General features: G+C 45.6%; 56 protein-coding genes and 2 riboswitches (1 of these 58 running past the window's edge). Of the genes, 18 read left to right on the top strand and 38 right to left on the bottom strand.

All coding sequences use genetic code 11. The annotated features are described in order from the left end of the window. The 18 genes from HLM86_RS13410 to HLM86_RS13325 form a co-directional block, all read right to left on the bottom strand. Positions 1 to 1,242: the beginning of a DUF6701 domain-containing protein gene (locus tag HLM86_RS13410; RefSeq protein WP_290310308.1), read on the bottom strand. The gene continues 2,208 nt to the left of window position 1, outside the view; only the first 1,242 of its 3,450 coding nucleotides appear in the window; it begins with the start codon at positions 1,240 to 1,242; its stop codon lies off the left edge, out of view. Then, positions 1,239 to 1,661: an MSHA biogenesis protein MshP gene (locus HLM86_RS13405; RefSeq protein WP_076589471.1), complete on the bottom strand. Its 423-nt coding sequence runs from the start codon at positions 1,659 to 1,661 to the stop codon at positions 1,239 to 1,241. Before HLM86_RS13405 ends, HLM86_RS13410 begins: the two co-directional genes overlap by 4 nt. Continuing rightward, positions 1,633 to 2,403, bottom strand: coding sequence for a PilW family protein (locus HLM86_RS13400; protein ID WP_076589470.1), 771 nt, complete (start codon positions 2,401 to 2,403; stop codon positions 1,633 to 1,635). The genes HLM86_RS13405 and HLM86_RS13400 overlap by 29 nt, the downstream gene beginning before the upstream one ends. Beyond that, on the bottom strand, positions 2,403 to 2,969 hold the full coding sequence (locus HLM86_RS13395; RefSeq protein ID WP_076589469.1) for a prepilin-type N-terminal cleavage/methylation domain-containing protein: 567 nt from the start codon (positions 2,967 to 2,969) through the stop codon (positions 2,403 to 2,405). The genes HLM86_RS13400 and HLM86_RS13395 overlap by 1 nt, the downstream gene beginning before the upstream one ends. Continuing rightward, positions 2,947 to 3,447 carry a pilus assembly FimT family protein gene (locus HLM86_RS13390; protein WP_170883195.1) on the bottom strand — a complete coding sequence of 167 codons (501 nt, stop codon included), beginning with the start codon at positions 3,445 to 3,447 and terminating at the stop codon, positions 2,947 to 2,949. Before HLM86_RS13390 ends, HLM86_RS13395 begins: the two co-directional genes overlap by 23 nt. Positions 3,448 to 3,592: 145 nt before the next feature. Further along, positions 3,593 to 4,072 (bottom strand): prepilin-type N-terminal cleavage/methylation domain-containing protein, encoded by a 480-nt coding sequence (locus tag HLM86_RS13385; protein WP_076589467.1) that lies wholly within the window; start codon positions 4,070 to 4,072, stop codon positions 3,593 to 3,595. 28 nt (positions 4,073 to 4,100) lie between these two features. Then, positions 4,101 to 4,676, bottom strand: a complete 576-nt coding sequence (locus tag HLM86_RS13380) for a prepilin-type N-terminal cleavage/methylation domain-containing protein (RefSeq protein ID WP_076589466.1) — start codon at positions 4,674 to 4,676, stop codon at positions 4,101 to 4,103. A 73-nt stretch (positions 4,677 to 4,749) separates the two neighbouring features. Beyond that, positions 4,750 to 5,229: an MSHA biogenesis protein MshF gene (locus HLM86_RS13375; RefSeq protein ID WP_170883129.1), complete on the bottom strand. Its 480-nt coding sequence runs from the start codon at positions 5,227 to 5,229 to the stop codon at positions 4,750 to 4,752. Continuing rightward, positions 5,216 to 6,433: a type II secretion system F family protein gene (locus HLM86_RS13370; protein ID WP_076589464.1), complete on the bottom strand. Its 1,218-nt coding sequence runs from the start codon at positions 6,431 to 6,433 to the stop codon at positions 5,216 to 5,218. The genes HLM86_RS13375 and HLM86_RS13370 overlap by 14 nt, the downstream gene beginning before the upstream one ends. 9 nt (positions 6,434 to 6,442) lie before the next feature. After that, positions 6,443 to 8,167 (bottom strand): MSHA fimbrial ATPase MshE, encoded by a 1,725-nt coding sequence (gene mshE, locus HLM86_RS13365; protein WP_170883127.1) that lies wholly within the window; start codon positions 8,165 to 8,167, stop codon positions 6,443 to 6,445. Continuing rightward, positions 8,157 to 9,191, bottom strand: coding sequence for a tetratricopeptide repeat protein (locus HLM86_RS13360; RefSeq protein ID WP_170883125.1), 1,035 nt, complete (start codon positions 9,189 to 9,191; stop codon positions 8,157 to 8,159). Before HLM86_RS13360 ends, mshE begins: the two co-directional genes overlap by 11 nt. Further along, positions 9,188 to 10,033, bottom strand: a complete 846-nt coding sequence (locus HLM86_RS13355) for an ExeA family protein (RefSeq protein WP_076589461.1) — start codon at positions 10,031 to 10,033, stop codon at positions 9,188 to 9,190. Before HLM86_RS13355 ends, HLM86_RS13360 begins: the two co-directional genes overlap by 4 nt. Positions 10,034 to 10,039: 6 nt before the next feature. After that, positions 10,040 to 11,668: a pilus (MSHA type) biogenesis protein MshL gene (gene mshL, locus HLM86_RS13350; RefSeq protein ID WP_170883123.1), complete on the bottom strand. Its 1,629-nt coding sequence runs from the start codon at positions 11,666 to 11,668 to the stop codon at positions 10,040 to 10,042. 14 nt (positions 11,669 to 11,682) lie between these two features. Continuing rightward, the gene (locus HLM86_RS13345) at positions 11,683 to 12,012 is read right to left on the bottom strand and encodes an MSHA biogenesis protein MshK (RefSeq protein ID WP_170883121.1); all 330 of its coding nucleotides are present in this window, start codon (positions 12,010 to 12,012) and stop codon (positions 11,683 to 11,685) included. Continuing rightward, positions 12,005 to 12,649 (bottom strand): MSHA biogenesis protein MshJ, encoded by a 645-nt coding sequence (locus HLM86_RS13340; RefSeq protein WP_170883120.1) that lies wholly within the window; start codon positions 12,647 to 12,649, stop codon positions 12,005 to 12,007. Before HLM86_RS13340 ends, HLM86_RS13345 begins: the two co-directional genes overlap by 8 nt. Continuing rightward, positions 12,649 to 14,088, bottom strand: a complete 1,440-nt coding sequence (locus HLM86_RS13335) for an MSHA biogenesis protein MshI (RefSeq protein WP_170883119.1) — start codon at positions 14,086 to 14,088, stop codon at positions 12,649 to 12,651. Before HLM86_RS13335 ends, HLM86_RS13340 begins: the two co-directional genes overlap by 1 nt. Further along, a complete protein-coding gene (csrD, locus tag HLM86_RS13330) occupies positions 14,085 to 16,097 on the bottom strand; it encodes an RNase E specificity factor CsrD (protein WP_170883118.1) in 2,013 nt (670 codons plus the stop codon). Before csrD ends, HLM86_RS13335 begins: the two co-directional genes overlap by 4 nt. Before the next feature lie 155 nt (positions 16,098 to 16,252). After that, on the bottom strand, positions 16,253 to 16,810 hold the full coding sequence (locus tag HLM86_RS13325) for a single-stranded DNA-binding protein (RefSeq protein WP_076589455.1): 558 nt from the start codon (positions 16,808 to 16,810) through the stop codon (positions 16,253 to 16,255). Between the two features lie 280 nt (positions 16,811 to 17,090). Here HLM86_RS13325 and HLM86_RS13320 point away from each other — a divergent pair, with 280 nt between their 5' ends. The 4 genes from HLM86_RS13320 to HLM86_RS13305 all read left to right on the top strand — a co-directional run bounded on the left by HLM86_RS13320 (position 17,091) and on the right by HLM86_RS13305 (position 23,513). After that, a complete protein-coding gene (locus HLM86_RS13320) occupies positions 17,091 to 17,738 on the top strand; it encodes a LuxR C-terminal-related transcriptional regulator (RefSeq protein ID WP_170883116.1) in 648 nt (215 codons plus the stop codon). Between the two features lie 117 nt (positions 17,739 to 17,855). Further along, positions 17,856 to 18,728: a UTP--glucose-1-phosphate uridylyltransferase GalU gene (gene galU / locus HLM86_RS13315; RefSeq protein ID WP_076589453.1), complete on the top strand. Its 873-nt coding sequence runs from the start codon at positions 17,856 to 17,858 to the stop codon at positions 18,726 to 18,728. A 130-nt stretch (positions 18,729 to 18,858) separates the two neighbouring features. Next, entirely contained in the window at positions 18,859 to 21,681 is a 2,823-nt protein-coding gene (gene uvrA / locus HLM86_RS13310) for an excinuclease ABC subunit UvrA (RefSeq protein ID WP_076589452.1), read from the top strand. 62 nt (positions 21,682 to 21,743) lie between these two features. Next, positions 21,744 to 23,513 (top strand): PglL family O-oligosaccharyltransferase, encoded by a 1,770-nt coding sequence (locus tag HLM86_RS13305; protein ID WP_170883114.1) that lies wholly within the window; start codon positions 21,744 to 21,746, stop codon positions 23,511 to 23,513. Between the two features lie 35 nt (positions 23,514 to 23,548). Here HLM86_RS13305 and HLM86_RS13300 read toward each other — a convergent pair whose 3' ends face one another. After that, complete coding sequence (locus HLM86_RS13300) at positions 23,549 to 24,670, bottom strand: pyridoxal-phosphate-dependent aminotransferase family protein (RefSeq protein ID WP_170883112.1); 1,122 nt, start codon at positions 24,668 to 24,670, stop codon at positions 23,549 to 23,551. 199 nt (positions 24,671 to 24,869) lie between these two features. After that, a riboswitch (Lysine riboswitch) is annotated at positions 24,870 to 25,047 on the top strand. Between the two features lie 92 nt (positions 25,048 to 25,139). On the opposite strand from HLM86_RS13300, the gene lysC reads away from it, so the two are divergent. Then, positions 25,140 to 26,492, top strand: coding sequence for a lysine-sensitive aspartokinase 3 (lysC, locus tag HLM86_RS13295; protein ID WP_076589449.1), 1,353 nt, complete (start codon positions 25,140 to 25,142; stop codon positions 26,490 to 26,492). Between the two features lie 71 nt (positions 26,493 to 26,563). Here the strand turns inward: lysC and pmbA are convergent, their stop codons facing one another. Then, positions 26,564 to 27,907, bottom strand: a complete 1,344-nt coding sequence (gene pmbA / locus HLM86_RS13290) for a metalloprotease PmbA (protein WP_170883111.1) — start codon at positions 27,905 to 27,907, stop codon at positions 26,564 to 26,566. Positions 27,908 to 28,016: 109 nt separating this feature from the next. Between pmbA and yjgA the strand changes: the two genes are divergently transcribed. Beyond that, positions 28,017 to 28,544 (top strand): ribosome biogenesis factor YjgA, encoded by a 528-nt coding sequence (yjgA, locus tag HLM86_RS13285; protein WP_076589447.1) that lies wholly within the window; start codon positions 28,017 to 28,019, stop codon positions 28,542 to 28,544. A gap of 43 nt (positions 28,545 to 28,587) precedes the next feature. Here the strand turns inward: yjgA and thiQ are convergent, their stop codons facing one another. The 5 genes from thiQ to mpl all read right to left on the bottom strand — a co-directional run bounded on the left by thiQ (position 28,588) and on the right by mpl (position 34,076). After that, positions 28,588 to 29,292, bottom strand: coding sequence for a thiamine ABC transporter ATP-binding protein (gene thiQ, locus HLM86_RS13280; RefSeq protein WP_170883109.1), 705 nt, complete (start codon positions 29,290 to 29,292; stop codon positions 28,588 to 28,590). Continuing rightward, positions 29,276 to 30,880, bottom strand: coding sequence for a thiamine/thiamine pyrophosphate ABC transporter permease ThiP (thiP, locus tag HLM86_RS13275; RefSeq protein ID WP_170883108.1), 1,605 nt, complete (start codon positions 30,878 to 30,880; stop codon positions 29,276 to 29,278). Before thiP ends, thiQ begins: the two co-directional genes overlap by 17 nt. A gap of 9 nt (positions 30,881 to 30,889) precedes the next feature. Continuing rightward, the gene (gene thiB / locus HLM86_RS13270) at positions 30,890 to 31,882 is read right to left on the bottom strand and encodes a thiamine ABC transporter substrate binding subunit (protein WP_076589444.1); all 993 of its coding nucleotides are present in this window, start codon (positions 31,880 to 31,882) and stop codon (positions 30,890 to 30,892) included. A 49-nt stretch (positions 31,883 to 31,931) separates the two neighbouring features. Beyond that, positions 31,932 to 32,045, bottom strand: a riboswitch (TPP riboswitch). A 37-nt stretch (positions 32,046 to 32,082) separates the two neighbouring features. Continuing rightward, the gene (locus tag HLM86_RS13265; protein ID WP_076589443.1) at positions 32,083 to 32,709 is read right to left on the bottom strand and encodes a flavin prenyltransferase UbiX; all 627 of its coding nucleotides are present in this window, start codon (positions 32,707 to 32,709) and stop codon (positions 32,083 to 32,085) included. 14 nt (positions 32,710 to 32,723) lie between these two features. Beyond that, positions 32,724 to 34,076 (bottom strand): UDP-N-acetylmuramate:L-alanyl-gamma-D-glutamyl-meso-diaminopimelate ligase, encoded by a 1,353-nt coding sequence (mpl, locus tag HLM86_RS13260; protein WP_170883106.1) that lies wholly within the window; start codon positions 34,074 to 34,076, stop codon positions 32,724 to 32,726. 313 nt (positions 34,077 to 34,389) lie between these two features. On the opposite strand from mpl, the gene fbp reads away from it, so the two are divergent. Further along, positions 34,390 to 35,403: a class 1 fructose-bisphosphatase gene (gene fbp, locus HLM86_RS13255; RefSeq protein WP_076589441.1), complete on the top strand. Its 1,014-nt coding sequence runs from the start codon at positions 34,390 to 34,392 to the stop codon at positions 35,401 to 35,403. A gap of 156 nt (positions 35,404 to 35,559) precedes the next feature. Next, positions 35,560 to 36,087: an inorganic diphosphatase gene (ppa, locus tag HLM86_RS13250; RefSeq protein ID WP_076589440.1), complete on the top strand. Its 528-nt coding sequence runs from the start codon at positions 35,560 to 35,562 to the stop codon at positions 36,085 to 36,087. 70 nt (positions 36,088 to 36,157) lie between these two features. Here ppa and HLM86_RS13245 read toward each other — a convergent pair whose 3' ends face one another. From HLM86_RS13245 to tamA, 3 genes are read right to left on the bottom strand one after another with little or no spacing between them, the layout of a single operon-like run. Continuing rightward, entirely contained in the window at positions 36,158 to 36,505 is a 348-nt protein-coding gene (locus tag HLM86_RS13245; protein WP_170883104.1) for a gamma-glutamylcyclotransferase family protein, read from the bottom strand. A gap of 21 nt (positions 36,506 to 36,526) precedes the next feature. After that, positions 36,527 to 40,285, bottom strand: a complete 3,759-nt coding sequence (gene tamB / locus HLM86_RS13240) for an autotransporter assembly complex protein TamB (RefSeq protein WP_170883101.1) — start codon at positions 40,283 to 40,285, stop codon at positions 36,527 to 36,529. After that, the gene (gene tamA / locus HLM86_RS13235; RefSeq protein WP_170883099.1) at positions 40,282 to 41,991 is read right to left on the bottom strand and encodes an autotransporter assembly complex protein TamA; all 1,710 of its coding nucleotides are present in this window, start codon (positions 41,989 to 41,991) and stop codon (positions 40,282 to 40,284) included. Before tamA ends, tamB begins: the two co-directional genes overlap by 4 nt. Before the next feature lie 119 nt (positions 41,992 to 42,110). Here tamA and msrA point away from each other — a divergent pair, with 119 nt between their 5' ends. Then, positions 42,111 to 42,731 carry a peptide-methionine (S)-S-oxide reductase MsrA gene (msrA, locus tag HLM86_RS13230; protein WP_170883097.1) on the top strand — a complete coding sequence of 207 codons (621 nt, stop codon included), beginning with the start codon at positions 42,111 to 42,113 and terminating at the stop codon, positions 42,729 to 42,731. On the opposite strand, the gene HLM86_RS20360 is transcribed toward msrA, so the two are convergent. Next, entirely contained in the window at positions 42,728 to 42,862 is a 135-nt protein-coding gene (locus HLM86_RS20360; RefSeq protein ID WP_281249530.1) for a hypothetical protein, read from the bottom strand. The two genes, msrA and HLM86_RS20360, sit on opposite strands and share 4 nt — an antisense overlap. A gap of 135 nt (positions 42,863 to 42,997) precedes the next feature. Here HLM86_RS20360 and HLM86_RS13225 point away from each other — a divergent pair, with 135 nt between their 5' ends. From HLM86_RS13225 to HLM86_RS13195, 7 genes are all read left to right on the top strand, one after another. Continuing rightward, positions 42,998 to 43,549, top strand: a complete 552-nt coding sequence (locus HLM86_RS13225; RefSeq protein WP_170883096.1) for a YtfJ family protein — start codon at positions 42,998 to 43,000, stop codon at positions 43,547 to 43,549. A 71-nt stretch (positions 43,550 to 43,620) separates the two neighbouring features. Continuing rightward, on the top strand, positions 43,621 to 43,914 hold the full coding sequence (locus HLM86_RS13220; RefSeq protein WP_245798221.1) for a DUF2607 family protein: 294 nt from the start codon (positions 43,621 to 43,623) through the stop codon (positions 43,912 to 43,914). Positions 43,915 to 43,992: 78 nt separating this feature from the next. After that, positions 43,993 to 44,682 carry a zinc uptake protein ZrgA gene (gene zrgA / locus HLM86_RS13215; RefSeq protein WP_170883094.1) on the top strand — a complete coding sequence of 230 codons (690 nt, stop codon included), beginning with the start codon at positions 43,993 to 43,995 and terminating at the stop codon, positions 44,680 to 44,682. 51 nt (positions 44,683 to 44,733) lie between these two features. Continuing rightward, positions 44,734 to 45,441 carry an ABC transporter ATP-binding protein gene (locus tag HLM86_RS13210; RefSeq protein ID WP_170883092.1) on the top strand — a complete coding sequence of 236 codons (708 nt, stop codon included), beginning with the start codon at positions 44,734 to 44,736 and terminating at the stop codon, positions 45,439 to 45,441. Beyond that, positions 45,438 to 46,697, top strand: coding sequence for an ABC transporter permease (locus HLM86_RS13205; protein ID WP_170883090.1), 1,260 nt, complete (start codon positions 45,438 to 45,440; stop codon positions 46,695 to 46,697). Before HLM86_RS13210 ends, HLM86_RS13205 begins: the two co-directional genes overlap by 4 nt. 2 nt (positions 46,698 to 46,699) lie before the next feature. Further along, positions 46,700 to 47,197 (top strand): DUF3299 domain-containing protein, encoded by a 498-nt coding sequence (locus HLM86_RS13200; RefSeq protein WP_076589431.1) that lies wholly within the window; start codon positions 46,700 to 46,702, stop codon positions 47,195 to 47,197. 298 nt (positions 47,198 to 47,495) lie between these two features. Beyond that, positions 47,496 to 48,392, top strand: coding sequence for a TIGR03899 family protein (locus HLM86_RS13195; RefSeq protein WP_076589430.1), 897 nt, complete (start codon positions 47,496 to 47,498; stop codon positions 48,390 to 48,392). Positions 48,393 to 48,516: 124 nt separating this feature from the next. Here HLM86_RS13195 and pgi read toward each other — a convergent pair whose 3' ends face one another. Next, complete coding sequence (pgi, locus tag HLM86_RS13190; protein WP_076589429.1) at positions 48,517 to 50,169, bottom strand: glucose-6-phosphate isomerase; 1,653 nt, start codon at positions 50,167 to 50,169, stop codon at positions 48,517 to 48,519. Positions 50,170 to 50,477: 308 nt separating this feature from the next. Between pgi and HLM86_RS13185 the strand changes: the two genes are divergently transcribed. Further along, a complete protein-coding gene (locus HLM86_RS13185; RefSeq protein ID WP_076589428.1) occupies positions 50,478 to 50,897 on the top strand; it encodes a secondary thiamine-phosphate synthase enzyme YjbQ in 420 nt (139 codons plus the stop codon). A gap of 9 nt (positions 50,898 to 50,906) precedes the next feature. On the opposite strand, the gene alr is transcribed toward HLM86_RS13185, so the two are convergent. After that, positions 50,907 to 52,016, bottom strand: coding sequence for an alanine racemase (alr, locus tag HLM86_RS13180; RefSeq protein WP_245798220.1), 1,110 nt, complete (start codon positions 52,014 to 52,016; stop codon positions 50,907 to 50,909). Positions 52,017 to 52,019: 3 nt separating this feature from the next. Then, the gene (locus HLM86_RS13175; RefSeq protein WP_076589426.1) at positions 52,020 to 53,432 is read right to left on the bottom strand and encodes a replicative DNA helicase; all 1,413 of its coding nucleotides are present in this window, start codon (positions 53,430 to 53,432) and stop codon (positions 52,020 to 52,022) included. Between the two features lie 174 nt (positions 53,433 to 53,606). Between HLM86_RS13175 and HLM86_RS13170 the strand changes: the two genes are divergently transcribed. Then, positions 53,607 to 54,371, top strand: a complete 765-nt coding sequence (locus HLM86_RS13170) for a DUF481 domain-containing protein (protein ID WP_170883088.1) — start codon at positions 53,607 to 53,609, stop codon at positions 54,369 to 54,371. A gap of 79 nt (positions 54,372 to 54,450) precedes the next feature. On the opposite strand, the gene rplI is transcribed toward HLM86_RS13170, so the two are convergent. From rplI to HLM86_RS13140, 6 genes are all read right to left on the bottom strand, one after another. Further along, positions 54,451 to 54,903 carry a 50S ribosomal protein L9 gene (rplI, locus tag HLM86_RS13165; protein WP_076589424.1) on the bottom strand — a complete coding sequence of 151 codons (453 nt, stop codon included), beginning with the start codon at positions 54,901 to 54,903 and terminating at the stop codon, positions 54,451 to 54,453. 33 nt (positions 54,904 to 54,936) lie between these two features. Next, a complete protein-coding gene (gene rpsR, locus HLM86_RS13160; protein ID WP_000090472.1) occupies positions 54,937 to 55,164 on the bottom strand; it encodes a 30S ribosomal protein S18 in 228 nt (75 codons plus the stop codon). A 100-nt stretch (positions 55,165 to 55,264) separates the two neighbouring features. Continuing rightward, positions 55,265 to 55,645 carry a 30S ribosomal protein S6 gene (gene rpsF / locus HLM86_RS13155; RefSeq protein ID WP_004747103.1) on the bottom strand — a complete coding sequence of 127 codons (381 nt, stop codon included), beginning with the start codon at positions 55,643 to 55,645 and terminating at the stop codon, positions 55,265 to 55,267. 199 nt (positions 55,646 to 55,844) lie between these two features. Next, the gene (gene bfr / locus HLM86_RS13150) at positions 55,845 to 56,324 is read right to left on the bottom strand and encodes a bacterioferritin (RefSeq protein WP_076589423.1); all 480 of its coding nucleotides are present in this window, start codon (positions 56,322 to 56,324) and stop codon (positions 55,845 to 55,847) included. Between the two features lie 81 nt (positions 56,325 to 56,405). Beyond that, positions 56,406 to 56,594: a (2Fe-2S)-binding protein gene (locus tag HLM86_RS13145; RefSeq protein ID WP_076589422.1), complete on the bottom strand. Its 189-nt coding sequence runs from the start codon at positions 56,592 to 56,594 to the stop codon at positions 56,406 to 56,408. A gap of 304 nt (positions 56,595 to 56,898) precedes the next feature. Then, positions 56,899 to 57,671 (bottom strand): elongation factor Tu (locus HLM86_RS13140; RefSeq protein ID WP_171831457.1); only part of this gene is annotated, 773 nt, incomplete at its 5' end.

Here is a 57,671-nt window from a genome sequence, read left to right as displayed (position 1 = left end):
TGTTTGCCAAGTGCCAGACCCAATCTTGCGCAAGATTTCGACTTGCGATTCGCCCACAACTCTTGAGTCCACAGTGATTCGGTATCGATGTACTGACCCAGAGTTATTGTCATCGACAGTGGGCGATAAGCAGTTACCGTTTTGGTTGGTTTGACCATTGTTACAGGCCCCTGCTAAATATCGGTAACCCGTTTCATCAACACCGGACCCTCGCAGTGCAACGGATTGCCTTCGGCGTCCCGGTTCAGCCCCCTGCCCCCCCTCGTTGGAGAAATTACCGTATTCATCAATACCGATACCTAACCACCCACCCGCGAAACCAGGCTCATTGGGTTTAAAACCATAGCCCAACGGCCCACCAAAAGCGCCCGCACTCGGTGTAACCAAGCCATCGGATAAAACAATCGCAATACCATCAGCGCCAGTTCCATCGTAAGCGAAATGATCGAACTCAACTTCGACTAAATTGTCCGCCGCAGGGAAAAATCGCTGGTAAGTCGATGATGTTGCCTGATCCCGCACCGCTATAGTAAACCTCAGCCGACCACTTTGAATACTTGGATTGAAGGTACCTTTACTGGTTGACGTTACCCATAAATCTGACAATTGTGTTGCACTAAAATCATCGTTGAAACATTGCAGTGTTTTACTGTTTTGACACAGGTCATTCATCTCTGCGTTGTCTATCGCATTGGCGTCGACCGTCACCGTGCTATTTCCAGAAAGAGAGATGGCTCCCCCGGATGCGATTCCGCCACTGACCTCTGCATTGCCAGTCACCTGAACGCTCCCAGCCACATAGATAAGACCGTTTATTTTAGTCTGGCCAGCGAGTTGTAAGCTTCCTGCTACATAGATAAACAAATTTTCTGCCGCGCCCCCCAAATTCAATTCGGAATTGATCAATTGAAGTGAATCAAAATACAAGCGGGTAGTCTGGCCATTGGTGGTCAGCTTAGAACCATTTTGGAAAAGTCCAGCGTTGTAACTGTAATCTCCTGGCGCGAAGTTATTCGAGCGAACCACCCCGCCTTCTAAGCATTCATAACTCCCCCCTGAGGTATAGCAGTCGAGATCGCCGAGCTTATTGTTAAGAATATCCGATGATGGGACAATACCGTTGGGCATCTGGTTGCCACTAGGGGGATCGGTAAAGGATACCGAACAAAGGGGAGAAGCAAGAACCTCGACTGACAACACCAATCCGATCAATGCACACACGATTACGTTGATGTTTTTCACCCTTTAACTCCTACTTCAATGATTCTTTGCAATTGCCACTCCCCAACGGTGCATTGCCCTGTAGACTGCAACTGGTAGAGCTGACTACCGTCATCTAGCATGCCCAAAGAAGTGCAGTTCACTGTCGCTGTACACTGAGATAATCCTTGATTCTGAAACGTGATGGTTTGGGATGAAGACGAGTGACAGCTGCCCGTGGTCGCTGTGGTGTAGAACCGGCTGATTTCAATTTGGGAGCCTGAACGCGCGGCCATTTCTGCACGGGTACCAATTAACGAAGCAATCAATTGATCGCTGCTACGTTGCTGATTCTGGACCGCTATTGAGGCAATGAAGCCGACAATCACCACCAATATAAATACAACCAGCATCAATCCGCTGCCCATTTGCTTATGGTGTGTTGTAAATGAGTGCATCATGATCAAACCTAATTACTTCCCCATTATCGGTAAACGTCAGCTCAATTTTCACCAAACCATTGCGCTGCAACTGCGGGTCCGCAACAACGAAATTCACTTGGCTTAAATCACCCGCAACCCTCACCCCCGTCCCGAGGAGCGTCGGTGTCAACGACGCTCTATTCAAAGCATAGCCGGAATAGCGTAATAGCTCATTACCGACCAAACAAAACGCGACGGGCTCCTGATAAAAGTAGGCGCGTTCTGCAGGGCTGCTCGTTTCAAAACCCGTGCTCAGCGTCAAAGAAACATCCACCATTTGCGCATCATTGGGCGGAGTGAAATCCACAGTGGTGCTCACCTGAGCCGTTTGGCCAGTTCCATCAACGTCTTGACGCAACTCACTGGCATTACTTGGGTAAACAGCGACTCTTTCGCCAGCCGTGATTTGCTTCACAACAGGCAGCACACGAATGGACGAAGAGGCGGCAGAGGGCGTGGGCAGATCCGTATAAAGCGCACTATTAATGATGGGTAAAATTTCAATACAATTGTTCGCCACTGTGACACTGTTGGGCACCGCTTCTCGGATTTCTCTTCGCAGCCTTTCGGTGGCAAAACGGCCCTGCTGAATCAACGCCTCGCGGGAAGACGAATCAGAATACAGCACTAGTGATTGGCGCACGACTTCGCCAAGAAAAAGGCCAACGACCCCCAGCAAAGTAATCGACACCACCATTTCAATTAGCGTAAACCCACGCATTAAAAATTGCCTTTCGTCGCAGCAAACGAATAATCGTTGCCTTGACGGTCAGTAATGGTGACATTAATTCTCTTGAAGTGAGTGAGGGATGAAGAAGCGATGCCTGACATGTCGTTACTCGTCTCTTCTTCATAAAAAACTTGAATAGCGACCGTAAAATCTTGATATTCACTACTAATATCTGCGCCTAAAACATCACTGACCGGCCCATTTATCCCGTTAAAATCATCGACATCATTATAGAGTGTGCGATCACTTTCCCCTGAGTCTGGGCCAAGATTGATGGCGAGGGTACAAAGCACCCGATCCACTGTCGTGGTTATCACACATTCAGGCACACCGCCATTTACACCCGAGTTTTGATCAAAGTTACGACCTAATACCTCATCCATCACCGCACGTCCAAGTTCAGCTGCTTTGACATAGGATACCTGCTCAGCACTTTGCTTACCCTTAGGAAACAAAGCAATTGACACTCCGCCCATCGCAATCGCGATAATGACAATCACCACCACCATTTCGAGCAGAGAAAATCCGAGTGGCTTAACACGTTGAGCTCGTCGCAAATATCCCTCCTTCAGTGTTAATACATATTAATCGGCTATCCCCAGACTGCCCCTGAATAGAGACACTACACGCACTATTAACACATTGAGCGGAGCGGCCTAAATTATCGAAATCTACATAATTTTGTGCCCCTTCTGTGGTGAGCGATAGTTGTACTCCCTCACTACTTGCATCCACAAAACTGCTGTCACTCGTATCAGAAGGGAACACCAGCACACAACTTGCAGACGAAACACTAGGAGAGACATGGATCGCTCGGTTGCTATCGACCAACCAACGGCTACACAAACCGCTGCGATTCATCGCCCTCAGTTGTGTCAAACGTAGCGAGGATAGGACTTCTTGTTCAAGTAATTGAGCATCAAAACTGCTTTTACCGACATAGCGACTCGCGGCATAGACAGACACTATCCCAAGTAAGACAATAACCATCACTAATTCAATCAAAGTAAAGCCCCGATTGGGCTGAGCAAGCATAAATACCTCAATCACGCGTTCCGTGATCAAAGTATAAGAGAGAAAATCGTCAAATGAGGTGAACAGCCGTGAGTTTTACCCAGAACCTAGAGCTGAGTAACGACAATAAATTGAAATTGGACAAGGCCAGTGGCTGGCCTTATCTTTAACATCCCGATTGTGTCACGGTAATCGAGTAGGATACCGTCGCGCTTGTCGCTTCGGAATAACTAATATAACAGTTGGTTGCCGCAACGCCTGCTGCATCGGTCAAGGTTGAATCTTCGAACGTTGCCAATAGCGCTCTGGAGCCAACGGTCGAACCAGAAACAAACGAGTCCCAGTCAGCACTTAATCCCGTGACAGAAGCAACCACTCCCGTTGTTGTCGCTGCAGGGTAACCATAAACGGTATCAATGCCCGTTGATGTTTGTGCGCTCGACACGGCTTCCTCGCCTTCAATGGCGGATTTGCCATAGACAATGCCAGCCGCGCCATCAATCGCGCCTTTAAGGCCTTGTAAAGAAGCTTGACGTGCATCGCCCTGTAAATTGAGAAAACGAGGTGCCGCAGTCACAGCCAGAATTCCCAAAATAACAATGACGACCACCAATTCAATAAGGGTGAAACCACTTTGTGTTTTCATAGTTACTATCTCTCTTATGTTTGCAGTTCTACTGCAAGGTCACGGTCACTCGTCCTGTTTGAACTTCATAAACAAACTGATGCCCCGTCCCCCCTTCTTTCTGAATATAGGTGCATGTGGCGTTGGCGTCATCCGCTTGCGCCGAATATTTCGCATTTGAATTGGTTGTCGCATTCACCGTCGTGTCAACATTAGGCGGGTTTTGAAGTAGGTTTTCCATCATATCAATACAAATTTGGTCAGTCAGACTGGCAGGAAAACTACTGTTATCAGTATTGAGTCCAAACGGGTAGCCGTCTCGAAACCCAGTATCAGCATTGCTGCTGTCTTTAGAGCGTGTCAGCCAAAATGACACACCATCATAGTTCACGGTATTATAGGTTTCCGTGCTGACGGAAACAGAAGGCCTTGCTTCGGCCTCCCATTGCGCTCTGGCAGACAGCACTCCCGTCGCAAATCCGCCCGCCACACCTTCAATACTGGCCTTTTTGGCTTCATCGGTGACATCCAAAAATCGAGGCAGAGCAGCAACGGCTAGCAACCCCACCACCACGATGACGACAATAAGTTCAACCAAGGAAAAACCCGTTTGTTTACTTACCATGCTCCAAAACCCAACATTACGTGTTTCATTCCCTTAACAGGTAAATTAAAGCCATTAAAGAGATATGACTCTCTCAGTCTAAAGCGAAACCAATACTCACTGAAAAGCGATGATCAACCAATTGTATGTGAATAGACTTACTTGAATCGTAAGTGTAGACACATCGATAGTCACCAAACCCTGTGTTTTCCTCAATGCTAGCCGGAAGTGAATCTAAGATGCGTTTCTCAGGATACAGCAGTGACAACCAATACTCACAATCTGTTTTATTTCCTGACATTACCGGCAATGGCCACCCCGACGCTGAAAATCTTATTTTTTTTCCTTCAACAGTAAGTGTATGTTGCTGTTTATTTATTAGCCACTTTTGTTTGTAAAAACTTGCTCTGTCAATAATCCGCTTGCTGGCGAGCAGATAAGCCGTCTCATCAATATTCTGTTCTACGCTTTCTAACATAAAGACAAAATTCAGTACTAGAACAATCACTATCAATGCCCAAACAACCACACGCGACCTTTTTAGATAATTCGCGGCGCTGTCATTGAATAGCATCTAACATGCCCCACATTGGCAAAAAAATACCCAATGCTAGGATAAGAACCATGCCTGCCACAATAACCAATAAAATGGGCTCTATTCTTGCTGTGAGCGTTTTTAAATCGTAGTCCACTTCCCTGTCATAAAAATCCGAGGCTTCAAGCAACAGTTCGTCAATTCTGCCTGTTTCTTCTCCGACAGAGAGCATTTGCAGAACCAAAGGCGTAAAAACCCGACTCTGGCTGGCCGTTGCTGATATCGTGCCTCCCGCTTCAATCGATGACTTCATTTCCAACAAGCGATTTTCTAGAAAACGATTTTCTAGCGCTTCAGCCGACAAGGCTAACGCTTGATTTAGGGGGACACCCGCTTTCAACATCAGTGCAAACGTCCGTGAAAACCGAGACAGTTGGGCTCGATTGACCAAATTGCCAATAATCGGCATCCGTAACCGAAATTTATCCCATTTTTCACGTCCATCCGGCGTTCGCGCCCAAGCTTTAAAGGCAATAACCGCGCTGACGATCCCTGCCAGAATAAACGCCCAATAGTTAACAAAAAAATCAGAGGTCGTAATCAATATTCGTGTCGGTAGCGGTAACTCAACGCCAAAACGGGCAAACATACTAGAAAATTGAGGGATTACTTTGACATTAAGTACAAACAAAGCCACCAGAATAAAGCTGATCACAAAGGTGGGATAACGCATGGCCGTTTTAATTCGTTTGCGTGTTTCCACTTCCTGCTCGTAGTAGTTTGCTAATTGCAACAGCGCTTCATCAAGACGCCCCGTATTTTCTCCAACATTAATCATAGAAACGAACAGTGGACTGAAGACTTTAGGATGCATCTGCATGGATGCGGAAAGATTTCGTCCATTAGTGAGTTCATGGGTTACGTCCTCCAGTGCGGCCTCAAGCTGTTTGTTGGCGCTATTTTGAGCCAGCCCCTTCATTGAGCGCAGTAAAGGAACGCCAGCTTTGGTCAAACTAAAAAGCTGACGGCAAAAGATCACTAAAACGTCCAGAGGAACCGCTGGGGTGAATAACAATTTCAAATCAAGTTCAGCGGACTGGCGTTGTTCCCCTGCGGTAATTGATGTAGGGATAACGCCTTTATTTACCAATGAATCAGCGGCCGTTTCCTCGTTAGGCGCCTCAACCTGACCTGATGCTTCAGATCCGTCCAGATGCCTTCCTTGATAACTGAATATTGGCATAAATTCATCCTACAAATCGAAGGCTTCTGCCGAGCCGTAAGTGTCTCCTTCACCTAGATTCATGACTTCATCTAGACTCACAACCCCCTGCAAAGCAAGCTCCATGGCTGAAACCAATAACGGTTTATAATGAGCAGACTCGCGAGCTACCTTTGCAAAACCCACGGCATCATTTGCTCTTAGCTTGTCCATCATATCCTGTTCCAGCTCCAGCATTTCAAACACGCCAATTCGCCCCTGATATCCAGTTAAGTTACAGTTTTGACACCCTCTTCCTTTAACAAAGGTGTTCTGTTCTTGATTAGGAAAACGTTGTGCCAGCCATTGTTTTCGAGCTTCTTCCAGCTCATCATCCACCTTACAATCTGGACACACTTTTCTCACCAAGCGCTGAGCCACAACAGCACGGACCGCACTCGCGACTAAGTAGCCAGGGGCCCCCATGTCCATCATTCGCAACGCACTATCCACAGCATCATTGGTATGCAACGTACTGAGGACCAAGTGGCCAGTTAACGCCGCTCTTAGGCCTATTTCAACGGTCTCTTTGTCACGCATCTCACCCACGAGAATAATATCGGGATCCTGACGCAAGAATGTTCTAAGAACAGTGGAGAAATCCAAATTAATCTTGGCATTGACCTGCACCTGACTGATGCGAGGCAAACGATACTCTACTGGGTCTTCAGCCGTAATGATTTTTTTTCCCGGCTCATTGAGTTCACTCAAAGCCCCATACAATGTGGTGGTTTTCCCTGATCCGGTTGGTCCAGTCACCAAAATCATGCCATAAGGCCGACGTAACTGACGGCGTAGACGCAGCAACAAATGTTGAGGGATACCAGAATCACCCAGTTTACGAACCCCTGAAGACTGATTCAGCAAACGCATCACCACGGACTCACCATGCTGCACCGGCATGGTCGACATGCGGACATCCACCGACTGACCTTTCACACGAATATTAAATCGTCCATCCTGAGGCAGCCGCTTTTCAGAAATATCAAGGTTGGCCATCAGTTTCAAACGCAGCACTAAGGCGGGTGCAATATTGACTTCATTTAATAACGTTTCGTGTAACACCCCATCAATGCGTTGACGCAACCGCAGTACGCCGGCATCCGGCTCAATATGAATATCGGAAGCATCCACTTGAATCGCATCTTCAAACATGGAATTAATGAGTTTAACGATCGTCACTTCATCGCTATCTTCATCTTCAACATTAAAGTCAAACGCATCACTGACCTGATGCTCAGCTTGAAGTTGCTCGGCAAACGAGGCAATTTCTTTGGTTCTTCGATAGTATCGGTCAAAGCCATCAACCAATTGTTTTTCTGGCGCGATGACAAACTCAATTCTAAATTCGGGTAGTTGCCCCATCAAAGCTTCTTGAGCAAACAGATCCGCAGGATCACTCATCGCCACTCGTACCGTGTCGCCTTGTCGGCTAATCACGAGCGTTCGTAATCGTCTTGCATGCACTTCGGCAAGAAGCTGAACCGCATCAACATCAACATTTGCTCGGCTAAGATCAATCAAAGGGACGTCAAGCTGCTGAGACAAAAACGTCAACATTTGATGTTCGCTTAAAAAACCCAGCTCGATAAGCGTCGCGCCCAGCTTTCTGCCGGTACTCTTTTGCGCCGCCAGCGCTTCTTCGACTTGCTGCGCGGTAATGATTTCCTCTTCCACCAGAAGATCACCCAGGCGCTTTCTAAGTTTAATTTGCAATGAGCGGCTCCTCTAGACGGCGAATCAAGGCTAATCGGTCACGGATAAACTGCTGAGACTGGCTGGACAACCCTAGCTTTAACAACGCTTGCTGGTACGCTTTTTCAGCTTTAGGTAAATTAAGTGCACGTTCTTGCTGAATCCCTAAGCCTAGCCACCAGCGGCCACTTTCCGGCTCAAGTGCCACGAGACTTTGGTAGCTATCCAAGGCAAGGGCGTCTTGCCTTGTTTGCTGCGCAAGGATTGCGCGCAGAGAAAAGTAGTCGACGCTGGCTTTCTTGGGCTCGAAAACTAACGCTGTTAATGCCGCCTCTTTTTGTTGTTCTTTAACAAGTAACCTTGCGAGTGAGAGACGTAGTTCAACATTTTCTTTATTCCTTTGGACGCCTTTACTCAGCATATCTACGGCTTTTCTTACTTCCCCTTTTCCATAATATAAGGCCGACAGCGTTTGCCTAACTGGTGTGCTATCAGGTGTGTACCTCAACGCTTGATGATAATGGTCTAGGGCGTGTTTCAGATTATTGCTGTCTAACGCTTTTTGTCCTCTGATCTGAGCTTTGTCCGCCAACTGCTGAGGCGTCAGTTCTACGTGCTCAACCACAATTTCCCCGCGTGAAACGCTGACGTCGGCAGGCACTGGTTGAAGTAACGGGGCAGCAGAACGGTCTAATGGCGTCGACTTCGGCACTGAAGCAGGCAGAGGATTAGGTTGCTCTCTCATCGACCATTCTCTTTCTGCCAATTGGGCCTCCGTCGTGGTGTCCAATGAGGTTGTATATTCCTCTGGTGAAGCTTGCTTGTGCAAAGGAAAAGCTTCTACCTCAACGGGACGTACTTCACCAACAGGCGCTTGCGAGGAAACAGCCCAACCCCCGAGCGCGAGACTCAAGGTCACACTGCCGACAATCCAAGGAAGTATCCTTACTGGCTCAATCGGACTAATGTTTGCCCTCTCAACCTGACCTTGTTGATGACCCGCTTTATCTGCAAGTTCGGAAAGAGCGGTATTGATCGTACTCATGATAAACTCCATCCCCAAAACAACGGGCTTTTAAATTTTGGCTTACAACAATCATAAGTGTCATGAATGGCACGATATAAATGCTCATTACCAACATCCGCCCTTCCTTCGCTGGCAGACAGGACTAGGCATTTGTGACAAATTTGGTTAATCAGTCTTGGAATACCACGACTGGCTTTCCAGATTGCTTTTTTCTGACTCAGCCTAAACAAGCGAGGCTTGCCGCCGGATTTGTCTATCCGGTTATCGATGTAAGCGACGACCTCTGCCAAGGTGAGCGTCCTCAGTTGAGCACTAAAGGTAATACGCTGTCTCAACTGTCGAAGATGATAGTGTTCCAATCGCTGATCCAATTCAGGTTGCCCTAGCAAGACAATTTGTAATAGTTTGTTTTGCTCTGTTTCAAGATTGCCAAACAATCGCAGCACCTCAAGCGCTTCATCACTAAGGGATTGCGCTTCATCGACAAACACAACAACTCGGATTTCATTTCTCGCCAATCTTATAAGTTTAGACTGAATTTCATCGACTAGGGTCGTTTGGTCAGACCCCTTGATGTCTAGCTCCACAGCAATGGCTTTTCGCAACTCTTCGCCATCTAGGGCAGGGTTAGGCAAATAAACGATTTGAATGTCTTGTGAAAGCTGATTAACTAGGATACGACACACCATCGTCTTGCCCGTGCCGACCTCTCCTGTGACTTTAATCATCCCCTCGCCCATTTCAATTGCAGATTGAACGGTCTGAATCGCTTCATAATGAGGTTCAAGCCCGAGAAACAAAGCCGTATTCGGGGTCAAGTTGAAAGGGAGTTGAGTAAAACCAAAATGCTCCAAATACATAGCGAGTTACGGCTTGTCTGGAAACCATTGATTCAACAAATCTTGTGATTTTTCTAACTCTTTTTGCCAAGTGTTAATACCGACGACTGTTGGCTTGAGTAAAATCACTAACTCCGTTTTCTCCGTATATTTTGACGTATTACGAAACAAATGGCCTAGCAACGGGATATCTCCCAGAAACGGAACCTTGGATGTTCGATCTAAGGTGTTCGATTTCATCAGCCCGCCTATCACCACCACATCACCATCCTGAGCACGGATCACGGAATCTGATTCACGAATAGAGCTGGTCGCCAGCGGAAGGGTAATGGTATCCGACCCGTTCGTTATCGACTTACTTTCCTCATCAACATCGATAACCGCTGGGTGGACGTGAAGCAGTACATTCCCCTGATCATCAATTTGTGGTGTCACATCCAACGATATCCCCGAGAAAAAGGGCGTGATTTCAACGTCAGTACTGGTGACTGACGTTGAGCTTGAAGAATCGACATTGGTTGAAAAATCTGTGACGTAGTAGCTATCGTTACCGACTTTTATTACCGCCTTTTGATTATTTGAGGCCGTTACTCTTGGACTGGACAACACGTTTAAATCTCCCTGAGTCGCCATAAAACTCAGCACAGCATCAAAGCTGCCACTCGATATCACAAGGTTCGTTTGCCCCGCGAGAAGCGTGCCTATCGAATCAAGTCCAGGAAGCGTCGTGGGTGAGCTTGAGGTTACAGAACCTTGACCAAAGGTATAATTGGTGCCATTTGCTGTAAACGCTTTCGACCAATCTATGCCCTGTTGATAGCCATCACTCAGGGTTACCTCAAGGATCTTCGCTTCAAGGATCACCTGACGGTGCACCCGTTGTTGCGACACACCAATGAAGTCTTTAACTTCACGTATTTCATCAGGAAAAGCCCGCACAGTGATCACACCAGCCTGTGGCGTCACAATCGCACTTTGACCTTGTCCCGTGCCAATTAAATGATTCACAGCTTGCTCCAACTGAGGCCAAAAATCGCTCTCGCTGGTGGTTTCTATTTCTGTTCCTCCGTTCGACGAGCTGCTACTGGTAGAGCTGGAGGAATCAGACGTCGATGATGATGATGAACTGGAGGAACTCTCGTTCGTAATCGATCCGGTCGTGATCGACGTCAGTGAACGACCGCTGCGTTTAAACTGCAGATAGTCAACGGGGATAGTAACGGTACGTAATCCGGCGGGGTAGACTTGAATAACCTTAGATTTTTTTTCAATTTGATAGCCGTAGATATCACGCACTACCGCCAACACTTCATCTAAAGTCACATCCGTCAAATTCACAGTAATATTCCCTGTGACCTTAGGGTGCAAGGCAACACTGTATTGAGTCCCCTTAACCAAACTGGTAAAGAATGCATTCGCATCCACCGCATTCGCTTTTATCCGAAAACGTTTCAACTTTTTATCGGTCGACACATTCCCATTGACGAGATTCGGCATTAGGTCAGCCTCAACCGAAGGCGGTAATTCGACCAAGCTGCTGCGATTGGAATCAATGATCGATTGGTTAAGGGCCTGTTTTATTTCAACGGGGTCACGATGCCCCATTGAGCATCCGGATACTGATATAACAGCAATCGCTAAAACAAGTATACGCATACGATTCAACAACCTTATTGTTTGAGGTCAGCAGAAAATAACGCTAATGTCCACTGCTTCCCCGCCCGACTGAGTGTGACGGCATCCTGATTGATTTCATCCACTTTATAACCCGCGACTCTCTCCCCAACTTGCGCGACTTCACTATTTAGAACGACCCGACACTGCTCCCCAACAGTGCAAACAATGCTATGTAACACTGGCACTGGTTCTTGCGGCACGGTATTTTTGGGCTTAGAATCCTCAGGATTTTTCCAGCCCAGCGGCGCCGTTGGGTCCTGATCCTGAGTCGCCAGCGCTGAAAAAGACAGCCCCATTAGCACGATAAACAATAATCTAACCACCGATAAACTCCTGTCTCGTCCCTAAAGTATATACTTCGAGAATTAAGCGAGCTTTAGGATAAGATTCAACGGTGTAACTAAAACTGCGCCAAAAATAATTAACAGGTAATGACTCCAGCGTGTCCAAGTAAGCCAAAATTGCAAAGTAAGGCCCTGTCAGCTCAATCTTTACCGGATGTAAATAATATCCTGTTTGATTCTCGCCATTTCCCGTAATCGACTCCGCCCCTATTGACTCCAAGCCCACGAGGCGAAGCCCTCTCGTTTCCAAAAGGACTTGCTCTAGCAATTGCGCCATTTGACTGGGTGAAATCAGTGTTTCCACTACCTTGGCCAATTGCTCTGAAAGTTGCTGACTTTCCATTAACAAACGCTTAAATTCAACGTCAATATTTTGGTTAGGATCACTGGCTAATTTCGCCTGAATTACCTCTATTTCATTGTGCAACCCTTCAACATTTTTTGTTACGGCGCCAAGCTGCTTTGACAGCCCGCGGTTCGACTCTAATGTTGGATCTATCATCATGGTTAATGCAGCTAGCGCAATAACCAGTAAGCCTCCCCCGGTGATCAGCCACTTTTCTCGCAGGCTCAACACCACAAATCTTTTATTGAGTAGGCGCCAAAACTGCTTCATTAGTTCTGTTCCTGCCTAGTGAGTAGTTCAAACGTGATGATGTTATCATCGTTGCGACCAATTCTAAGTTTATCGAACGATCGCCCAACCAAGTTGACTTCTGATTTGAATTGCTTGACCCAGCTCGGAATCGATTTTGCGTCACGCGCTAAACCGTGTAAATCCATCTTCTGATGATCAATATAAATGCGATTTAAAGAGATATCCTGACGACTTAACTTCGATAAAGAACGCATAGTCCCTGAGTAACCCTCCTGCTGAGTTTGATCGAATTCTCCTACTGCTTTCAGTGACGCCCGATTAGCTTGAAGCTCAAGCTTTAAACGATTCACCGCCGCAATTTTGGCTGGGGACGGTTTATGCTCCGGCAATTGTTCAACCAACGCACTCAACTCTTGTCTCAGACTTGCTTCCTGCTGTTTCTGCCTTTCCAGCAACTTAGCAAATTCCATTTCTTTAAAATGAAGAAAACCAAACCCGATCAAGAAACAAAGGGTTAGCGCCCCCCAACTGCCAATGACTTTAGGCAACGTGAAATATTCAACCTTAGGTTTCAAGGCATCAGAGTATAAATTGACGACACTGTCGTTTATCTGATGGATATAATTCAGTAGTACATTGCCCGATTCTATTTCAGTCTCATTGAGGGCTTCCACTTTGACATTAAGACGCTCGTTTAAAGCGTCGACCAATTCCTGATTATCTTCCTCATCACAGCACACCTTCATTTGATGGAGAGAGGTCCCTCTCAGCTGGGAGGATAAATAATCAATCGAACGTTGCAGCTCAAGCGCGATGCCGTCCATTTGAAGTGCACTGGTTGCAACACCAGTAAGTGGAGAAGAGACACCACGGATAGTCCTTTGAAAAGCACAATGATGATCAACGAACGCACTCAAACGAAAACTATTTTGGTAACTACGTTGCAACAATAAAAAATGAGAAGCCTCGTCAGCAGAGACCCCCCAAATTTCATCCTCGACCATAACCCGGTCTAACTGAATGTGATGAGTTAAAAGGCTTTGCTGTAAACCGAGGATCACACTCTTAGATGCAACATAAACCAAGAGTTTATTGCTGAGAGGCAAATGGGCGGAATCAGCGACAATTTCAGTCACTTTTTCACTGATCAGCTCTTTAATTAAGAAAGGTAAAGCGCCGGACAATTCTTCCTGTGGAATATTAGGCTTTTCAATTTGGTAGGTTTGGTAAAAATTAGAACTAAGCACAATATCTAGAACAATATCTGCTAACTTTGACTCTTTAAGTGCATTGATCAATACCTCTTGCCAGCCTTCTCCCTCCACACGGAGTTTCGAAGGCAGCCCACTATCACTCACTGCTGAAAAGTAAAGCTCGCTCGGCTGAACGATCACCGTAATGCGATGCCCCTCACGGGCGTTGCGCTGAAACTTTCCAAGCAGAGACGTTATGTTCATGGGCTACTCACTTTTCTCCATCGATTCCGTCGCCCGATTTTCACCTTGCGGGCTCCACTGCAGTTTGGTACGTCAAGGTGAGGCACAAGGGGCTGCTCGGTTTGAAAATAACGCCCCTGAACTCCCTGAACACCTAACGCTAGCATGGTTTCATATTCTTGTTTGTTGTCGATACCGACAGCAATGACGTGGGTGTTTAACCCTTCGCATGCCCCAAGTAAACTTCGAACAAAGAGTTGGTTCTCATGTCGCTGATCTATTTGTTTGACCAAACTTCGATGCAGTTTTAAGAAATCAACAGGAAGATCTTTCAAATAATGCGTACTCACAATAGACCGACCGGCCTGACCAACAACAATTCTACTCCCCAAACCTGCAATCAGTTTTATCACAGGACGCATATAGTCTAAATGCTTCACTAACCTTGCTTCCGTAAATTCAAAAATCAGTCGCTTACGTTGCTCTATTGTTAATTGTAGTAGCTCAAACCTGAACCATTTCAAATAATCACGGTCCGAATAGGGCGACACGTGAAGATTAACCGAATAACACAGCGATTCCTGAGACTGTTTTAAATAACCAAGCACTCGTGAAACCACCGCCTTATCCAGCACAGCTTCATAACCGACTGATTCAATAGCGGAGTTAAAACGAGAGGCTTTGATCAAGCCATTCTTTGGATCTTTTATGCGGACAAACAATTCAGAGTGTTCAAATATTCTTTCCTGTTGATAACCCAACAGATAACAGGGCTGGTAATACATATAGAGTTGATCTGGTTTCAACACGAGATCGAATAAAGTACGCCACTTAACACTGCCTCGTTCTTCATCACTGGCAACCTGTTTTTTGAATCGATTCCATGTATTGATTTGCTGCAATTGCGCACTTTTTAGGGCGGTTTCAGCCTCATCCATAATGCGCTCTTGACTCTCACCTTCTCGGTATAAACTCAGGCCAACATGGACCCAATTTTCTTTGGACAACGGTGCTGGTGGCGATAATCTTATGAGTTGTTTTAAAATGCTAGCAGCTAAGGTGGTGATTTCTTTACTGCCTAAGTTCGGCGCAAAAAGAGCGAAATCAGACGCATAATACCGTGAGAGAATAATATCGGGATAACGCTGGACAAGATTACCTAAGCTCTCACCGACTGTCACAACAAAATCGTTCGCGATAACGTTTCCTGCTTCCTCTTGAAGCTGTTCCCAGTCATCAATCCGAAGGAGAATTACACCGCCATGAGAACCACTTTCGGACAACGCCGCTTCTAACTTGCTATCAAACAACACTCGATTTGCAGTACCGGTCAATTGATCCAAAAAAGTTTGAGTCCGAATAAAGGTATCAAAGCGACTTCGCTCCTGACGAGCATCCTGCAGTTCTTCAATCAATCGATCCAATGCCTCACTGGCTGTAAAAGGCCATTCGCGCAGATCGCCTATGGCATAATCTTCTACCCGACCCGCTAACAACATTCTGCCACGCTCTTCCAGTAACTCAGAGCCAGCTAATTGCTCCTTTAACCACTTTAATCCTCTCATTAGACAAAAAACGATCAAGACAACCGCCAACGTAATTGACCACAGCGCTTCCAAAGAATAGCCAAGCCCAAAATAGGGGGGAACCGCTTTAAAATGCAGATAAAAATCAGGGTTTCGCTCTAACTGATAATCCGTCTCATACAGCAAAGCTCTATCTATTTTAGACGCCGTATCTTTATAACGATAGATCACTCCATTCGTCGATCTAAGCTCCATTTCAACAATATCAGACGCCTGCAGCATTTTAGGTATCCAACTCTGCAAAGAGTACGCCGCGTCAGGAACGTTCATTTCTTTGTCCAACACCTCAACAATACCCTGCAAAGAATGTTCAAGATATTCCTGTCCAAGCCTTTTAAAAGAGAGGGTTCCACCCAGAAAGAGAATGAACATCGCACTGGTGACGATAACCGTAACGAACGCAACCAAACGAGTACTCAGTTTTAAGGTAGGTGTATACCTCATAGATAAAGGATTCCTTTCTCAAGATAAGTTGAAGGGAGAAATGCATCACCCTACCTAATGAAATACAGGCAGAGAGACGAGTTATTGATAGAGCTTATTGTGTTAACTATATAAAAAAGCCGCGAATTTCGCGGCTTTTTTCAAGATTCAGTGATCTAGAATGGGATGTCGTCATCAAAATCCATTGGCGGCTCATTATACTGAGGCTGGCTCTGTTGAGGCGCTGGAGTATGTGAAGGCTGCTGCACAGGCGGTTGCTGCATTGCTGGCTGATTTTGTTGCATAGGCTGTTGAGGCTGGCCCCAACCACCTTGTTGCTGAGGTTGGCCCATTCCTTGACCCGGAGCGTTACCACCTTGAGAGCGTCCACCCAACATTTGCATAACACCATTAAAACCTTGCACGACAATTTCTGTGGTATAACGATCCTGCCCACTTTGATCTTGCCACTTACGTGTTTGTAATTGCCCTTCAATATAAACTTGAGAACCTTTACGAAGATATTCACCAGCGACTTCAGCCAGTTTGCCAAACAGAGACACACGATGCCACTCTGTCTTTTCACGCTGTTCACCCGTCGCTTTATCACGCCAGCTTTCAGACGTCGCAAGCGTGATATTTGCCACAGCACCACCATTGGGCATGTAGCGTACTTCCGGATCTGATCCCAGATTACCGACCAAAATAACTTTATTGACTCCACGGCTCGCCATGATTCGCTCCGTCTAATTTTTGTGTTGACCTTATAACAGCCAATAAGCATAACATGCTTTAGCCTGCGAACAAATTTCTATCCAAACATTACCAGATGACGGCCTGAAACAGGCCAGATGCCATCATTTTTTTGATTGAGTTCAACCCATTATATTATTGATATATCTGACACTTACTGTCGGATTTGAAATTAAACGCAATCCTTCCAAGAGGCTTCGCTCTGTCGCCCAAGTTCATTCACGATATTGGTGTTATCTTAACCACATAAGTGAACTCATTATGACCAAACATAGTTATGCCCGAACCCTCTACTTTCTTTGTGAAGAAAAAAACACAGATTATCCAATGGCTATTCAATTAGAAAAACACCTTCAGCTTGAGGTGCCAAAGATTGAACCGAGTCAATTGATGCTTGCGATGCAGAAGCATAAACACAAAATCTTGATGATCGATTACGATAACTACCAGCACCTCCACAGCCAGATCCGCAACCTGCCCCTGTCAAACAAACTGTTCGAAACCATCGTGTTTAATGCTGGGAAACGTCTTACGACTCAAGAGCTCCTGTGTTTTGGCAACCTGAAGGCTTTGTTCTATCAAGGTCAAACTATAGAAGACATTGCCAATGGTTGCCGTGCCGTCATTAACGGTGAGAATTGGCTTCCGCGTAAAGTCGCTGCCCAGCTGCTCCATTACTATCGGCACGTTATTTTAAGTCAAACGGCGCCAGAAACCGTTGACCTGACGGCCCGTGAAATGCAGATCTTACACTGCTTAAAGACTGGCTCTTCGAATATGCAGATCGCGGATGACCTGTTCATTAGCGAGTTCACAGTGAAATCCCACCTCTACCAGATTTTTAAGAAACTCTCAGTGAGGAATAGAGTTCAAGCCATTGCGTGGGCAAACCAACATATGATGCCCTAAAACCACGCACAGTTACAAAAACTGACCTTTTACGCTCAGAATACATGATCCAAAAACAAAAAAAATGCTAAAGTTGCGCCAGCAAGAACTGACGCAAAAACAGATAAAGGGTTTATCATGATCAAAAAGTGTCTTTTTCCGGCAGCTGGATACGGAACTCGATTTCTGCCTGCCACCAAATCCATGCCCAAAGAAATGATGCCTGTCGTCAATAAGCCGCTGATTGAATATGGCGTTGAGGAAGCAATTCAAGCAGGGATGGATGGAATGTGTATTGTCACTGGCCGTGGTAAACACGCCATCACTGATCACTTTGATAAAAACTACGAACTCGAACACCAGATTAGTGGCACCAATAAAGAGCAGTTATTGGTCGACATTCGTGACATTATCGACAGCGCAAACTTCACCTATATTCGTCAACGGGAAATGAAAGGTTTAGGGCATGCGATTTTAACAGGTCGCGAACTCGTCGGTGATGAGCCCTTTGCTGTTGTGTTGGCTGATGACCTTTGTGTCAATGAAGATGAAGGGGTACTGGCTCAGATGGTTGCCCTATTTAAGCAGTTTCGCTGCTCAATCGTCGCCGTTCAAGAGGTCCCTCTAGATGAAACGCACAAATATGGCGTTATTGCTGGAGAGATGATCAAAGACGATATCTACCGAGTCGACGATATGGTGGAGAAGCCAGATTCGGGCACTGCGCCAAGCAATCTAGCCATCATTGGTCGGTACATCCTTACTCCCGATATTTTTGAACTTATTGAACATACTGCACCAGGTAAAGGCGGCGAGATCCAGATTACTGACGCCTTGCTAAAACAAGCGAAAGCGGGGTGTGTCCTTGCCTACAAATTCAAAGGAAAGCGCTTTGATTGTGGCAGCGTTGAAGGATACATTGAAGCGACTAACTACTGCTTCGAAAACTTGTATCTTAGAGACAGTCAAAAATCAGAACTCGGCAAAAAATCCACGACAAAACAAGCCTAACGACACTCTTCTCTATCGTAAAGGTCGCTAAATTATAGCGACCTTTACTGTTTTTTTATCCAGTATTTGCTTTGAACAATTCTCACACTATGCAATACTTAGCTCACTTGTTTTTACATTGAGCACAACAATGGATAAGATAGAAGTCCGCGGCGCCCGCACTCATAACCTAAAAAATGTTAGCCTAACCATACCTAGAGATAAGCTAATTGTTATCACTGGTTTATCTGGTTCAGGTAAATCTTCTTTAGCTTTTGACACCCTCTATGCGGAAGGGCAACGTCGCTATGTTGAGTCTTTATCCGCTTATGCTCGACAATTTTTGTCTTTAATGGAAAAACCCGATGTTGACCATATCGAAGGGTTATCGCCAGCGATTTCGATTGAACAAAAATCCACCTCCCATAACCCTCGTTCCACCGTTGGAACCATCACTGAAGTTTATGACTACCTGCGACTGCTGTTTGCCAGAGTCGGTGAACCCCGATGCCCAGAACACAAAGTCCCCCTCTCCGCTCAAACCATATCGCAAATGGTTGATAAAGTTTTAGCGATGCCACAAGGCGCTAAGCTGATGTTATTAGCTCCTATCGTTAAAGAACGAAAAGGCGAGCATGTGAAAACATTGGAGAACTTAGCGGCTCAGGGTTTTATTCGAGCTCGCATCGATGGTGAGACATGCGACCTTTCTGATCCGCCGCCTTTAGACCTCCACAAAAAACACACCATTGAGGTCGTTGTCGACAGGTTTAAGGTACGGGATGATCTCCAACAAAGGCTGGCAGAATCCTTTGAAACAACATTAGAGCTATCAGGCGGAATCGCGGTTGTCGCTCCAATGGAAGACGACAGTGAGGAGATTGTTTTCTCTGCAAATTTTGCCTGCCCACATTGTGGTTACAGTATGCAAGAGCCGGAGCCAAGGCTGTTTTCATTTAATAATCCGGCAGGTGCTTGTCACACATGCGATGGCTTAGGTGTTCAACAATATTTTGACCCTCAACGTGTGATCCTCGATGACACATTGAGCCTTGCTGACGGGGCTATACGAGGTTGGGATAAAAAAAATTACTACTATTTTCAAATGCTTTCCTCTTTATCAGAACACTATGGCTTTGATCTCAATGCTTCTTTCAAATCCTTGCCGAAAAAGATTCGTGATATCGTACTGACCGGATCAGGTCGTAATGAAATAGAATTTAAATACATTAATGATCGTGGTGATACTCGAGTAAAACGCCACCCTTTTGAAGGGATTCTCAATACACTGGAACGCCGATACCGTGATACAGAGTCGAACTCTGTGCGGGAAGATCTGGCAAAGTACATTTCTACTCGTACCTGTACCAGTTGCGATGGAAGTCGATTGAAAATAGAAGCGCGCAACGTTTTTATCGCCAATACCACTTTACCTGAAATAGTCGAACTGAGTATCGCCGAAGCGCTAGCGTTTTTTCACTCTTTACGCTTAGAAGGGCAACGCGCTCAGATCGCTGAAAAGGTGATGAAAGAGATCAATGATCGTCTACAATTTTTAGTCAACGTCGGCCTCAACTACCTAAACCTTTCCCGCAGTGCAGAAACGCTGTCCGGCGGAGAAGCTCAGCGAATTCGTTTGGCAAGCCAAATTGGGGCAGGACTCGTGGGCGTGATGTATGTGCTGGATGAGCCATCTATTGGCTTGCATCAAAGAGACAACGAACGCCTGCTCAAAACACTGACCCATCTACGAGATTTAGGCAATACGGTCTTGGTTGTCGAGCACGACGAAGATGCGATTCGCATGGCGGACCATGTCATCGATATTGGACCGGGAGCGGGCGTCCATGGCGGACATGTCGTCGCCGAGGGAAGCATGAAAGACATAATTGCAAACCCCAACTCTCTAACGGGACAATATTTGAGCGGTAAAAAACAGATCGCGATTCCACAACAACGAACGCCAATCGACAAAAATAAAGTGGTCAAGTTGATTGGTGCCCAAGGCAACAACTTAAAAAATGTCACACTGAGTATTCCGGTTGGCTTATTTACCTGTGTGACCGGTGTTTCTGGCTCGGGTAAATCAACATTAATTAATGATACGTTTTTTAAAATTGCCCACACCCACTTAAATGGCGCAACCACGGCAACCCCCGCCCCTTACAAAAACATTAAAGGGTTAGAACATTTCGACAAAGTCATCGATATTGATCAAAGCCCGATTGGTCGAACTCCCCGCTCTAATCCGGCAACCTACACCGGAATTTTCACCCCGATACGCGAACTGTTCGCCGGTACACAAGAATCTCGCTCACGAGGCTATAAGCCGGGACGATTTAGCTTCAATGTCCGAGGTGGTCGCTGCGAAGCGTGCCAAGGGGATGGGGTCATCAAAGTGGAGATGCATTTTCTACCCGATGTGTACGTACCTTGTGACGCGTGTAAAGGCAAACGCTATAATCGTGAGACTTTAGATGTACGGTATAAAGGCAAAACCATTGACGAAGTTCTGGGGATGACGGTTGAAGATGCACATCATTTCTTCAAACCTGTTCCTGTCATCGCACGAAAGCTTCAAACCTTAATCGATGTAGGCCTGTCATATATTCGTTTGGGTCAAGCAGCGACAACGCTCTCCGGAGGAGAGGCACAACGGGTGAAATTGGCTCGTGAACTCTCAAAACGTGATACAGGCAAAACTCTTTATATCCTTGATGAACCGACAACTGGTTTGCATTTTCATGATATACAACAATTACTCACCGTCCTTCATCGTCTGCGTGATCACGGAAATACTGTCGTAGTGATTGAGCATAATTTAGATGTCATCAAAACCTCAGATTGGATCATTGATTTAGGACCAGAAGGAGGACAGGGTGGTGGTGAAATTATTGCAAAAGGGACACCTGAAGACGTCGCAAATGTAAAAGAGTCTTATACCGCGCACTTCTTAAAGCCTATGTTAAAATAGAGAAAAGTAGTAAATTAAACAGACCAGTTTTGGTCTGTTTTCTTGTAAGGACACTATCACTTATGGCAACCCTTCATTTGGCCGGAACTCGTTTGGAGCCACAAACGCCCAAATTACCTCTCACCCGACCATTTCTCGCGTCTGTCGCTATGATGTTTTTGCTGGCTATGCATGTCTTTATACCGAACCCAGGAGGGGAAGGGCTCGCTTTATCTTTTAATATAACCACTTGGATAGCACTGAGTTTCTCGCTGGCTTTAGGGTTCTATCAAATCGGCACCCAAGGCAAAATCAGGTACAATAAATTGACGATTGGGCTGTTAATTTGCTGCCTGATGATGACACTGCCTGTTTTTTATCCCAGTTCTAACTTTTCTCTCGCACAAGGACGACTCACTGGCCTGTGGGCGGGGTTTTCTCTGTTCTTTGCACTCCAACAGTTTCAATTTAGCAACAAACAAAAACAGCGCCTTTTGTGGTTTATCTGCATTGCCACTTTTATTCAGGCCTTGTTTGGTTGGTTTCAGTATCTTTTTCTACAAGACGGTAATCTTTTCGGCTATAACAACTTGGAAAACCGTCCCTATGGCATTTTCCAGCAACCCAATGTGATGGCCAGTTTCCTTGCTACAGGGCTCGCTTTATCCGGTTACTTACTCGCTCGGCACCCTAAAAAATACCATCGCCAGTTCAGTGAAACCGCTTTATTGTATCTGTTACCGGCCATCACGCTGCCGCTGCTTATTTTTCTGGCTTCTCGTACCGGTTGGCTGACCGCTTTTGCCGCAGCCTTATTGCTCCTCCCTTATATTTATAATTTTGCAACGCAAAAACGATTCTGGGGTTGGCTATTATCGATTTTTATCGGGCTCTGCCTTGGGGGCGCGATCTCTATTCAATCTGACAATACGCTTTTAGAAGAAAAAAAATCGCTACAAAGTAGTCGGCAAACCTTCTACCCACAAACACTGGACATGCTTATTGAGAAGCCTTTCACGGGGTATGGTTACGGTCGATTTGAGCCTGAATACTTGGTGTACACCGCGCGCCAGCATCAACTGAACCCCAATTACCCTCCTGGTTTCGCAGGGCTGAATCATCCACACAATGAGCTGTTATATTGGGGCGTTGAAGGCGGAGCTATTCCGATGCTGGCCATACTACTGGCCGCCATGATGATCATGATTCGGATCTACAACACAAAGAAAGGCACCCGCCTTGCGATGCTGGCCTTATTAATGCCGATCATCTTGCACAATCAACTAGAACAACCTTTCTATCATTCAGCGATACACTGGTGCACCTTTGTTATTCTGTTGTTCTGGATTGATCAACGTTCGAGAACCTATCGTCAAGTTTCCCTAAGATTGCCGACAAAAATGATCTTTAGGATCACCAGTCTCATCACGCCTATTCTGGCCTGTTTTTACTTAATCACCGCATTGCATACAAACTATGTCTTGATCCAATTTGAAACCTCATCACCAAAAGAACCCGAACTCCTGAATCAAGTCAGCAACCCCATTGTCTGGAAAGACCGGTTTGACTGGGATATTTACAGCACTTACCTCAACATTGGCCTCGCTCAACAAAAAGCGGAATATATCCAGCCCTACATCGACTGGTCTTTGAACATCATCAAAGAAAAACCTAGACCTGCCTTCTACAACAACTTAATTTTGGCCTATCAAGGTCTCAACGAAACAGAAAAAGCAGAACAAATTCGCAGTGAGGCACAGTTTTTGTTTCCAAGACGTGATTTCTCAGTCATTCGGTATATCCCACCAGATGCCAGTGTTTTAGAGAGGAATCATGAGAATGCTCACCCGTAATCTGGCGACTTATCGTCGCCATGAAGCGCATTGCACTATTGCATCAGGGACTCTTCAAGCGCTTTTAAACAAAGCGCCACATTTTCCGATCGTGCACCGTAGCCCATCAAACCAATTCTCCAAGCTTTACCTGAAAGTGCGCCCAACCCAGCACCAATTTCAAGGTTGTAAGTCTGCAAAAGGTGTTCCCTTACCTTAGCATCATCGATACCATCAGGAATAGAGATCGTATTAAGTTGAGGAAGTCGATAAGGTTCCTTGACCACAAACTCAAAACCAAGCTTTTCTAAGCCTAATTTTAACTGGCCATGCATCTCACGATGACGTTTCCATGCATTCTCCAGCCCTTCTTTGTACAAAATAAGTAATGCTTCATGCAAGGCGTAAAGACTGTTAACTGGCGCCGTATGATGATAACTGCGCTTACCTTCACCACTCCAGTAACCCAGTACTAAGCTTTGATCAAGAAACCAACTCTGAACAGGAGTGACGCGAGATTGGATTTTTTCAATCGCTGCACAAGAAAATGTCACAGGGGACAACCCTGGCGCACAAGATAAGCATTTCTGACTGCCGGAATACACTGCATCAAGCTGCCACTGATCCACTTTAAGCGGCACGCCACCCAACGATGTGACCGCATCAACAATGGTCAATAGCCCGTATTCTTTCGCGATTTTGCCCAAAGCCTGAGCATCACTGCACGCTCCTGTTGACGTTTCGGCGTGAACAAAAGACAGTATTTTAGCGTCTGGATTATCTCGAATGGCCTGCTCCACTTTGGCGACTGACACCGGTTCGCCCCACACATCATCAACAACCACTGCCACGCCACCAGCGCGAATGACATTTTCGCGCATTCTTTCTCCGAACACTCCATTTCGACACACGATGACTTTGTCGCCGGGTTCAACAAGGTTGACAAAGCACGTTTCCATACCGGCACTGCCCGGCGCTGAGACCGCGATTGTGAACTCATTTTCTGTTTGGAATGCGTATTTCAGTAATTGCTTGAGTTCATCCATCATCTTGATAAAAAGTGGGTCAAGATGCCCAACCGTGGGACGACTCAAGGCCTGCAGAACTTGAGGGTAAACATCAGAAGGCCCAGGCCCCATTAAGATGCGATGAGGAGGAATAAAGCTTTGAATCGTCATGGTTTGCTCCTTTGCGTTTTTATTCTTTTGAGTCAGTAGATTTACCATAAAGCAAATCGTCATAACCAGCAATTGACCTTAAGCATGAGAACAAATCGGCCTCACATCTTTGTATATTTCACCCATGTCTGGTTGACAAATACTGACTAAACACGTTCAATGCATTTGTTAGGTCACGTTTTGTGGCCCAACGAATGCATTTTGCAGAAGAGGAGCGCTACCCAGGTAGGTGTGTTGTGGAACCACAATTCCAATACGATACGCTGAGGGGGAGTAGCGCCGAGATAGATCAACATTGTGGTTTTGATCTATCGGTTGACTTGGGTTGACTCCCATCAACTGTCATCAGTTCAGTCTGATGAAGAGCTTCTGAGGTCGACTCCAATCAAAGACACCTCTTTTAACGCTCCTCCTCTTCTTCCAATAAAGAATGACGACACTACGTTCATCAAGCCGAGGAAGAAAGACCGTGGATAATTTTAATGTTGCTAAATTTGGCGGAACCAGCGTCGCTGACTTTATAGCAATGAACCGCTGCGCCACAATCATTGAATCTAACCCCAACACAAAAGTGGTCGTGATCAGCGCCTGTTCAGGCGTGACAAACTTGTTGGTCAAACTTGCCCGTGGGGTTGAGGCGCCGACGCAACGACGCGAGATTATTAGTGAACTGTTCATGATTCATGACGCGGTGCTCTCACAGCTAAATAGCCCCGAACAAACCACCCAGCAGATCAATGGCATTCTCGAAACAATCACCCGCTTGGCGGAAGAAGCCTCGATTCAATCCAGTCACAAATTGACTGACCACCTCGTCGCTTGTGGTGAGTTGATGTCCACTTATTTATTAACACAAGTGTTTAAAGAACGTGGCATCAATGCTAAACGCTTTGATATTCGCAATGTACTCCGTACGGACAACAATTTTGGGAAAGCCGAGCCAAACACGAGCGTGATTCGTCAGCGCGCTCATGAATCGCTTGTTCCTTTATGTCAGGAATATACCGTGATTGTACAAGGTTTTATCGGCTCAGATAGCGAGGGTAACACCACAACTTTAGGCCGAGGAGGCAGTGATTATAGCGCTGCGTTGATCGCAGAAGCCATTGATGCATCAGGATTAGAAATTTGGACAGATGTTCCAGGTATCTACACAACCGATCCCCGTATTGCTCCAAAAGCCTCACCAATAGCTGAAATCAGCTTTAGCGAAGCGTCAGAAATGGCAAACTTTGGTGCAAAAATCCTTCACCCCTCGACCTTATTACCCGCGTTGCGCCACGCTATTCCTGTCTTCGTCGGCTCATCCAAACAACCCGAACAAGGGGGGACATGGATTCGAGATCAGGTCAGCAGCTCACCGTTGTTTCGCGCTCTGGCATTACGCTGCAATCAAACTATGGTGACCCTGCGCAGTGCAAAAATGTTTCATGCTTATGGGTTCTTGGCGAAAGTGTTCGAAATATTGGCTAAACACAAAATTTCCGTCGATCTGATTACAACCTCTGAAATCAGTGTCAGCCTGACGTTAGATCAAACGGATACTTCAGGCGGTTCTCCTCAATTACCGCGAGAAGTTCGAGCGGAACTCGAAGAACTGTGCACAGTAGAAATTGAGGACAACCTTTGCCTTGTCGCTTTGATTGGCAATAACATGAGCCAGTGTCGAGGCTATGCAAAGCAGGTCTTCGGTACACTTGAAGAATTCAACCTAAGAATGATTTGTTATGGTGCCAGTCCCCATAACCTTTGCTTTTTGGTCGATGAACCTGTTGCTAAACTAGCAATTCAAAGGCTTCACAAAAAACTGTTCGAACAATAATTACGTGCCCCTAAAGACAAAAGGTTAGCTACAGCGCTAACCTTTTTCTATCGATTGATTAACGATTCTAACTATTCACCGGCAACCTTGATTGATTCGATTAAAATAGAGCCCGTTTGGATCTGAGATCGGCTCTCAACATCAGAGCCAACAGCCACTATCTGGTTAAACATATCTTTCAGGTAGCCTGCGATCGTAATCTCAGCAACCGGATACTGAATCTCTCCATTTTCGACCCAAAAACCAGCGGCTCCGCGTGAGTAATCACCGGTAACAATATTCACACCTTGCCCCATGACTTCTGTCACCAGTAATCCCGTGCCAAGTTCTTTCAGCATTTGTTCAGTGTCTTGACCTGTCGATTTCACGTACCAGTTGTGAATACCACCAGCGTGACCTGTCGGTAGCATGTCCATCTTGCGCGCAGCATAGCTGGTCAGTAAATAGGTCGCTAAAACGCCATCGGTAATGATTTCTCGATTTTGAGTAACCACACCCTCACTGTCAAACGGACTTGAGGCTAAGCCTCTTAGGACATGGGGCTTTTCCGAGATACAAAACCACTCTGGCAACACTTTTTCACCAAGATGATCCAGCAAAAATGAAGACTTACGATAGAGGTTACCCCCACTTATCGCCATCACAAGGTGCCCCAACAAACCAGTCGCCACCTCGGCGGCAAACATGACTGGGTATTGCCCCGTTTTTAATTTCTGAGCATCAAGCCGACGAACGGTTCTCTCAGCAGCCTCTAGACCGACAAGGTCAGGCGCCCAGAGATCATCTTTGTGGCGTGCCACGGTATAACTGTAATCACTCTCCATCTCACCACTTTTACCCTGTCCGATAACGCTGCAGCTCAGACTGTGGCGGCTGGACGCATAGCTAGCCAGCAAACCATGGCTGTTTCCGTATACCTTGACACCGTAATGGCTATCGTAGCTCGCACCATCACTTTGCTTAATGGCTTCGCTAAAAGACAGCGCTTTTTGCTCGGCAGCAATAGCAATAGCGGCAGCCTGATCAGGATCAGGGGTGTCGGGGTGAAAAAGATCTAAATCAGGAATATTTTCAACCATCATCTCCTTAGGTGCTGGGCCAGCACATGGGTCTTCAGAGGTATAATGCGCAATATCCAGCGCCGCCATAACGGTTTGCTCAATCGCACGTTCGCTTAAGTCAGAGGTCGAGGCACTCCCTTTGCGTTGACCACGATAGACGGTGATCCCCAGTGCACCATCACTGTTGAACTCGACGTTTTCGACTTCACACATGCGACTCGAAACACTCAGGCCAGTGCTTTTTGTAATCGCGACTTCAGCGCCATCTGATTTTTTGGCGGCCATCTCCAACGCTTTCGCAACCGCGGCCTCTAGCTCAGTACGTTGTTGAGTAATTTGCTGTCTTACGTCCATATCTTCTTCATGCTTAAATGGCTATTGCACCAAGAATAACAAGAATTTCGCTTTCTCCCCACGATTCTTGTTAAAATAGAGAAATAGACGGTCAAATTAAGGTAGGAAAATGGCTCGGAAGAATCAAAAAGCGCCATGGGAACCAGAAGAAGAAATTATCTGGGTAAGTAAAACCGAGATGAAACGTGATATGGAAGAACTGCAAAAGCTTGGAGAAGAGCTCGCCAGTCTGAAACCATCCGTACTCGAAAAGTTTCCACTCAGTGATGAACTCGCAGAGGCCATCAAAGATGCGCAACGCTTTAAAAACGAAGCCCGTCGCCGTCAATTGCAGTATGTCGGTAAATTGATGCGTGTCGAAGATCCAGAGCCACTTCAAGCCGCTCTAGATAAAGTGCGAAATAAGCACTCACAGGCCACAGCTGAATTACATAAGCTGGAGCAACTACGTGATCGTATTGTGGCCGAAGGGGACAAAGCAATTGGGGATGCGATGGACTTGTACCCTCTCGCAGACCGCCAACGCTTACGTCAACTTGCCCGTCAAGCGGCAAAAGAGCAAGCATCAGGAAAGCCTGCAAAAGCATTTCGCGAAATATTTCAAATACTCAAAGAGCTAAACGATAAAGACGTTTGATTTAGAGCCAGTAAACAGGTTGATGCGGACACATCAACCTGTGCTAGTGACCCGCTCTGACAAAAGCCCCGAGAGCTGCGTTGGAGTGCTCTGGAGACAGCGTATCTATCCCGCCTGTCGCTTCAACTTTACCCCCCGCGACAAAAACAAATTCAGACGCGATCGTTTTAGCGTCACTGATATGATGAGTCACCATCAACACCGTAATTTCCCTTTCTCTTGCTAACTGCTGAACTAAAACAAGCATTTCCTCACGTAAGATAGGGTCCAACGCAGAGAACGGCTCATCTAATAACCAAATGTTGTGACTCTGAACAAAACAGCGTGCCAGTGCGACTCTCTGACGCTGTCCCCCTGACAATTGCTCTGGTAAACGGTCAAGGTAATTTTGAACACCGACCTGATGGGCAGCTTGGTTAACCTGAAGGTGTTGCGCAGCCGATAACCTCAGCCCTGATTCAAGACCCAAACCTATATTCTGGCGCACAGTGAGATGCGCAAACAGATTGTGCTCCTGAAACAACATTGAGAATGGGCGCAAATGCGGGTCTTGGCCAACCACGTCGACGTCATCAACCATGATGCGCCCCTGAGAAGGCTCAATAAAACCTGCAACCAAGGCCAACAAGGTAGATTTACCTGCACCACTTGGGCCCATCAGCGCAACGATTGCGCCTTTTGGGATGCGAATATCAAAACAAAAGCGTTCATGATTATAATAGTAATCAACGTTATCTAGAGTGAGCATATTTCCCTTCTGAGTTGACTTTAAATAGGGTTTCTACCAAGGTAAAGCACAAGACACTGAGTAATAAAAGGGTCAGTGATACCACTGCTGCAGCCTCCATTTGATAGCTGCCCAGAAGTTGAAACAGGTAGAGAGGCAATGTCCGAAACTCTTGGCTACCAAACAAAGCTATCGCGCTCAAATCCCCCATCGCCAACATGAAACTGATAGCAAATGCATGAGCTAACGGTTTTTTAAGGGATCGCCATTCCACCACAGTCCAGCGCTGCCAGCCTTTTATTCCTAAGCTCGCGCAAAGGTATTGGTATTGCTGTTCGATATGCAACATCGGTTGGGACAAGGTCTTTATGACATACGGTAAGGCCATGAGAGCATTGACCGCAACCACAATAAAAAAAGCAAGACTAAAGACGTCCGTCAGCGAACGTAACAGCAAGAAAATACCGGTTGAAATCACCAAGCCTGGCGTGACCAATATAATAGTCCCGACGACTTCAATACCATTTGCTCTTTTAACATGATGGTTTAGCCGCAAGCGCCGACTCGTTAACAAAATAGATACGCCTGCAGCGAGAGACAACACACTCGCTAGCGCGGCGACTTTAATAGAGGCAAGAAACGCCAGCCAAAATTGAGAGTCGTTGATAACACTGACGATTTGATGGTTAATGCCACGGATGAACACCATCACCAATGGCGGAAGCACAAGTAACACAACTCCCCATATCCAACCCCAATCCCAAACCGACGACCAGATTGATTCTTTGGGACGAAAAATCTTATGATGTTGCGCCCCCGTAGCCACTGGTATTGGTCTGGCCACACCTTGAATGGTAAGCGCCAATACGCCACAAAGCATCATTTGCCAAATCGCCAATAACGCCCCAATTTGAAGATCAAAATCAAACTTAATTGCCTGATAGATCGCCAGTTCTATGGTGGTGGATTTTGGCCCCCCACCCAACGCCATAACCGTAGCGAAACTGGTAAAGCAGAGCATAAAAACTAAACCACTGACATGTGGCAATTGCTGTCTCAAACGAGGCCATTCTATCAAACGGAATTTATCCCAATGTCCCATTCCTAAATGAGCACATAACTTATGTTGCTCAAGAGGAATAGAATCAAAGGTTTGAATAAAGAGCCGAGTCGCATAGGGGAGGTTAAAAAAGACGTGAGCCAACAAAATGCCATTTAGCCCATAAATTGAAAAGGATAACTGACTGTCGAGGGATCGGAGCATCGATGAAACCAAGCCACTGCTGCCGTAAACGGCAACCAACCCAAACACGCCAACCAAAACCGGTAAAACTAAAGTCGTCGCGAACAGCTTCAAGAGCAGTGCTTTACCCAGAAAGCATCGCCTTGACAAAGCATGCGCCACAGGCATCGCTAACCCTACACTCAGTAACGTTGAAAGGAAGGACTGGTAGAAACTAAATTGAGTCACATGCCGATAATAGGGGTCGTGCCAAACCAGACTCATGTCTAAATTAGGCGCATGAACCAGTAAGGAGCCCAAAGCACACACAATAAAGGCCGCGATGCATACCGCGACCCAAAGGCCTATTTGAGGGATCTTGCGCAATTGGCTACCTTAGAAAATCAGAGCATTTTGCCATTCACGAATCCAAGACTTTCGGTTTTTTGCGACTTCATCAGCCGTAAAACCCAACGCTTTGGCTGGAACAGTCAAGGAGTCAAATCCTTGTGGTAAATCGATATCAGTGACAGGATACATCCAATTGCCTGTCGGCATTAATGACTGGAAATCGTCACTGAGCATAAACCTCAAAAATTCATCGGCCAACTTGCTATTTTTCGATGTTTTTACTTTGGCTGCCACTTCAACTTGTGTGTAGTGGCCTTCAGAAAAGTCTGCTGCGGCATACTTACCATCCTTTTCGACAATCGAGTGATAAGCCGGAGATGTGGTGTAAGAGAGCACCATATCTGACTCACCTTCAAGAAACATGGAATAAGCTTCAGACCACCCTTTGGTTACAGTCACCGTCTTCTTGGCCAGCTTTTTCCAAGCTTGAGTGGCCTCATCAGCATAGACCGCTTTCATCCACAACATCAGTCCTTGCCCAGGCGTTGAGGTTCGAGGATCCTGATAGATGACTTTTAAGCCATCATTAGATTCGACCAACTGTTTGAGACTTTTAGGCGGATTCAACAATTTTTCTTTATTGTATACAAAGGCAAAATAGCCATAGTCATAGGGCAAAAAGGTATTGTCATTCCACCCGTTAGGCAGACTGAGTCCTTTCGTGGGAATATTGTGTTCGGCAAGTAGTCCGGTTTTTTGAGCCTCGACCATCAGATTATTGTCCAATCCAAGGACAATATCCGCTTTGCTGTTCTTCCCTTCAAGACGCAATCGATTAAGGATCGACACCCCATCATCCAACGCAACAAACTTTAAAGTACAACCGCACTTTTCTTCAAAGGCTTTTTCAATTTTAGGGCCGGGGCCCCACTCTGAGGAGAAAGAATCATAAGTATAAATGGTTAGCGTCTCCTCTGCGGCAAGCGCAGAAAAAGAGGCCAAGATAGCGACAGTAAAGGTGGTAAAAGAAGGCTTCAAAGCTTGCTCCTTGGTTGAGCAGCACAGGGATGAGGTAACACTGAACAACACAATGTTCCAACTCAATTCCTACGCCAGCATTATCTGGTTCAGGTACACGGGTCTCAGGCTTGGCCCGATCTCAGCTTTATCCCAAGTATGGATAGCGCCCCGATGAGTGTCGATGGGATTGTAATCGTAATCTTAACCGTTGACCAGAGCTATGAACGCGAGTCATATCCCCAACGTGGCACTAGAGCTTGATCAATTTTAAGGTGGTCTAGGACACGCGCCACCATAAAGTCGACTAAATCCTCAATGGTGGTCGGTTGATGGTAGAAACCAGGAGCCGCAGGCATAATAGTGACACCTAGCTGAGACAACTTATGCATATTCTCTAAGTGTAATGTTGAGAAAGGCGTTTCGCGTACCACAAGCAGTAATTGACCACGTTCTTTGATCACGACATCGGCTGCACGCTCAATCAGATTATCAGACATACCATGTGCAATGGCCGCTACACTGCCTACCGAACAAGGGCAAACCACCATGGTTTTAGGCGCCGCTGACCCAGACGCAACCGGCGAAAACCAATCATCTTTACCACAAACAATCAGTTGTTCAGGCTGACACTGAAGGTAATCGACTAAAACTTGCTGAGCAGCCTGCGGATTCCCGGGCAACTTGAGTTCTTGTTCTGTTGCAAGAACCACTTTTGCAGCGGATGATATAAGCAAATACACCTGAAAGTCTGCCGCTAATAGGCATTGCAGTAATCGGAGTCCATAAGGCGCACCCGACGCGCCTGTGAAAGCCAGTGTGATGGCTTTTTTCTTTTCATTATTCATATTATCACATTAATCTAGTCGGCCAGTTTTGCCAGTAACTTATCGTGAATTCCGTCAAAAGCGCCATTACTCATCACTACTATATGGTCACCCGGTTCTGCTTGCTCACTTAAGATGTTGACCAGTTCATCAACCCTGTCTGACGTATAAGTGGGCTGGTGGCATTCCTGAGCAATATCCTTGACTGACCAATCGATGTTATCTGGTTGATAGAGGAATACGATGTCCGACGTAGACAGAGACGCGGCTATCATGTCTTTGTACACGCCACGTTTCATTGTCGCACTGCGAGGTTCAAAGACGGCCAATATTCGGCTTTCCCCGACCTTGTTACGTAGCCCCATTAAAGTCAGTTCAATCGCCGTGGGATGATGGGCAAAATCATCATACACCGCTATTTGGTTGACCTCTCCTTTGAGCTCAAGCCGACGCTTAGTATTGATGTAGGTGGCTAAAGACTGACAAGCCAAATCTGGTGTTACGCCCACATGTCGTGCAGCAGCAACAGCCATTAGTGCGTTGTCAACGTTATGATCGCCTACTAAATTCCACTCGATCACACCAGCCTCTTCACCATCAAATAACACTTTAAATTTTGACCCATCTGCCCGCTGCTTCTGAGCCTGCCAGCGTTGATCTTTGCCACTGAACTCCGTTTCACTCCAACACCCTCGTTGCAAAACATCATCAATCGATTGGTCCACTTTCGGTGCAATTATCCGTCCGTTGCTGGGCACCGTTCTGATCAGGTGATGAAACTGACGTTTGATGGCCTCAAGATCATCAAATATATCGGCGTGATCAAACTCAAGATTATTGATGACTAAGGTGCGCGGGTGGTAGTGTACAAACTTAGAACGCTTGTCAAAAAAAGCACTGTCGTACTCATCCGCTTCCACAACGAAAAAGCAGCTTTCTCCTAGTCGCGCAGAAACGCCGAAATTACCCAGTACCCCTCCGACCAAGAAGCCCGGCTGGTAACCGCAATCTTCCAATATCCAAGCCAACATACTCGCTGTCGTTGTTTTCCCATGGGTGCCCGATACTGCGAGAACCCAGCGATCATGCAATAAAAATTCCTGCAACCATTGCGGACCCGAGGTATAACGAAGATGGCTATTCAAGACATGCTCCACGCAGGGATTGCCGCGGCTCATTGCATTACCAATAACCACTAAATCAGGGGCGGGATCTAATTGAGAAGGATGGTAACCCTGAACAATTTCAATGCCTTGGGATTCAAGCAAGGTACTCATCGGCGGATACACATTAGCGTCACTGCCTGTGACTTTGTGCCCCAATTGCTGCGCCAGAATTGCCGCCCCTCCCATGAACGTACCACAAATCCCTAAGATATGAATATGCATAAATGACCTTCTCCAAGGCGAGAACAAGACCGATATTATGGCGATTATGTGTGGAAAAGCGAACTACTTTGATAACGAATTGACAGACTGGAAACAATGTTGTGACGGTGAACAACCTCTGAAAAATCCTTTTCTATCAAAATTATGATGTAATTAATTATAAGGTCGACAAATAAAACGAGATCTTGAGCAGTTAGTTTATTACCAATAAAAAGATCTAGCTTTTAGACTAGGGACAGGCGAAATTTAAGGTCCGTAAGAGATCGGTAACGCCACTCTCCCTACTATTTAGAAGCGACTTAAAGGAAAAATCATGTCTGGAATGCGCACCCTGGGCGAGTTCATTGTTGAGAAACAAGCGGACTTCCCCCACGCTAGCGGTGATCTATCATCTCTACTTTCATCCATTAGACTGGCTGCAAAAATTGTAAACCGTGAAATAAATGCAGCAGGTTTAGGTGATATCACTGGTGCCGTTGGAACAGAGAACATACAAGGTGAAGACCAGCAAAAACTGGATATCTATGCCAATGACAAGTTCAAAGCCGCACTTGAGGCCCGAGATCAAGTCTGTGGTGTCGCCAGCGAAGAAGAAGATGAAGCCGTAGCGTTCAACAAAGAGCTCAATAAAAACGCCAAATACGTGGTACTTATGGACCCGCTCGATGGTTCTTCCAATATTGACGTAAACGTCTCTGTTGGTACTATTTTCTCAATTTATCGCCGAGTCTCTCCGATAGGCACACCGCCAACTGAGGAAGATTTTCTGCAACCTGGCCACAAGCAAGTCGCCGCCGGTTACGTCATTTATGGTTCATCCACCATGCTTGTTTACACAACCGGAAATGGCGTCAATGGCTTTACCTACGACCCCTCGTTGGGAACGTTTTGCCTATCCCATGAAAATATGATGATTCCTGAACAAGGCACCATCTATTCCATCAATGAAGGGAACTATATTCGTTTCCCAATGGGTGTAAAAAAGTACATTAAGTACTGTCAAGAAAATGAACCTAAAGAACAGCGCCCCTATACGTCCCGTTACATTGGTTCTCTGGTCGCAGACTTCCATCGAAACCTTCTCAAAGGGGGTATTTACCTGTACCCGAGTACGCAGAGCCACCCAAATGGAAAACTGCGCCTACTTTACGAGTGCAACCCCATGGCCTACTTGATTGAGCAAGCCGGAGGGATCGCTTCTGATGGCATCACTCGTATCATGGACATCAAACCCACAGAACTCCATCAAAGAGTCCCTTTCTTTGTTGGTTCAACGAACATGGTCAAAAAAGTCGAAGAGTTTTTGAATATTTACAGAGACGCTTGATCAAAAAAGGCGCCATCGTGCGCCTTTTTCGTATTTTCTTGAACAACGTCGCGTCACAATTGGTTTACATAAAACCAAGTTTAGCAGTAAGGTAATCTGTTCTTAAATTAGGCGACGTGTCGATGTTCAGACACAAATGAAAAAGGAAGGTTCACAATGAGCTTAAACGATGTACCTGCAGGGAAGTCTCTTCCTGATGATCTCTATGTAGTAATTGAAATCCCAGCCAATGCCGATCCTATCAAATATGAGGTAGACAAAGATTCCGGTGCGATATTCGTCGACCGTTTTATGTCTGCCCCTATGTTTTACCCTTGCAACTATGGCTACATTAACCACACCCTCTCTTTGGATGGAGACCCTGTTGACGTGTTGGTCCCAACCCCCTATCCCCTGATGGCGGGCTCAGTGATTCGTTGTCGTCCTGTCGGCGTATTAAAAATGACTGACGAATCCGGTGAAGATGCAAAAGTGGTTGCCGTTCCACACTCAAAACTGTCTAAAGAGTATGATCACATTCAGGATGTTAACGACTTGCCAGATCTCTTAAAAGCTCAAATTACTCATTTCTTCGAGCATTATAAAGAGCTTGAATCAGGTAAGTGGGTAACGGTCGATGGTTGGGAAGATGCACAGTCTGCACGCAATGAAATTCTTGAATCTTATCAACGTGCCCAAAAATAATCATCATGGCCAGCGCTATATGGCTGGCTCTTTCTAATATGTCCCATCATTTCAGAATCCAACTCGCCCATCAAACTCTCTGGCACCAATCACCTGACGCAATCATCGTCTCCAATTGGCTGCTGTCTTGATATAAATAAATCCAAGCGATACCGAAGGAGGTCTCTATCTGCTCTCTTCGATATTCGACGGGGACATCTTCAAGCTTATCGATCAGAGATAGGGTCTCATCATCAATCAAATACACTTCTCCTAATATGGATGAGTGACCTTCAACCACCGCAGGGTATGAGCCCAATTCATATAACGAGAAGTGTGGTGGCGTTTCAAAATGCCCCAGACATTGTGTCCCTGCGAGATAATCATGATGAATTTCGCCTTGCCGTAAGGTTCCATAAACAAAAAGTAAATGTTGCATCCTGCCACCTAAGATTGGGAATTAATTGAACTCAAACTGATACAAAAGATCCACAGCGCTGTCCAGCCCTGAGACCGCTTCAACATACAAATCCTGCATTAAACGATACCTGACGGTAAATTCTCCGACAGAATCGAAGATACCAACGCCATACTTAACCTGCAAACCGGGCAACACATAGCCACTCACTGTCACCTGAGAGTCATCTCCCGATCCCGCGGTATCAACCTGAAAATCCTGCACACCAAACGCTTCACCGATTTCACCGACCACTCGACCGCTTTTCGCCAAGCTCAATCCAATGAGGGTCGCCGTCATTGTATTTCCGCCCGACTCACCATCAATATTTTGACCACGCAGCAAGTAAGAAAGCGCATTTGCCTGAGGCATAGCCGGGTCTGAAAACAGAGTCACTTCTGGTTCATCTGCTGGCCCAGTGACCCGAACCCCCGCCGTCACATCATCCTTAGTGTTGTCTGGGTTTCTCACCGCAGTAATCTGTACATAAGGCTGATCAACTGGGCCATTCATCAGCACTTTTCCCTGCTTGATCATCAAATCCTGCCCAAATGAACGGTAGGAGCCATCTATAAGGTTAACTTCCCCTGTCACAAAAGGGCCTTGATCACGCTGGGCCACGTTGAGATTACCCGATAAACCACTCTCCAAGCCAAACGCTGACAATTTAACATCATCGCCAATATCAATATTGATGTTGGTTTCAATACTTAAAGGAAAAGGTTTTTTAGCAACCTCTGGCTTAAGTTGCCTATTGAGCAAAACCTGATCCTTTGAAACACTTATCGCACTCGGAGGTAGCGCCTCCACAACAATTCGCCCCCATGGTAATGATATCTTTCCATCAATGTTGGCCTGCTTGGGTGACGCGACAATCGTCATATCAGGGATGACTTTGAGTTTTATCATCGGGGGGACATCGATCATCAATTGTTCGGCAAACACTCTTAATTTGGAATGCCAGTGGTTCATATCATTCCAATCCGCCATGCCTGCTAGTTCAAGCTTTCCATCTGGCGTTCCGATGTCACCATTTAAGGTTGCGTCATATCCCGTAAACTTAAGCATCAGACGACCCGAGTCGATTTCTATTGGTGTCATTTCACCTTTAACAACCATATCTTCAACTGTAATATCTCCCTTTACTTTGGGTTGTGTCATTGGCCCCACAAAGGTCAAATCTGTAGAAATATTGGATTTCAACTGACTATAATCACCGATCGCAGGGGCAAGAAAATCCAAATTAAATCGACTCAATGATACGTTTGCATCAATGATCTTATCGCTAACAAGTATATCAGCAATATGAAGATGACCAGATACATCGCCATTATCAGTCACATTAAACAACCACTTCGCGTTGAGCTCATTCTTGTTGAGCGATGCATTAAGTTTCAGCGCATCCCAACTCAACTGGAGTGGATTGGGACTCAATTGCTTTATGGTCCCTTTATCCATATCGATGATAGCAGAAATATCCGGTGCCGAGTCGGGTGACCACTTGGCGGTGGTCTCTATATTCAACCGCCCCTTTAACTCCAACGTTTGTGGTAAAAACATCTTAAGCTGTGCAACATCAACCTGAGAGACAGAGACTTGAACCTGTCCACTTTTTCCAATGTTCGCGTCCTGTTCAAGACAAACAGACGCACCTGACTGCAGCCAACAATGTGCCGCAACAAACAGCTGCTGTGAATCTATATTAACAGCCAGCTGAGTCGGTTGGTTTAATCGCCATGTGCCTTGCTTCGATGTCAGAGACATGCGATCTATGCCCCCTTTCCATGTTAGGGCTGGTTTGTCTTCCAGTGTTCCTTGGAGTGCTAGCTCAGCTGACACAATATTGGAGCTCATGTCGAGAGTCAGTTTATGCTGCTGAGCGCCATCGAAATTAAGCTCCAACTTATCCAGTAGGTAATCCTGATATTTAGCGTTGACCACCTGTACCTTGAGCTTTCCTGATGGCAAAGGTAAAGGCGATAATTTTCCTTCGACCAAAAGGCTTGCTACGCTCAAATCTTGCTGCCACTTAAGCGACTGTCCATCAAGATTAAGGGCAATCATTGGCGTATCGGGGGGACCGCTAAGATTAATATCGCCGGTAACCTTGCCTTGAAGTTGTGGCACCGTCTTCGATAAATCGGGGACGTTAACCGCAATCTGCATGGTTAACGACTGAGCGATTTCTCCTTTGGCAGTCACATGATTGGGGCCGTGAGAAACCACAAGCTCAGGCGTGTTAATTTTAGCGGCGCCATCTCCTGTCAAATCGGAAGCCGTCAGTGTCCCTTCTACATTTAAAGGATAGCCCCCAAGCATACCGTTAATGTCTAACTTCGGCACCGACACCTCCCAACCTCCCTGTTCTGTGGCTGAACCCTCGGTCTTGAGTTCACCGCTGATCGTTCCGTCAACCTGTTGCCAATATTGCCCAGGCTGAATCTCGTCTAGCGACAATTCGCCATTCCAGCTTACCGACGATGTCCAATCGGCCATCACAGAGCCACGTATCTCCCCCCCTAGGGTTTTTATCGACTGCACATCGATAACCAGCTGCCCGAGATCACCTCGCCCATTGAGAACCATTGCTATCTCAGGCACATTCGACCCCTGCAATGTTGATTCTAACTGTAATGTATAGCCCTCAAGCGAGCCCTGAGCACGAAATTGACTGACTTCTGCCACATAATCCGCTGGACCTTGTAACGGCCATTGAACGTCGCCATCAGTCACTGTCAGAGCAAAGGGAAAATTCACATCTAAAGGCTTCAGTTCCGCATCGATACTTGCTTTGAACAACCCACCAAGCCGAGCTTGTAAGTCTACATTCTCTAAACTTCCGAAAGCCTTAAGATGAATGGTTTGCCCATTCATCGGCGCTTGCTTAATCTGTGCAGCCAGATCAAGTTCAACAGGGTAATCATCTTTTAGGGTCAGGCGAGCATTCAGCTGACCTTGGATCTCAGGCAGATCAAAGGTAACCGCTTTGATATTCACGGTCGACTCCGAAGCCATAGCCTCCAGCCCAAAATGATTAACAACGATAGGTTTATCTTGCACAAGTTGAAAATTGTTGACGTCAAGTCTCATCAGTTCCAGTGCCAAGGGAAGACGGATATTAGAAAGAAGGCGGGGGTTTACCTCTCGATCTGGCGTGCTAACCGACGAGGCTTTCACATTACTTTGTCGCTCTGACGCCAACGCCACCCTGCTCGAATCGAGAACGGTTGGGCTAATTCTCAGATGGTTCCCCTCAAATTTCAACCCGGTTCTTAACGTTTTCCAACGCACCTGATAGCCCAAAACGTCAGCGTCTACATCAGACAAGACAAGGTGTTTTACAACGATAGGAATAGGGGAAGTCAACATCGTATTGTCAGAGGGGGCTCCCTCTGTCGCGGCAATGTCTTCAGACGTCTCAGCAATGGTTAGCGTGACTCTTTCAATCATCATCTCATCGACACAAACACGAGGCTGCAACAGACAAGAAGGCCTCATGGCTATGGTTAACGCACCGACGTTCGCCTCCACTTTCAGGGTGTCATCTTTATAAACGACACCTTGCAATGTAAATCGAGGAAACAGAGCACCTGAATGAGAAGCAACGCCCAATTGAGGAACAAACTTCACTGCTCCCCAAATGACAAAACTTAACCCTTGAGACGTAAATAAGAGCCAAGAAAAAGACAAGACTAAAGCCAGTACAATCCCACCGTAAAGACATGCAAGCCGTTTAAACCAAGAAGCTGCAAACTTGGTCATAACTCTGGACCCAGCGTAAAGTGTATTCTAAATTCATCGCCCGGTGTCGCATCCAATCCCCAAGCAAAGTCGAGACGAATAGGACCCACAGGAGAAGACCAGCGAACACCGACCCCCGAGCCTCGTTTAAAGTCGGGCTGGGTATTGAACGCATCACCGTAATCATAAAATGCCGCCCCCCACCAATTCCCGTAAACTCGATACTGGTACTCAATAGACGAAGTGAGCACATATTTTGCTCCAGTTAGAGCCCCGCTAGCATCTTTAGGTGAAACGGATTCGTAACGGTAACCCCTCAAATTATTGTCTCCACCGGCAAAAAATCGAAGTGACGGTGATAATTTGTCAAAATCGTTTGTCACATTGGCGCCACCATCAATGCGAAAAATACCACGATGTCGATGCTCTAAACTGCGAATCCACGCAGTTCCGGCTTGGATTCGCATCACTCTCGTTTCTGACAACAGCGGTTCATCGGCATACTCAAGCGTCAGACTTTGACGATCGCCCCAAGTTGGCATTGCCCCCCCGCGAATGCGGCTACGGCTAAATGTCACGCCCGGTAACACAAACTGACCTGAATCATCCTGTAAGCCCTGTTCATAATTTTCTAACAAGTAGCGGATAAACAACGTTCTGTGCCAACTATTATCCAGTAACCAATGACGTTCCAATGCCAAATTGGTTTCGAAACTTTTGGTGTCTCGATTGTCGAGCTTTTTCATCCCGTAGCGCAGGCGGTAATAATCATTCAGAGCATCTTCAAGCGGTATTTTGTAACCAGCGGTAATGGTTTGCTCTGGGTTTGAGAGCGAAAAACTGCTGTTAAAACTGTGTCCCTGAGAATTCACCCAGGGTTTTTTCCATTTGAGTGACCCCTTTACGCCCACATCCGTCGAATAGCCTAAGCCCGTTTCAAGCTGATTTTTTGACTGTGGGGCTAAAGACACTTTCATTGGCAACACTCGCCCTTGTCCCAGATCCGACAAATCAGGCTCAACAAAAACAGAAGAAAACCATTCCGTACTCGATAGATTTTGATTATATACACCAACATCAGACGCCAGATATGGCTGCCCTTGCTGATAGGGGGCAAGGGAGTTAATGCGTGTTTCCTCTATCTGGCTGCCGGTGATTTGGTTAGCACCAAAAGAATAACGAGGACCACTATCAAAATTGAGGTGAATGAACGCCTGATTTAGCTCCGGCGACACTTCCAACCGACTGGCCGTAAAGTCACCTTCGAAATAACCTCTTTGCAGTGACAAATTACGGATGCTAGATTTGAGATTATCGTACAAACCATGGTTAAGCACCTGACCGGTTTTGAGCCCACTGTTAACGATTAGAGCCTTAAAAGCAGGATCAGTGCTTGCTTCTCCAGCAATGTTAATATCCAACGTGGTAATCAAAATTGGGGAGCCGGGCGTAATATCCACCGTTAATTGATCATCCTGATCTGAAACATGGAAAGAAATCTGAGGGTGATAATACCCCACGGCATTAAGCGCCTCGATCACGCTTTTTTCCAGACGAGCCTGAAAACGCAAACTAGTGTTATAATCAGCCGATGGAATTGAAGAGAGATAAGCGTCCACATTATCCTGCAGCTCATCCGACAGCCCCTGAACGGACACATCTATCCCTTGTGCAAAAACTGAAAAACCAGTGAGTGAAAGCAAAACGGGAAATGATTTTCTTACCATGTTTTATGTGCTACCAACGAGACGTAGAAGAATAATAACGCTACTCAAAACATAAGTCTGTATGAAAACGGTCAATTGATCGGTCTAAATCTACAGATTATCAACACAAGGAGATTGTAATGTTTGACAAGAAAGCCATTATTACCGCTCAGCAAGCTCTACCCGGCCGCGACCAAGCACGAGTGATCGAAGAGAAACACTTTGTAAACCAATCAACGTTGACAGAAAAACCGGCACAAGGCCAAGAAGAAATCTTGTTTGGTATGGGATGCTTCTGGGGAGCAGAACGCCTGTTTTGGCAAATTGAAGGCGTGGTCAGCACCTCGGTCGGATACTCTGGTGGTTTTACCAAAAATCCTACCTATGAGGAAGTGTGTTCCGGTTTAACTGGCCACACTGAAGTTGTTAGAGTCGTCTTTGAGACTGAAGCCGTGAATCTGGAGCAACTTCTAAAAGTCTTTTGGGAACGCCACAACCCAACGCAAGGTATGCGCCAAGGTAACGATCTCGGCACACAATATCGATCTGCTATTTATGTGTTTAGCGATGAACAATATCAAACGGCGATCCTTTCTCAAAGCCAATATCAAGCCTTACTCAATACCGCGACAAGCAACATTACGACTGAAATTGCACCGGCTAACCACTACTACTTCGCAGAAACATATCACCAACAATATCTGGCAAAAAACCCAAACGGTTACTGTGGTTTAAGTGGAACTGGCGTCTGCTTCTCTTAAGCGGCGCGTACTTCTATCAAAGCGATTACCCGGTGTTTGTGATGCTTTGAGGCCTGATTAAGCTCCGAGTCCAACGTTGAGATGATCAGCCTCCCCTTTAGGTCTCGTTCTACACCAAGTGATGTATCCATTTGTACTGCCTGCACCCTAAGCGGGTGATTAACAGAACACGATCACAAATAAAGAAAAATACATTAACACTTATCATTTGATTCTGTGAAAAATACAAACCTGTATATATTTTGTCGATTAAAGGAAGATAGACAATGAAAATCAAGACGCTACTGGCTATCGTGATCGCCGGTTCACCTATGATGGCATGGGCACATAATATTACCGTGGGAGAAGTACTGCCACCGGTAAACATTGTCCAATACGGTGAAATTGTGATTAAAGACAATCAAACCACTTATCAAGATTGGGCCTCTCAAAACATGTTAGGTAAAGTGAGGGTCATTCAGGCTATTGCTGGACGCAGTAGCTCAAAGAAACTCAATGCCCCCTTGATGAAAGCAATCACAGCAGCAAAATTTGCTCAAGAGAACTATCAGACAACCTCAATCATTAACCAAGATGACGCAATGTGGGGGACAGGTTCATTCGTTAAATCGTCCGCCGAAGACAGTAAAAAAGAATTCCCTTGGTCATCCATGGTTTTGGATGAAGACGGTAAAGTGGCCAAAGAATGGCAATTGGCCGAAGACTCTTCCGCCATCATAGTTCAAGATAAACAAGGTAAAGTCCTGTTCGTTAAAGAAGGACCATTAGATGACGATGAAATCCAGCAAGTACTCACGTTAATCAAAACCAATATCTGAACAAATTTCCCCTTAGCGTTTCGTTGAGAGTTGTTATATTATAACAACTCTTTTTTACGGGCTAAATTTCTGTGAACCAAATTGATGACAACCTAAAACGACGTAAAACCTTGTTTGCTGTTTGCGGGGTGATCCTGATATTGTGGATCAACTTTGCTTATATTGATCATCAATACCCTTCCTCTTTGGCGAATCACAGCGAGCATCACTGCCAACTTTTTGCTTGTGCTCATCATGGTATCCTCACTGCACCGTTACTTATTGAAAACACGTCCCTGCCCGACCTATTTTTCAAAGGGATTCAATACAAATTTTCAACCTCCTCACCCCCAGCCTATTTGGCACGCTCCCCACCGAAAGCCTAAATGTATAACTAAGCTATGATTTTCTTCAATGTCTTCTTTTATTGAAGCCCCATATTTTATTACACGTTAGGACTCAAAATGCATTCCATTACAAAAATCGCCACTCTAATAGGCCTTACTTTTAGTACCTCCAGTTTCGCTGAAGAACACTTTCGTCAACACGATGCGCATGTTCATGGTCATGTTGAATTCAACATTGCTCAGGATCAAAACGAACTGTTGGTCGAAATCACTGCGCCTGGCGCAGATGTTGTTGGATTTGAACATGCCCCGAATAATTCAGCGCAAGAACAAGCACTGGAGAAAGCCGTCGCTCAACTCAATAACGCCAGTGCTATTCTCACCCTTTCTCCCGATGCAAAGTGCAAACTTTCTCATCAATCCGTGCAACATACATTGCGCACTGATGAACATGAACATGAACATGAACATGAACATGAAAAGCATGATGAGCACAAACATCATGAAGAACACAGTGATCATGATGAGCACAAACATCATGAAGAACACAGTGATCATGATGAGCACAAACACCATGAAGAACACAGTGATCATGATGAGCACAAACACCATGAAGAACACAGTGATCATGGCGAATTTACCGTGCAATACCACTATCAATGTGACAACTTCAACGCACTTTCCTCAATCAATACACAATGGTTTTCGGCATTTCCAAGTACGCAATCCATCAACGTTAACCTATTGACGGATAAAACACAGTCCGCTGTCGAACTGTCGGCAAAAAACACAAAAATTTCGCTTTAGGTCAAAGACCCTGGTGGCCATGCCACCAGGCTTTTTTTGCAGGTTACAAACATGGTAGTAGAAACAAGCAATCGCGTTGTAGAAATGAGTCAGGTAAGTTTTACTTGGCCTGGAAGCGCAGAACCCACACTAAAGATAAATGAACTGAAGATTGACCAAGGTGAACATGTCTTCATCAAAGGCCCGAGTGGCTGCGGCAAATCCACGTTGCTGGGCCTATTAACCGGCATCAATACAATATCTAGCGGCCAACTGTGTGTCTTGGGCCAAAACTTGAGTCAAATGAAAGGCAGCCATAGGGATAGATTCAGAGCCGATCATATTGGCTATATCTTTCAGCAATTCAACTTATTACCTTATCTCAATGTGATCGAAAATATCATCCTTCCCTGTCAATTTTCTGCTCAACGTAAAGCGCATTTGGCAGGCACCTTAATCGAAGATGCTTTAACACTATTGGACAAGCTCCACCTTCCCGACTCTTTGAGACATAAGCCGGTTTCTGAACTGAGTATTGGCCAACAGCAACGTGTGGCCGCGGCAAGGGCCTTGATTGGCAAACCTGCGCTGATTATCGCCGATGAGCCAACGTCTTCACTCGATTTTGATAATCGTGGTGCCTTTATTGAATTGCTCCTTGAACAAGTCAATCAGGCAGGTTCAACGTTGATCTTCGTCAGCCATGATCCGACCTTAGAAACGCTGTTTGATCGCACATTAGACCTCAAAGCAGTCAATCTTGCAGGAGTTGCAGTATGACACTGACATTAACACTTGCCTGGAAAAGCGTACGCAATCGACGAGCAACCGCTTTATTGAGTATTCTAACCGTTGCTATCTCGGTCGTCCTTCTTCTCGGCGTCGAACGTATCAGGACTCAAGCTAAAAGCAGTTTTGCCAACACAATATCCGGCACTGACCTCATTGTTGGCGGCCGTTCTGGGCAGGTCAATTTGTTACTTTATTCGGTGTTCCGCATTGGTAATGCCACCAATAATATTGACTGGAAAAGCTACCAAGAATTTAAACAGCACCGTTCCGTCGATTGGACTATTCCAATCTCTCTAGGCGATTCACACAAAGGGTTTCGAGTACTGGGTACTAACCATAGCTACTTTGAACATTATCGATATGGCAAGAAACAACACTTAGCTCTAGCCGAAGGCCGAGAGTTTAATGGGTTGTTTGAGACCGTTATTGGCTCCGATGTAGCACGAGCTCTTGATTATCATGTAGGCTCTGAGATCATTATTGCTCACGGCATTAGTGATGTTGGATTCAGCCGGCATGACAATTTACCCTTTAAGGTTGTAGGCATACTTGCCCCTACAGGCACCCCTGTCGATAAGACCGTGCATGTCTCACTGGAAGCCATTGAAGCGATCCACGTTGGCTGGGAATCTGGTGCTCATCTAGGCAATACGCCAAGCGCCAACCTGTTAGAGAATCAAGATTTTCAACCCAAGCAAATTACCGCGATGCTGATTGGGTTAAACTCGAAAATACAAACATTTGCCCTACAAAGGCAAATCAACGCCTATTCGAAAGAACCCTTGAGCGCCATTTTGCCCGGTGTTGCTCTTCATGAACTTTGGGGCATGATGTCGATAGCGGAGCAAGCACTGATGGCAGTCTCAGCGTTCGTCGTCATCGCAGGTTTGCTGGGGATGCTCTCCAGTCTACTGACAAGCCTCAATGAACGGCGCAGAGAGATGGCTATTTTGCGCGCGATGGGAGCAAGACCAAAACACGTCTTGGCTTTATTGGTTTTTGAAGCCAGCGTTATCACATTCATTGGACTGCTCGTTGGCAGCCTAACTTTATATGTATTATTAGCGGCTATCTCTCCCTTCATTACACAGCAATACGGAATTAATATTGAGATGGTAGCGATCTCTCAATATGAGTGCATATTACTTGCTGCTGTTCAGTTAGCAGGTACTGTAATTGGCTTTATTCCAGCATTCAGCGCTTATCGACAATCTCTTAGTGACGGGATGACAATCAGAGTATGACTATGAAAAAAGTAAATTTGGCACTCCTGCTCGCAGTGAGTCTTGTGATGACCTTTCAACTAAAAGCGAATGAGGCGCTCCTAACATTAGACTGGATAGACCTTATTCCACAAAGCGAACGCAATCAATTCGACTCGTATGGTATGCCTGTCGCAGAGCACAATGGTGCCGCAGCGAAACAATCCTTAGTCGGTAAAGTACGTCAGGAATTAAATGGCAGTAAGGTAAAAATACCAGGGTTCGTTATCCCATTGGAAGGTGATGAAGATACGGTAACGGAGTTTCTTCTCGTCCCCTACTTTGGGGCGTGTATTCACGTGCCACCCCCGCCACCAAACCAAATTGTTTACGTCAAATTTCCCAAAGGCGCACCTGTTCAGCAGCTTTGGGACGTAATTTACATTGTCGGCACCTTAAAAACCCAAACGATCAGTCATGAATTAGCCGAAACGGGTTACGTTATCGAGGGAAGCGCGATCGAAGAATACGACGATTACTAAATCGTCTTTACCTAATGAAAACCTGTTAACGCTCTGCTCTTCTATATATATCTAGATAGATAAGTTAAAACAGCTAGATAAACCAGAAACAACAGGGCAATTGACAGGTTTTTTTTCAGTTTATTTTCATTTAAAAACTTCATAAGACCCTCAACAACACCTGCAACAATTTTAACAATTTATTATCATTTGGCAAAGCCTCAATTTTTAAAGCTTTCTCACATTGTTTTTCTGGCAGCGAATCTGGTTACGAGGTAAATTTAACAAAGGCACAACAGGTCTATGGTTCAGGAATCACATGTCAGAGAAACAAAAGCCCGTCGTTATTGAGCATGATTCCAACGCTGAATCTCGACAAGAGAAGAAAGCTCACTACATCAAAGATAGCTCCAGCCGGATCATCAATATTGCTGAAAATCATGGTTTGGACACATTACTAAAGAAAGAGTCTCCGGAAAAAACGGCACTGGAACGCTGCCTCATCCGTGAACGAAAACACAAAGCGCAAAACCAAAAGAACCTAGAGCAGATTCTCAAACTCGCTCATTTGTCCTGTAAAGATGAAACGGCTGGTGATCCGGAGCAGGACTGGCTTTACCGATTCTTTGCGATGGCACAGGAAGTTCATAATACATCGATGCAGCGATTGTGGGCTCAGGTTCTTAAACGGGAAGTCACCAACCCCGGCTCTACATCAATGAAAGCGTTAAAAATATTACAAGATATGTCACCAAAAGAAGCTCAAATTTTGCAAAAAGCGGCCTCGTTAGCCTGCAGCTTTGGTGGTGACAACAACCAAAAACTCTTGATAGGTTTTCGCTCGCTTGGTGGTATTTTCAGTTTTGGAAAACGTAATGTCACAGGCAATATTAATATGGGTAGCTTTAAGCTTCCGTATTCCAGTTTGTTAGTTCTCTTCGAGCTTGGACTCATGCATGGCACGGAGTTAGAATCTGGGGAAATTGATCTGGACACGGCTCTTCCCCTTAATTACCAAGGAAAGCAACTCTCACTACAGGCTCATAGCAAAGGGGTGAGGTTGCTCTATTACCGTTTTAGCCCAACAGGTAATGAGCTTTGTAAGTTGCTCGGCAACAAACCGAATATGCCTTACTATGATCAATTGATTGGCCTACTGAGCCAGAAATTTACGGCGCACACGAATATACAGAGCCACATAGACCATACGGTGTAATTTTGTGCCAATGAGAGCTTCTATTGCGTCAGATAGAACCCTCGTATACGGCCTCACCATGCGATAGAAAATAAAAGAAGCGCCACCTTTCGATAGACGCTTCTTGTTGATCTTTACAATAAGCTTATGCTTGGTACGCTTTGAATGCGTTAATCAAACCGTTGGTCGAAGTGTCATGTGAACTCACTTCTGCGCTATCCGAAAGCTCAGGTAGGATTTGATTTGCGAGTTGCTTGCCAAGCTCGACTCCCCACTGATCAAAGCTGAAGATATTCCAAATCGCGCCTTGCACAAAGATTTTATGCTCGTACATCGCAATCAAATTACCCAACGTGCGAGGCGTGATCTGCTTGACTAAGATAGAATTGGTCGGACGGTTACCCTCAAACACTTTGAACGGCGCCAACGTCGCAGCTTCTGCCTCGCTCTTACCCAATTCTATCAGCTCAGCTTTGACTGTTTTTTCAGATTTACCGAATGCCAAAGCTTCTGTTTGTGCGAAAAAGTTCGACATCAGTTTCTGATGGTGATCACCGGCGGGGTTGTGACTCTTCGCTGGGGCAATAAAATCACACGGGATCAACTTAGTGCCTTGATGGATTAGCTGATAAAACGCATGCTGCCCGTTCGTACCCGGCTCCCCCCAGATGATAGGACCTGTTTGATAAGTCACAGCATTGCCTTCACGATCAACATACTTACCATTGGATTCCATATTGCCCTGTTGGAAATAGGCGGAAAATCGATGCATATACTGATCATAAGGCAGTATGGCTTCTGACTCGGCACCATGGAAGTTGTTGTACCAAATACCGATCAACGCAAGTATAACCGGAATATTACATTCAAGCTCAGTATGAGCAAAGTGACGGTCCATCTCATGTGCCCCCTCGAGCAATTCAACGAAATGCTCATACCCTACTGAGAGTGCAATAGAAAGGCCAATCGCCGACCAAAGTGAGTAACGCCCACCTACCCAGTCCCAAAACTCAAACATATTGTCTGTATCGATGCCAAATTCAGAGACCGCATGTGCATTGGTAGATAATGCGGCAAAATGCTTAGCGACGTGCACATCATCACCCGCCGTTTCTAAGAACCAATCTCGCGCTGTATGGGCATTGGTCATAGTTTCTTGAGTAGTGAATGTCTTAGATGCAACTAAAAAGAGTGTCGTTTCTGGATTGACCTTCTTAAGGGTTTCGACAATATGTGTACCATCTACATTAGACACAAAGTGCAGATTTAAGTGGTTTTTGTAGGGTGCCAACGCTTCGGTCACCATATAGGGGCCTAAATCAGACCCTCCAATACCGATATTGACGATATCTGTAATTGCACGGCCAGTATAGCCTTTCCATTGACCACCAATAACTCGTTCAGTGAATGATTTTATTTTCGCTAGTACCGCATTCACTGCTGGCATCACGTCTTCCCCATCCAATATCAAGGGTGAGTTACTGCGATTTCTAAGCGCGGTGTGCAGTACAGCACGACCTTCTGTTTTATTGATGGCTTCACCACCGAACATGGCATCAATCGCTGACTGCAACTCCGTTTCTTTGGCTAAAGAAAACAAATGCTCTAAGGTTTCTTCATTGATAAGATTTTTGGAATAATCAACGAGAATGTTATCGCCAAAGCGCAGTGACAATTTATCAAAGCGAGCCGGATCATGTGCAAACCGCTCTTTCAGGTCCATATCCTGTACTGATTCGAAGTGAGCAGTCAATGCCTGCCAAGCTTGGGTGTCCGTTGGATTAATGTTTTTCAACATGGTAACTATCCCGATGTTAGAGTAAGTATTATTCTATTGAGACTATGAAGGTGATTTCGCCTAAATCCCATCACCCCCAACAAAACAAGACGCGTTCACTGATTACTGGCAATATCGCCAATGGGACACTCTATGTTTGGTTGAGTCACACGTGTAATTAATTTTCAATACATTATGTCTTGGTGCTAACCTACCATCATTGCGACAGGTCATGGTAAGTGATTAAAACTGACCTTAAACACAATATTAATGGCTCTAACCTTAACGTCTCAGAGTAAGTTTGCCAAATAGATTATAGAGAATGCCGTATGTGGACTCAGAAAAGTATTACGCTTCGCGCCAGAAAGAGAGGATTTCATCTCATTACTGATGAAATAGAACAACAATTACCTGAGATATCGAACTTATCTGTGGGAATATTACAACTATTTATTCAGCACACGTCAGCCAGTTTAACCATCAATGAAAATGCTGATCCTGATGTTCGTGCTGACATGGAACGACATTTCAACCATTTTGTTCCTGAATGCGCCCCATACTATCAGCATATTGACGAGGGTAATGACGATATGCCCGCTCATATTAAGGCATCAGTCTTGGGCGCAAGCGTGTCTATTCCTATTTGTTCTGGTCAACTCGCTCTGGGTCAGTGGCAGGGCATTTATCTCGGAGAGCATCGTGATATAGCCGGTAGTAGACGAGTGATGGCGACACTTCACGGAGAGTGAGTTCAACCATTAGACAGATCTACTCGAAAAATCGGGCTGAGAATATTCCATATCAACCCTTGATGTTAGTTTGGTCACGAGTTCATAAGCAATGGTGCCAATATGACTTGCGACTTCTTCAACGGGAAGGCGTTTTCCCCAAAGAATCGCTTCATCACCCACTCGATCGTCGTGATCTGGACCAAGATCCACCGTAAGCATATCCATCGACACTCGCCCTGCCATCGGGACTTTACGACCATTGACTAACACCGGTGTACCATTGGGTGCTGCCCTTGGGTATCCATCACCATAACCAATCGCAATGACACCAACCTTTGTATCACGCTCACTGGTCCAGATCCCACCGTAACCAACGCTTTCGCCTGCTTTCACTTCCCGTACAGCAATCAAATGGGATTTGAGCGTCATCACGGGTTTGTAACCCATTTGTTGAGCGTTTTTATCATTGAATGGGGAAACACCATACATAATAATACCAGGCCTTACCCACTCAAGTTGGCTCTCAGGCCAAGCCAATAAACCTGCTGATGCTGCAAGAGATCGCTCACCTTTACAACCATGAGTAAGGGAAAGAAACAATCCTGTTTGCTCGTTGGTCGTCCTGTTATCCAACTCATCCGCGCAACCAAAATGACTCATAAAGCGCAGGGGTTCAGCCGCGTTTCTGCATGCTTTAAGTCGCTGAACGAAGTCTGTATATTGCTCTGGGCGAACACCAAGTCGGTGCATGCCGCTATCGATTTTGAGCCATACTGTTACGGGAGATTCCAAATTTGCTTGTTCTAAAGCATCCAGTTGCTCTTCACAGTGAATAACCGTTTGAATGTTATTGGTGACCAAAACGGGCAAATCTCCCGAGGAATAAAAACCTTCAAGCAATAAGATAGGTTTAACCACGCCACTCGCTCGCAATTGGAGCGCTTCTTCAATTCTAGCGACACCAAATGCGTCCGCACCATCGGCATTTAATGCAATGTGCCTTAAACCGTGGCCATAACTATTGGCTTTGACCACCGCCATAATTTTGCTGTGTGGCGCTTGAGTTTTGATCTGTTTGAGATTGTGTTGCAAGGCTTCAAGATCTATATGGGCCGTTGCCGCTTTCATATGGCTCATTATTTATTCTTCATCCACATCAAATGATGGACCAGCGTAGTTATCAAAACGCGACCATTGCCCTTGGAATGTCAAACGAACCGATCCGATTGGACCATTACGTTGTTTACCGAGAATAATTTCAGCGGTCCCTTTCATCGGGCTGTCTGGGTTATACACTTCATCTCGATAAATAAACATGATTAAGTCAGCATCTTGCTCAATCGACCCCGATTCACGCAAATCCGAGTTAACCGGGCGCTTATCTGCCCTTTGCTCCAAAGATCGGTTCAATTGCGATAGAGCAACCACAGGAACGTTCAACTCTTTCGCCAGAGCTTTCAAAGAACGTGAAATCTCGGCAATTTCCAGTGTCCGGTTTTCAGTCAGTGATGGGACTCTCATTAACTGAAGGTAATCGACCATGATCATAGAAAGCCCTCCATGATCGCGGGCGATTCGGCGAGCACGTGAACGAACTTCTGTCGGCGTTAAACCAGAGCTATCGTCAATAAAGATATTTTTCTTCTCCATGAGCAAGCCCATTGAAGAAGAGATCCGCGCCCAGTCCTCATCGTCAAGCTGCCCTGTTCGGATCTTAGTTTGATCAACACGAGACAGTGAAGCCAGCATTCTCATCATGAGTTGTTCCGAAGGCATCTCTAAGGAAAAAATCAGCACAGGTTTGTCATTGGCCATGGCGGCATTTTCACACAAATTCATCGCAAAGGTCGTCTTACCCATTGAAGGCCTTGCCGCCACAATGACGAGATCTGACCCTTGCAAACCCGCGGTTTTTTTATTGAGGTCCGTAAAACCCGTTGTCACTCCAGTCACACCATCCTGTGGCGATTTGTAGAGTATTTCAATACGTTCTAGGGTTTTTTCAAGAATACTATCGACATTTTGTGGCCCTTCGTTTTCACTGGTGCGCGATTCGGCAATCGCAAAAACCTTACTCTCCGCCAAATCAAGTAAATCTTCGGGAGAACGGCCTTGGGGATCATAACCTGCATCCGCAATATCATTAGCAACACCAATCAGCTCACGAGTCAGCGCGCGCTGCGCGACGATATCCGCATACGCATTGATATTAGCGGCACTGGGCGTATTCTTGGCGAGATCCGCGAGATAGGCAAAACCCCCGACATCTTCGAGTTGCTCACGTTGCTCAAGAAACTCAGAGAGCGTAATAAGATCCAAAGGCTTACTGTCTTCCAAGATCATTTGAGAGGCTTCAAACATCAAGCGATGGGGTCGACTATAAAAATCCTTTGCAAGCACGCGTTCAGATACGGTGTCCCAACGCTCATTGTCAAGCAGCAGCCCGCCTAAAACCGATTGTTCCGCTTCTAGCGAGTGTGGGGGAACTTTAATAGCATCGACTTGGGCGTCTGTCTTTTTTTGATTGCGACTGTCTGTTCTGAAATCTGCCATATACCTGCTCAACAACTTACCTATAACCGCTCATTATATCCAGAATAAACGGGATGTCTGTAATTAACCAAGAGATTGGTGCTATCTAGTGTAGAATTAACTCAACACTGACCCAATGCTTGGTCAGAGACTCTAATATTCAATCAAATTTTCCCATCAACGTTGAGGTAGTGAGTGTCGAAACTTTGGCTTATGAATGCTGCTCTTATGTGCAGTACCATCGCTCACGCAGAACAGGTGGTGCCAAGTCAAACGGATATTGAAATACCATCTCCTTGGAGCACTGAAATTGAATTTGGTTATCAAGCTCACACCGGTAATTCTGATTCGCGTTCTCTCAATTCGAGACTCAGTGCTGAGTATCTTTCAGGCCGTTACCGAACCAGTGGTGAGTGGAAATACTATTTACTTTATAAAGATGGTGCCGAAGATAAACGGCAGTCAACTTACACCGCACAAAGTGACTATAAACTCGGCCCTAAAACCTACTTGTATAGCAGTTTCAAAGGCGTCGATTCGCGTTATAGTGCGTATTTTAAAGACTATACCTTCTCAGGAGGGTTGGGGTACCAGTTCTCGAATACCAAAGAACTATTACTCGAGGTCGAACTAGGGCCGGGCTATCGCTATCAAGAACCTAATACAGATGAGATTGGCGACAGTGATATCGTGTTTGAAGATACGGTAAAAGAGGCGATTTTTCGAGGTAACGTCAATACCACTTGGCAAGCTCTAGAGACGCTTAGCCTCTCTGCGGGGGTTACTCTGGTTGCCGGTGGAAGCAACATCAGAACCGACACAGAGACAAGTCTCACCAATAACATTACTGAGGATATTGCGCTCAAGCTGTCTTACACACGGCAATATCATGACAAGGTTCCAGAAGGTTTGAACAAATCAGACAGTATCTTTGCCATCAATCTGCTCTTTCTTTTCTAAATAGTGGGTTATCCTCTCCCGCATAAATATAAAAAAAGCACCTGCAAGCAGGTGCTTTTGAACTACGTCTGATGCTGAATTACTCAGCAGCAACAACTTGTAGGTTAACTGTCGCGAATACTTCAGAATGAAGTTGAACGCTGATTTCGAACTCACCAGTGTTACGCAAAGCACCTTCTGGAAGGCGGACTTCACTTTTCACCACTTCAACGCCTGCTGCAGTAATTGCATCAGCGATGTCGCGAGTACCGATAGAACCGAATAGTTTACCTTCATCACCCGCTTTAGAAGCAAGAACAACAGCTTCAAGAGCGTTCACTTTCTCAGCACGAGCTTGAGATGCAGACAGTTGCTCAGCAACTTTTGCTTCTAGCTCAGCACGACGAGCTTCAAACATTTCTACGTTAGCTTTAGTCGCCATAACTGCTTTACCCTGAGGGATAAGGAAGTTACGGGCATAGCCAGATTTAACGTTTGCAGTATCGCCAAGACCACCTAGGTTACCGATTTTATCAAGTAGAATAACTTGCATTGCTTAATCCTCTTTCTTAATAAAACGAGCCGATTACTGATGCTTATCAGTGTAAGGCAATAGAGCTAGGTAGCGTGAACGCTTAATAGCGCGAGCTAGCTGGCGTTGATACTTAGCACTTGTACCAGTGATACGGCTAGGTACAATTTTACCAGCTTCTGTGATGTAGTTTTTAAGAGTTGCTACGTCTTTGTAATCAATCTCTTGTACGCCTTCTGCAGTGAAACGGCAGAATTTACGACGACGGAAGAAACGAGCCATGGGCTATCTCCTGATCTTAAAATTGAGTATTGTTGTCAGTCCAAATATTTAAAGGTATAACCCGATATTTATTTGGACTCATACTAAATCTGAGTAGTAATTACTCAGCTGCTGCTTCTGGCTTCGCTTCAGCACGCTCTTCACGACGAGGAGCACGCTCCTCTTTCTGCTTAAGCATGATAGATTGCTCAGTGATAGCCGCTTTAGTACGCATGATCATGTTACGTAGAACTGCATCGTTAAAACGGAATGCAGTTTCTAGTTCATCAATAACAGCTTGGTCAGCTTCAACGTTCATAAGAACGTAGTGAGCTTTGTGAAGCTTGTTGATTGGGTAAGCCAGTTGACGACGACCCCAATCTTCTAGACGGTGAATAGTACCGCCAGCTTCAGTGATAGAACCAGTGTAACGCTCGATCATGCCAGCAACTTGCTCGCTTTGATCAGGGTGCACCATGAATACGATTTCGTAATGACGCATTGGTTGCTCCTTACGGATTATTCAGCTTCCACAATTGGCTCGGTCGTCCAGAGGAAGCAAGGAACTAAAGATAATTGACCGAGATTTAAGGAGCGGGAATAGTACAGAAAGAAAGCAGTTTAAGCAAGGAAAATGTGTTGCTGACTGAGGGGAGGCGCCCAGATTCTTAAAAGAGATATCTGGGCTTAAAGATCAGGTATTAATCATCTTCATCGACATACTGCGCTTGTAGATAATTTTGGATTCCGCTCATATCAATCAAGCCTAGCTGTGTTTCTAACCAGTCTACATGTTCTTCTTCATCTTCGAGAATAGTTTGAAACAAATCACGAGACACATAGTCGTGAGCATCTTCTGCATAGGTTATTGCATCTTTCAAATCTGGGATAGCAATAAGCTCGAGCTTTAAATCACATTCAAGCATCTCTTTAGGGTCTTCCCCTATACTCAGTTTGCCTAAATCTTGAAGATTAGGTAACCCTTCTAGAAACAAAATACGTTCAATCAAATGATCGGCGTGTTTCATCTCATCAATCGATTCATGGTACTCTTTGTCAGCCAGATGCTTTAAGCCCCAGTCTTTGTACATTCTTGCATGTAGGAAGTATTGATTGATGGCAATGAGCTCATTACCTAAGATTTTATTGAGATGTTGGATAATTATTGGATCGCCTTTCATGACATAGCCCTCCTTTTCGGTTCTTTTAACTGTAGAACCAAATAAGAAGGTGTCAAAAATGACTGTCTTTTCTATTACAGACTAACTTGCCTGTTTATAGAGGGCTGACGCCGAATCCTTGATAATATCTTTTGCCATTCGTACACACTTGCCACATTGGCTGCCTAAGGCTGTGCACTTTTTCACCTCTTTAATATCTGTCACGCCCTCATCAACAACCAACTTGCGTATAACCTTATCTGAGATACCGTGACATAGACAAACGTACATATCGAAACCTTTACAACTTACTTAGTAAAGAATATAAAAAAGAATCGTTCTTATTACCAGTTGTATCTTTAATTAGGTTAGATCGTTTAGTTATAGAAAGTAGAGAGAATAACGTTCAACAATGCCCTTCTTTGGGGGAAAGATCTATCTCCAAAAATAGCCGACAATAACTTGTTGTATTTAAGCAATCAAATCTCAATAAACAGCCATCATTTGGGCAGACTTTCTTATAACCAAAAAAAAGAGAAGCATGAGCTTCTCTTTTTTGATGCGATGATCGCAGGTCTTCAACAATTCCGTAGAATTAGTCGAAGATCTTAGCAACAACACCAGCACCTACTGTACGACCGCCTTCGCGAATCGCAAAACGTAGACCTTCGTCCATTGCGATTGGAGCGATTAGCTCAACAACCATTTGGATGTTGTCGCCAGGCATGACCATTTCTACGCCTTCTGGTAGAGAGATATCACCAGTTACGTCTGTTGTACGGAAGTAGAACTGTGGACGGTAACCTTTGAAGAACGGAGTATGACGGCCACCTTCATCTTTAGAAAGTACGTAAACTTCTGACTCGAACTTAGTGTGCGGGTTGATAGAACCTTTAGCAGCAAGTACTTGGCCACGCTCTACGTCATCACGCTTAGTACCACGTAGAAGGGCACCAACGTTCTCACCTGCACGACCTTCGTCAAGCAGTTTACGGAACATTTCAACACCTGTACAAGTCGTCGTCGTTGTATCTTTGATACCAACGATTTCTACTTCGTCACCTACGCGTAGGATACCACGCTCGATACGACCTGTTACAACAGTACCACGACCTTGGATTGAGAAGACATCTTCAATCGGTAGTAGGAACGGTTGGTCAACAGCACGCTCTGGTTCTGGGATGTAAGAATCTAGTGCTTCTGCAAGCTCTACGATCTTGTCTTCCCACTGCTTCTCGCCGTTTAGGGCGCCAAGTGCTGAACCTTGAATTACTGGGAGATCATCACCTGGGAAATCGTACTCAGATAGAAGCTCACGAACTTCCATTTCAACTAGCTCTAGAAGCTCTTCATCATCGACCATGTCAC

The organism is Vibrio ostreicida, assembly GCF_013074385.2.
In the GTDB taxonomy this organism is placed as follows: domain Bacteria; phylum Pseudomonadota; class Gammaproteobacteria; order Enterobacterales; family Vibrionaceae; genus Vibrio; species Vibrio ostreicida.
This window is presented reverse-complemented; position numbering and strand designations above follow the sequence as displayed.

Coding starts and splice junctions, on each gene's coding strand:
- HLM86_RS13205 (WP_170883090.1), top strand. CDS start 45,438: ATGACACTGACATTAACACTTGCCTGGAAAAGCGTACGCAATCGACGA.
- uvrA (WP_076589452.1), top strand. CDS start 18,859: ATGGATAAGATAGAAGTCCGCGGCGCCCGCACTCATAACCTAAAAAAT.
- mpl (WP_170883106.1), bottom strand. CDS start 34,076: ATGCATATTCATATCTTAGGGATTTGTGGTACGTTCATGGGAGGGGCG.
- HLM86_RS13375 (WP_170883129.1), bottom strand. CDS start 5,229: ATGCTATTCAATGACAGCGCCGCGAATTATCTAAAAAGGTCGCGTGTG.
- yjgA (WP_076589447.1), top strand. CDS start 28,017: ATGGCTCGGAAGAATCAAAAAGCGCCATGGGAACCAGAAGAAGAAATT.
- rplI (WP_076589424.1), bottom strand. CDS start 54,903: ATGCAAGTTATTCTACTTGATAAAATCGGTAACCTAGGTGGTCTTGGC.
- HLM86_RS13210 (WP_170883092.1), top strand. CDS start 44,734: ATGGTAGTAGAAACAAGCAATCGCGTTGTAGAAATGAGTCAGGTAAGT.
- HLM86_RS13400 (WP_076589470.1), bottom strand. CDS start 2,403: ATGCGTGGGTTTACGCTAATTGAAATGGTGGTGTCGATTACTTTGCTG.
- HLM86_RS13340 (WP_170883120.1), bottom strand. CDS start 12,649: ATGAAGCAGTTTTGGCGCCTACTCAATAAAAGATTTGTGGTGTTGAGC.
- galU (WP_076589453.1), top strand. CDS start 17,856: ATGATCAAAAAGTGTCTTTTTCCGGCAGCTGGATACGGAACTCGATTT.
- rpsF (WP_004747103.1), bottom strand. CDS start 55,645: ATGCGTCATTACGAAATCGTATTCATGGTGCACCCTGATCAAAGCGAG.
- HLM86_RS13325 (WP_076589455.1), bottom strand. CDS start 16,810: ATGGCGAGCCGTGGAGTCAATAAAGTTATTTTGGTCGGTAATCTGGGA.
- thiQ (WP_170883109.1), bottom strand. CDS start 29,292: ATGCTCACTCTAGATAACGTTGATTACTATTATAATCATGAACGCTTT.
- HLM86_RS13305 (WP_170883114.1), top strand. CDS start 21,744: ATGGCAACCCTTCATTTGGCCGGAACTCGTTTGGAGCCACAAACGCCC.
- HLM86_RS13320 (WP_170883116.1), top strand. CDS start 17,091: ATGACCAAACATAGTTATGCCCGAACCCTCTACTTTCTTTGTGAAGAA.
- alr (WP_245798220.1), bottom strand. CDS start 52,016: ATGAGCCATATGAAAGCGGCAACGGCCCATATAGATCTTGAAGCCTTG.
- pmbA (WP_170883111.1), bottom strand. CDS start 27,907: ATGGACGTAAGACAGCAAATTACTCAACAACGTACTGAGCTAGAGGCC.
- HLM86_RS13225 (WP_170883096.1), top strand. CDS start 42,998: ATGAAAATCAAGACGCTACTGGCTATCGTGATCGCCGGTTCACCTATG.
- rpsR (WP_000090472.1), bottom strand. CDS start 55,164: ATGGCTCGTTTCTTCCGTCGTCGTAAATTCTGCCGTTTCACTGCAGAA.
- mshL (WP_170883123.1), bottom strand. CDS start 11,668: ATGCGTATACTTGTTTTAGCGATTGCTGTTATATCAGTATCCGGATGC.
- HLM86_RS13245 (WP_170883104.1), bottom strand. CDS start 36,505: ATGCAACATTTACTTTTTGTTTATGGAACCTTACGGCAAGGCGAAATT.
- HLM86_RS13185 (WP_076589428.1), top strand. CDS start 50,478: ATGTGGACTCAGAAAAGTATTACGCTTCGCGCCAGAAAGAGAGGATTT.
- bfr (WP_076589423.1), bottom strand. CDS start 56,324: ATGAAAGGCGATCCAATAATTATCCAACATCTCAATAAAATCTTAGGT.
- HLM86_RS13380 (WP_076589466.1), bottom strand. CDS start 4,676: ATGGTAAGTAAACAAACGGGTTTTTCCTTGGTTGAACTTATTGTCGTC.
- pgi (WP_076589429.1), bottom strand. CDS start 50,169: ATGTTGAAAAACATTAATCCAACGGACACCCAAGCTTGGCAGGCATTG.
- csrD (WP_170883118.1), bottom strand. CDS start 16,097: ATGAGGTATACACCTACCTTAAAACTGAGTACTCGTTTGGTTGCGTTC.
- ppa (WP_076589440.1), top strand. CDS start 35,560: ATGAGCTTAAACGATGTACCTGCAGGGAAGTCTCTTCCTGATGATCTC.
- HLM86_RS13300 (WP_170883112.1), bottom strand. CDS start 24,670: ATGACGATTCAAAGCTTTATTCCTCCTCATCGCATCTTAATGGGGCCT.
- HLM86_RS13405 (WP_076589471.1), bottom strand. CDS start 1,661: ATGATGCACTCATTTACAACACACCATAAGCAAATGGGCAGCGGATTG.
- HLM86_RS13265 (WP_076589443.1), bottom strand. CDS start 32,709: ATGAATAATGAAAAGAAAAAAGCCATCACACTGGCTTTCACAGGCGCG.
- tamA (WP_170883099.1), bottom strand. CDS start 41,991: ATGGTAAGAAAATCATTTCCCGTTTTGCTTTCACTCACTGGTTTTTCA.
- zrgA (WP_170883094.1), top strand. CDS start 43,993: ATGCATTCCATTACAAAAATCGCCACTCTAATAGGCCTTACTTTTAGT.
- tamB (WP_170883101.1), bottom strand. CDS start 40,285: ATGACCAAGTTTGCAGCTTCTTGGTTTAAACGGCTTGCATGTCTTTAC.
- HLM86_RS13200 (WP_076589431.1), top strand. CDS start 46,700: ATGAAAAAAGTAAATTTGGCACTCCTGCTCGCAGTGAGTCTTGTGATG.
- HLM86_RS13390 (WP_170883195.1), bottom strand. CDS start 3,447: ATGCTTGCTCAGCCCAATCGGGGCTTTACTTTGATTGAATTAGTGATG.
- HLM86_RS13360 (WP_170883125.1), bottom strand. CDS start 9,191: ATGAGTACGATCAATACCGCTCTTTCCGAACTTGCAGATAAAGCGGGT.
- HLM86_RS13335 (WP_170883119.1), bottom strand. CDS start 14,088: ATGAACATAACGTCTCTGCTTGGAAAGTTTCAGCGCAACGCCCGTGAG.
- fbp (WP_076589441.1), top strand. CDS start 34,390: ATGTCTGGAATGCGCACCCTGGGCGAGTTCATTGTTGAGAAACAAGCG.
- msrA (WP_170883097.1), top strand. CDS start 42,111: ATGTTTGACAAGAAAGCCATTATTACCGCTCAGCAAGCTCTACCCGGC.
- HLM86_RS13175 (WP_076589426.1), bottom strand. CDS start 53,432: ATGGCAGATTTCAGAACAGACAGTCGCAATCAAAAAAAGACAGACGCC.
- HLM86_RS20360 (WP_281249530.1), bottom strand. CDS start 42,862: ATGGATACATCACTTGGTGTAGAACGAGACCTAAAGGGGAGGCTGATC.
- HLM86_RS13195 (WP_076589430.1), top strand. CDS start 47,496: ATGTCAGAGAAACAAAAGCCCGTCGTTATTGAGCATGATTCCAACGCT.
- HLM86_RS13370 (WP_076589464.1), bottom strand. CDS start 6,433: ATGCCAATATTCAGTTATCAAGGAAGGCATCTGGACGGATCTGAAGCA.
- HLM86_RS13355 (WP_076589461.1), bottom strand. CDS start 10,033: ATGTATTTGGAGCATTTTGGTTTTACTCAACTCCCTTTCAACTTGACC.
- HLM86_RS13385 (WP_076589467.1), bottom strand. CDS start 4,072: ATGAAAACACAAAGTGGTTTCACCCTTATTGAATTGGTGGTCGTCATT.
- HLM86_RS13145 (WP_076589422.1), bottom strand. CDS start 56,594: ATGTACGTTTGTCTATGTCACGGTATCTCAGATAAGGTTATACGCAAG.